Origin of the sequence: Methanomassiliicoccus sp., assembly GCA_033485155.1 — an archaeon.
Taxonomy (GTDB): domain Archaea; phylum Thermoplasmatota; class Thermoplasmata; order Methanomassiliicoccales; family Methanomassiliicoccaceae; genus UBA6.
On the sequence record JAWQJJ010000010.1, the window covers coordinates 1 to 54,573 of the forward strand.

Consider the following 54,573-nt stretch of genomic DNA (forward strand, 5'->3'; position numbering starts at 1 on the left):
CGCCCGCCTTGTTCAGCGGCCCGAAGTTCTGATACATCTTTCCCTGAGCATCCTTTCCGTAGCCGACGGAAAAGATCATGACGTCCCTCTCGTCACCCTGGACGTTCTCGAGGTTCTTGACGAAGAAACCCTCCTCGCCCTCCTCGCTGAGCAGCGGTATGAGGCCCGGCCTTATTGCTGTTAGCTTCTCCAGCTCCTCTATGATAGCAAGCTGCTGGGCCTCGCTGAACGCCACCACGCCCAGGGACTCGCCTGACCGCCGGGTCACATGCTCTGCGATCAGCTCGGCAACCCGCTCAGCCTCGACGGCGTTCTTCCTGCTGCGCGCCCTATCGTAAACGCCGTCGGGTACGTGAATGAAGGACACTCCGAGCCCTTCGTGATCGACCGTGGCCGATGGGAAGGTCATGAGGCGGCCGCCGTAGAACCTGCAGTTAGAGAACGCGATCAGGCTTTCCTGTCTCGACCGGTAATGCCATATCAACATGCGCTGGGGCATGGCCGAAGAACACTCGTCCAGGATGCTCTCCAGGTCGGGGACGTCCTCTTCCTCCTCGGTGGCCTCCCGGAAGAAGTCAGTGGGAGGCAGCTGCATCCCGTCACCGACCACGATGACCTGCTTGGCTCTCATGATCGACCCGATAGCATCCTCCGGTCGGACCTGGGAGGCCTCGTCGAAGATGACCAGGTCGAACCTGATCCTCGTTGGATCCAGGAAAGTGGAGACTGACAGGGGGCTCATCAGGAGGCAAGGCTTAATCGCTTGTATGGGCTCGCTGGCCTGGGAGAATAGCTCCCTCACCGGCCGGAGGTTCTTCTTCCGGCTCACCTCGTGCTTCAGCACCCATAACGCACTGCCCATCTCCGGCGAGGAGAGGTCGCACGCCCTGGCCTTGCGAGCATCGAGGACGATCCGGGCCCGGGCGGAAGCCTGGTCGATGTTGCGGTGGTCCAGTTCGGCGAAGCGGACCACGGTGCGATCATGAGCCTCGCGATCGAAGTCCCTGAGCCGGCGGTCACGGGAGAGCAGGAGGTCGTGCCACAGGGTGAGGAACCTCTTCCTTACTCCGTCCCACAGCCCGGAGCTGGGGAGGGTACTCTGAGTGGCCATGGCCAACAGATCTCCCAGCCCCCTCTCGGCAGCTTCCTTCCTCACCCGACTGGCCTCGGTCCACTCCTGGAATCGGGACATCGTTTCCATGTGTCCCTGGGCCCATGCAGTGAGCTCATCGAAGGGCACCTCATGGGTCGTGCGTCCGGCAGCCAGTCGGCTAAGAATAAAGCGCTCGGTGACCGCTGTGACCGCTTCCTCCATGCGCATGGCCACTTCTTCCAGGTCATCGACCTTGGTCTTCAGGCCGACAAGGGCCTCCGGTCCGGAACACAGCAGGCGGACGATCCCCGGAGAACGTGGAGTGCCGTAGCGATCGAAGTACTCCTTGGACCAGGCGATGGCTCCGCGGACCTTCTCCCATTCGGTATTCTCTCCCTGGAAGTGCTTGCCCAGGCGCTCTCCGCATTCCGTCTCTAGCGCATGTAGGCCGGTGACTAAATCCGAGATTTGGATGATCTCATCCAGCTCCTCCCTGGCGGTTTCGAAGTTGAGCTTTCGGTCACCCCGGTTCAGACTGCGCAATGTGCCCATATCCCGCCGATAGCTGAAGCTGAACGCCCGCTTGACTGCGTTGTGGTGCTCGTTCTCGAACCGGTTGTGCATCGAGTGGAGGTCCAGGGCGAGCACGTCCTCGCGGTATTTCTGCCTGAGCCAAGCCATCCGATCGCCCAGGTCCTGGTAGGCGGCCCGGGTGTCATCGAGGAGCTTGAACAAGGGGGTCGGGTCGGAGGCCAGCCACTTCTCGTCTGGATAGGCGGTCAGGTTAACCGTGCGCAGATGCTCGATGAGATCGCTGACCCCCTTCAGGCTGTTGGGGGCCTCCAGCTCGAGGGACCTGCAGAACTGCTCCGTAGCCTCCCTCAGTCTGGAAATGGCCAGTTTCAGGGCTGACAATCGGTGGACGATCTCGGTCTGGGAACTCAACTTCCAGGAGTCCACCAGGCAGTCGGACCATGGGTGAGCGGTCCCGGTGGCCAGCACTGGTGCGTACCTCTCCAGGTCCCGGACTAGGGGCTGAAGGGGCATCAGTTCCTTCCATCCCATATGCTCCAGGTTGGGGAATCCGATGGGCAGGTCGGGGGCCGAGCGAAGGACGGTCAGCTCCGACAGCAGAGTATGGAACGGGATGCCCAACCCTTCCCTCCTCTGGTGGAGGGCGTCCACATAGTCGTCGAGGTCGGCCCGGGCGCGTTCCAGTTCCTCCCGCTCCGAGGGCGGCAGTTCCGTCCTGAGGGGGGCGGAAAGACAGCGAGAGAGCTCGTCCACCACCGTCTGGCGGCTGGCGTTCTGGTCGTGAAGCTCCAGGCAATAATCGCCCAACCCTCGGGCGTCCAGCCGCTTCTTCACCACTTCCAGGGCGGCCAGCTTCTCGGACACGAACAGCACGGTTCGCCCTCGGGAGATCGTCTCGGAGATGATGTTGGTAATAGTCTGGCTCTTCCCGGTGCCGGGGGGGCCCTGCAGCACGAAGCTCGAACCGCTCAGGGCCAGGGACACGGCCTCCTGCTGGCTGGAATCGGCGTCGAGCACCTGGAAGTCCTCCTGAACGTTCGAGGCCAGTACTCCGGTCGCCTCCACCGTCGGCCCGGCCACCTCTCCCGCCAACGCCCTGATGACGGGGTGGACAGCCACCGCCGCCCGATGTTGCCCCAGCTCGTCAAACATCGACATCTTGGGGAACTTGAACAACCCTAGGAAGGAGGTATCGCTCACCTCCCATCCCAGCCGCTGGAAGGCCTTGGCTACCGAGTCCAGGTAGGCGGTGAGATCCAGGTCGCCCTCTGGCAGGGGCGGAAGAGTCAGCGAGAGCTCCGATCTGAGCTTGTGGGCGAGAGTGGGATTGCCGGTCACCAGCCCGGCGGCCCTGAGCACATAGGGGTCGAGGGGGCCCGCCCGAGTCAGCTCGACAGGGATGAGAACGAGGGGAGATCGGATCTTCTGCCCCGAAGCGTCCTCGCTGGACCATTCAAGTACGCCGAGGGTGAGGAAGAGGATGCTGACACCCTGCTCGCGCTGGGCCTCCCTGGCCTTGGTCCGCAGGAGCATGAGGGAACGGTCTCCTCTGATCCCTTCGAACGGCCGGGGGGGCTTCGAGGCGTCTCGGTAAGAACAAGCGGCCGAGCCATTGGGACCGACGTCGATCTCGAAGGCGTCCTTGGCCACGACCAGGGTGTGGTATATCTCCAAAGGGAGAGGGCTGGTCAGCCGGAGGCAGCCTAGGCGGCTCTCCTTGACATCCAGCAGGCGGTTGCGGAGGCTGGTGTCAACGAGGCTCTTCCTCCATCTCTCGATACGTATGTCTACAGGGTCCTCTGTCAGAGTGCTCATCCCAACCGAGTGAGGTGAAGGCTTGCAAAGTCAAAAGGATTTTGTACCGTTTCCTCTCACTTGGAATGGCAAGTTTATTATATCCAGACCATCTCCAGGAGATAAAAGCTGCTAAGAGCAATTATATATACCAACCTACATAATCAGTAAAGCTTTAGGGGAAACTTCGGCGTATTGGTGTCATTATGATTCGATTTGGTCCAGCAGGTATTCCACTTTCCTGTAAGGGTAGGACCCTCCGCGACGGCATCGAGGACGTACATGGGCTCGGCCTCAATGCCATGGAGGTCCAGATGGTGAGGGTAAACGTTTTCGATCGGTTCCCCGACGAAGAGGAGGTCGGGCTTTCCCCGTTGGAGGTGGAGAGCGACCTGATCATGGAGATCGTACGGGTAAAGAACAAGAAAGAGGTCCGTATCACCAAGCCGACGGAGAAGATCAGGGAGGACGATGCCCTCATAACCCTAGCCTCGGGATTGGCCCAGAACTTCATCGAGTTGCGGGAGCTCGGTCAGATGGGGAAGGAGATGGACGTTCAGCTCTCCATGCACACTCCATATTACATGGACCTGGCCAGCAACTCCGAGCTGACCGCCAGGTGCATTGACAACATCCGATGGGCGGGGGTCATGACCGACCAGATGGAGGGCAATCTGGTGATAACCCATCTCGGTCTGGCGCCGGAGAAGACCAAGAAGCAGGCCAAGAAGAACATCGTCGAGAACATCACCTCCATTATGGAGTGGTGGGAGGAGAACAAGCTCAAACCCCTGCTGGGATTCGAGACCAGCGGGCGGCAGGAGGTGTTCGGTTCCTTGGACGAGGTCCTGGAGATGTGCGACCACATCAAGGGGACCGTGCCAGTCATCAACTTCGCTCACGCTCACGCCAGGGAGAACGGCTCGCTGCGTGAACCCTCCGACTTCGGAGCCCTCCTCGACAAGGTCCGCGACTACGTCGGCGGTGACTTCTACACTCATTTCTCGGGCGTGGAGCACGAGGGCGGGAACGAGCGGAGGATAACTCCCATCAAGAAAGGGGACCTGAAGTTCGAGCCCCTCGCCGACTATCTGGCCGATGAAAACCCTAACATCACGATCATATCTTCGTCCCCGCTGCTCGAACATGATGCCATGTACATGAAGGTCATCTACGAACGTGTTCTGACCAAGCGGGTGGCCAAGGAGAGCAAGGTCAAGAGGAATGAGAAGGACCGGGACGGAGAAGAGGAGGACGAGGTCGAATATGAGGGACTCGGGGAGGAGGCTGAGTCCGAAGAGGCCGAGCTTCCGCGTCTCAAGCCGAAAGTCGATAAGGCCTCTCCCCGGCCCGAGAAGAAGGCCACCCCTAAGCCTGCCGATAAGGTAAAGCCCCCGGTGGCCAAGCCCAACGGCCAGAGCAAGGTCGCTCCCAAGGAAGCACCCGCGGTCAAGAAGAAGCGGTGACCATGAAGGATTCCCTGGACTACATCCTGAGGAATGTAAAGGAGGCGCTGGTCAACGTCGACCCGGCGGCAGTGGAGCAGACCATCCAGGCGTTCATAGGCGCCAAGAAGATCTTCATCTACGGCGTAGGTCGCTCTGGGCTCATCGGCCAGGCTTTCGCTGTCAGGTTGGTCCAGATGGGATTCGACGTGCATTTCGTCGGCGATATGACCACTCCCTTTGTCGATGAGGGGGATCTCGTCATCATCGTCTCCAACACCGGGGAGACGATGTCCGCGGTGCAGACCGCGAACATCGTCCGGAGGGTTGGGGCTCGGGTGATCTCGGTGACCTCCAACCCCAACTCCAAGCTGGGGCACGCATCCAACATCATTTTGGAAGTGGGACAGATCAAAGACGACCAGAAGAAGAAGTGGGCCCCTCTCGGTACGATCTTCGAGGACGCCGCCCTGGTCATGTTCGATTCGATTGTCCCCCTCATAATGGAGAGGACGGACCAGAACGAAGCCTCGCTGAGGCGCAGGCACGCCATCTGGGTGTGAAGAACCCACTCCACGCGGCCCGCTCCGTAAGGCGGTTGAGGCCCCTTCGACCGCCTTGCCGTTCGTCCCCGGCTCCCCGACCTTAGGTCAGGGGTCGCTCCCCCGATGTTCGGGTGCCGCGGTCTGCCTCATGCGCACCGAGGTCCCGTAGTACGGGCTCTGGTACTCATCCCAGTACACCGCGAACGGCCGGGAATGGACCCTGCCCTCGTCGAGGTAGAACGCCTCGATTTCCTTGCTCACCGGGTCGATAACGATGGCTGAGTGCCCGCGGAGGTTGAACATCGCTTGCTGGGTCTGCACGTCGGTGGAGGACATGAAACAATGATAGGAAGGGTGGGAATGGTACCATCCGATGATCACGTACCGGAATCCAATATCCTCGAGGGAGGCGAACAGCTTCTCGAAGGCCCGAGGATCGAACCTGACGCTGACCTCGGTGGCGTCGAGATCGGTGGTGACCACGTCACGGACCACGGAGTACTCCCTTCCCTCGTGCTGGTATAATCCCCCGAGCAGCAGGCCCATTACCTCCCTGCGCTCACTGACGTGCATCAGGGCGTGGTTGCGGATCTTCTCCTCGGCCAGCTTGGAGACGTACAGCTCGAGGCTGCCCCATTCGTTCGCCCGATACTCCTCCAGGCGCTTCTCCGTCAGCCACTTGTGGGCCCCGTATCTCTCCCTCGGCGGAGGGGGCTGTTCCTTCCGCTGAGCCTGGTGGTCGGCGACGATCGTCGGTTTGCTCATCTGGACCTCACCACCCGGGGCGGAGGGACGTTGACCATCGGTGGCAGGCACCTCGCTCCCTTGTTATAGTACTCCGCCGCCGCGGTGCAGCTGTCGGTCCCGAACGGGTTGGAGGGATTGGGAGTGGTGACCAGCGTCTCCACTCCCTTAATGAACGAGATAATCGTGGAGTTGAAGCTCCAGTCCTCCAGCAGCCTGGTGCACATATGCCCTCCATCCTCCGGCATCATGATGTTGGGGTGGAAGATCGGGGTGAGCCAGGTTACCATCGGCTTTTTGAACGGATATTCCTCGTCGATGACCAGGCGGAATCGGTGAGTATATCGTACCCCGCATCGTCGACCATCTAGATAGTGGGCGGGAACCTGGTTCAACTCGATATCAATGCTCAATGGGAACTCGAGGCCGTCCGGTCCGCTGAGGTCCGGGGCGCTCCGAATGTACCCCGAGCAGGCCTTAAGCTCGTTCCTGAGCCTGGCGATGAGTATCTCACTCGGAAGGGTCACGATACCCGCCCTCGGGGTCGGGGATCAGCTCCAGTTCATCATCATCCTTGAGTCCGACCTCGAGCACCGTCTGCGAACCGCGCAACAATTTCTTCCCCCGCCGGAGAACATAGGCTCCGGGGTCCTTGTGCCAAAACCCGGCGGCGCCCCGGACGATCTCTTCCATCGTGTTCTCGTTCTCCATCTCCATATCGACGGTCGATCCAGTCTCCGCGTTCCGTACCTTCACCCTGATGGGCATATTATCTAGTGTTAATAATTAATGTACTAAGATAAAGTTGACGATTTCATGTAACAATTCTGATACTGTGTTATGTTCGGTCCTGGTGCAGAGGACAGGCAGGCTCGAAGGACATCTCCAGCTCGTCCCAGGTGTTCCTCAGGCCATTATAGTGGATGACGTTCCTGACGGCCGCGTCGCTCCTCCCGGACACGATCTTCAGGGCTTCCCTCACCTGTACCGCGGCGACGATCGAGGTGGTGGTGATCTCCGCGGCCATGCTTGGCTCGTAGTAGGTGACGTCCGCACCGGTGCAGGAGTAACGCTTCTCGAGGATCCGGTAGTGGCTCTGGTTGAGGCCGCACTGCAGGCAAGGAGTGGAGGGCGGAACGATTACCTGGACTCGGCCGGAGAAGCCGTCGGTGCCGCCGTCGATGTACGGGGTTCCATGATGGTAGGAGTGGGCGTTGGCGTGCAGCCGCGCAGCGATATTGTCCAGGCAACCCAGGACGATATCGCTATCCTTCCACTCCCTCTCCTCTAGCTGTTCGATCCTTCCTGCCACCGCGCGCACCCGGACCTCGGGGTCAAGGTCCCTGGCCCGCTCGGCCACCGCCTCTACCTTCCACCGGTGCTCGGCGCTGTCGCGCTCGCGGAACAGGACGCAGCGGCTGAGATTGGAGCGGACCACTCGGTCCATATCTACCACAGTAATCTCCCTGGCCCCTGCCAGCACGAGATCCTTGACCACCTCGTTGCCCAGGGCTCCGGCCCCCAGAACCAGGAACCGTGCCGCCTGCACCCGCCCCATGTCCAGCCAATCGATGCGGCGGGAGCGGTCCCATCGGTCCGCGTCCTCCTCCCCTGTCCGGATGATCGTCATGTTCAGTGAGCCTACGGGCCGGGAGAATAATTATCTATTGTACAAAATATTTTAATATGATATCATGATTGATTGCCGACCAGTTGGTTTTATAGGCTCATAGAATTTTTCCTGATGTACGTTGCGTATATCCCGATCATTTGTCCCCTCCCCCAACGTTAAGCCGGCAGGACGAGGATTTCATGATAATGGATGGTTCTGAGATCAGGCACCCCAGGATACTCGTGGCCGATGAGGATGATACAGTCCGGGAGGTCACCCGGGAGATGCTCCGAGGGTTCGGTATGGAGGCGGATTCCGTCCGGACCAGCGGGGAGTTGATGGACAGGTACCGGAGATCCCTGATCCGCAGTCGTCGATATGATCTGGTAATCCTCGGAGTGTACCGGCCTTTCGAGCTGGGGGGTGAAGCGGAGGCGACGAGGTTGCTCGAGCTGGACCCCGATGCCAGAGTCATTATCTCCACCGCCCTGGTGGGCGGGGCGTCCTTTCCCGTGCGTGGCCCGCTGGAATCCGTCCATTTTCTTGCCAGACCATACCGCATGCAGGATCTGTTGAGAGCGGTGCAGGATGCGCTTAGCCACCCCAAAGGGTAAGGTGGCCCCCGCGGAATAGTTGATATATCCCCTGACCGCTTGCCACACGAGCTAGGCATGAACGGCGAGTTCAAGGTAACGCCATGGGAGGTCAGCGGAGATATCGACTATGACCTCCTCATAGAGAAGTTCGGCACCAAGCGCATCGACCAGGCCCTCCTGGATCGGATGGCTGGATACGGGGAGCTCCACCCATTATTGAAGCGCGGGGTGGTCTATTCTCACCGGGACATGGAGTGGGTGCTCGATCGCTACGAGGCTGGGGAGAAGTTCTTCCTGTACACCGGCCGAGGACCGTCGGGGCATACCCATCTCGGTCACCTCATGCCATGGATGTTCACCAAGTATCTGCAGGATACCTTCAAGGCTCCACTCTACTTCCAGCTCACCGATGATGAGAAGTACTTATTCAATGACAACCTCGAGCTGAAGGACACCCGCGATATGGCCTATCAGAACCTCCTGGATGTCATCGCCCTGGGCTTCGATCCCAAGCTGACCAAGATCATGGTGGACACCGAGTACATACACTCCCTCTACCCTCTGGCACTGAAGGTCGCCAAGCGCATCACCTTCTCCACCGCTCGGGCCGTGTTCGGGTTCGATAACTCTACCAACATAGGCAGCATCTTCTATACCAGCATACAGGCGGCCCCCGCTTTTCTCGGCTCGGAGCTGGCCGGAAGGAACATCCCCTGCCTAATTCCCTGCGGTATCGACCAGGATCCCCACTTCCGTGTGGCCCGGGACATCGCGCCTACCTTAGGCTACTACAAGCCGGCACTCCTGCACAACAAGATGTTCCCAGGCCTGCAGGGGACCGACAAGATGTCGTCCTCCCAGCCCAACAGCACCATCTACACCACCGACCCGCCCAAGCTGGTCCGCAAGAAGATAATGTCGGCGTTCACCGGTGGGGCCGTTTCGGTCGAGGAGCAAAGGAAGTGCGGCGGCAAGCCGGAGATCTGTTCCGTCTTCAAGTACAAATTTTACCTCTTCGAGAAGGACGATCGCAAGCTGGAGGAGCTGGCCGAAAAGTGCCGCCAGGGGGAGATCCTGTGCGGGGAGTGCAAGAAGTCGCTGGCCGACGTCATCGTCCCATTTATCGAAGAACACCAGGCCAAGAGGGAGGCGGCCAAGGAGCGGGTGGAGGAGTTCATGCTCCGGGATTGCTCTGTTCCATGATCCCCAGCGCCCGACCCAGTTCTCCCATTATGGGCATGTCGTAGCCGAGCTCCCGAGCCGTACTCATGATCTGCCGATAGTTGGCGATCGCTTCCTCCCGCCCACCGAGGGCATGGGCGGTGTACCGCTGCATGCTCTTGTTGAACCGATATAGAATTTTCATCATCAGGCGGATGAAGGCAGTGTTCCTCTCCAGCATGGCCACGTCAGGATAGTCGTCCAGACGCACCCCGCGTTTACGGAGGAGGGCCAAGACCTCCCCGGTCGCATCGAGGCTCTGATTCAGCAGCCTCTTGTCCCTTAGGAAAGTAGCCATATTTCCGGCTTGCAGGAAGGCCATCCATATGGGCGTGCTGCCGGCGTTGTGGACCCAAATCCAATGCTTCATGTTCTCTTGGTAGTCGCCGGAGAGGTCCGCCGAACGGAGAAGCTCGGTCACTGCCGGGGACCCTGCAGCCTCCTTTTGGAGGTGCAGCTCAGGCCCAAGGTTCGTCCAGTACGCGCCGTTCCTGACGGTCCCCCCACCGTCTGGATACCCCCAGAAGTATCGTCCGATGGGAAGTTCCGGACGCTCATACTCCCCGTCCACCCAGTTGAGCGACATAAGAATGAAGGTGGCGTTCGGTAGCTTTGGCGCTAGCTCGGCCAGGGCAGGGGCTAGCTGATAGCTGTTGGTCGGAACGATGACCACGTCGTACCTGTCTCCGGGACCGACCTCGGTCACGGTACGCATGGCGTAGCTTGTTCGGTTGTGTTTCAGGTGCCCTTTCCTTTCGTCGAGGACGTCCATCATCACGCCGCCCTTCAGTCCTTCCATCCGGTCCAGCCTGACCAGATGGGTGACATTTACCCCGCCCTCCGCGAAGGCCCAGCCATATACCGTTCCGATGATGCCCGCTCCGACGATCAACACTTCCATGGCGGTAGCCGCGTCCCACAGCCGGGTGCAGGCTTATATGCTTTCAGTGCTCGTCCCGGCAATGAGCCCCGCCAAGGGCATGTGGCGCCCCGGCGGGAAAAAGCATATCCGGCATCGGCTGTTAATGGCGGATATGGTCGTCGGGACATTCCCGGTCAATCCCATCGGATGGGTAAGAAAATCTGCATTGTCTGGGTGCATGGACATCGAGATCCTCCCGGAACACCAAGAAGGGCTCTACCGGATCGATCTAAACGAAACGTTGCTCGTTCTGTTCATCTTCGACCGATCGACGACGGTCGATCTCCTCGTTCATCCTCGGGGCGATCCTCGGAACCCGCTGGTCGGGGTGTTCGCTTCGAGGAGCCCCAACCGCCCCAATCACATCGGGGCGACCGCCGTGCGTCTGGTCAAGCGCGAGGGCAACGTGCTCACGGTGGAGGGCTTGGACGCCTGGGAAGGTACGCCGGTCGTCGATATCAAGCCCGATCGGCGGTCCAAGGCACTGGAACCGGATCCCTCGATGGTAAAGACTAATTAGGTCGGGGGGATTTCACCGTCCCAATGAATACCTCGGAGATCCTCGAGGGCCTATCCGCCAACGAAGCCCGCCTGATGCTGGCACTGAACCGCCTGAACGGCCGCGCCACGCCGGAGGAGGTTTTCGAGGCCGGGGACTTCGGCCAGCTGGTCGAGGTCATGAACGCCGCATCCTGGCTACAGTCCAAGGGTGCGTTGCAGATCTCCGAGGTCGCCCGAAAGGTGTACTCCCTCCGGTCCACCGATGCGGTGGAGAAGGGCCTGCCGGAACGTCGGGCCCTAAAACTCCTGGACGAGAAGGGTGGGGAGATGGACATGAAGGATCTGTCCTCTGCCGTGGGCAAGGACGAGGTGTCTATCGCCCTTGGATGGCTGAGGAAGAAGAACCTTGCTTCCATCCGCAAAGAGGGCGGGAGCACCGTCATCACCCTTTCCGACCATGGCCGGGAGATACTGGGCAGGAAGATGGAGGATGAGGCGACCCTCGAGGCATTGGCTAGGGAAGACATGTCCGAGGATAAGCTGGACAAGGCCACTATCGCCGCCCTCAAGTCCCGTCAGGACCTGGTGGTGGAGAAGCTTGTGGTCAGCCGCACGCTGGAACTTACCGACCTGGGCCGGGAGATGCTGGAGCTGGGAATTGAGGTTAAGGAAGAGGTCGCCCAGCTCACTCCCGAGCTCATCCAGACCGGCCGATGGAAAGAGGTCACCATCCGCAAGTACGACGTCCGCAGCTTCGCCCCGGCCATCTATCCGGGAAAGAAGCACCCCCTGACCAGGATCGCCGACGAGGTCCGCAAGATCTTCGTGGACATGGGGTTCCAGGAGATCGACGAGGAGTATGTGCAGCCGGCGTTCTGGAACATGGACGCGCTGTTCACCCCTCAGGACCATCCGGCCCGAGAGCTCCAAGACACCTTCTACCTCAAGCGGCCAGCCCGTCTGGACCTGGAAGACGAGGACATCGTGGGCAAGGTGTGTTCCATGCACGAGTGCGGCGGGGACACCGGCTCCCTTGGCTGGAGGTATGACTGGTGCCGCGAGGAGTCGGAGCGCGCGCTGCTGCGAACGCACACCACCGTGAACTCGATCCGTCACCTGTGGAAGAACCCCGAACCGCCGGTGAAGGTGTTCTCTCTGAGCAAGGTGTTCCGCAAGGAAGCGATCGATGCCACCCATCTCCCGGAGTTCACCCAGATCGAAGGGATAATTATGGAGGAGGACGCCTCCTTCGACATGCTGTGCGGCATCATCAGGGAGTTCTACGCCCGCATGGGGTTCAAGGACATCCGGTTCCGTCCCGGCTACTTCCCGTACACCGAGCCGTCGATGGAGATCGAGGTCCGGTTCAAGAACACCTGGATGGAGCTTGGGGGATCGGGCATCTTCCGGCCCGAGGTCACCGCACCCTTCGGCATCAAGTGCCCAGTGCTCGCTTTCGGCCTCGGCTTCGAGCGCCTGGCCATGCTGCGGTTCAACCTAAAGGATCTCAGGGACCTCTATATCAGCGACGTCGATATGCTCAGAACATCTCCGTTAATCTGAGCTCGTTGGCCTTGAGGGCGAACTCCAGGGACTTCTCGCGGTTCCCGATGCTGTAGTACATCTCCGAGATCTTGTTGTAGAGCTCGGTCCGCTTGTTGTTCATGGCCCTTCGGCTCAGGGCGAACATGCGCAGCGCCTCGTCGTCCTCGCCGGTCTTCAGTGCTATCTGGCCCATTAGATAGTAGGTGTTGGATTCCTCCTCGGGATTATCGAATCCTCGGCGGAGGAGTCTCTCCAGTATCTCCCTCGGCTCATGGTAGTCGCCGTTGCGGATCAGCGACTCGGCGATGTAGCACTCCAACTGGGTGTCGATGTGGTCATCGTACACACCGCGGGCCCGGATGAAAGCCCGGTAGGCGAGGTTGTAGTCCTTACGGTCCAGGTGCAGAAGCCCTTCGATCATGTACCCGTCGAACCTCTCCGACGGGATGCTGGACGCTTCCATGAACTTGGTTACGATGAGGCAATATTCATGCATCCCCACCCGGCGAGCGGTCTCCGCCTGCACGTAATGCACCAAGCCGCTGTAGCCCCTCGTGACGTCCCGGATGTTGGACACCGCTTCCAGGAGATCCTCGTCCGGATGGAGCAGAAGCTCCTTGGCATTGTGGTACACCAGGATCTCGGCGTCGGCGTAGCGCTTGGCGCACACCAGGTGGTAAAGCACCTCCTTGAGATCGTCCCAGTGGAGCCAGTAGTCGACCGCGAAGCTGTGGTAGTCCTTCAGCTTCTCCGGGTCGGTAACGCTCACCACGTACTCCTTCAGCTCCTTGGGGAGATCGACCATCCCCCGCTCGTCGATCGGAAGCAAGGAGGTGGCGATGTCCGGGAGCACCTCCCGGCGGAAGGACTTGCGGAACACACAGGACATCGCTACCACTGGCTTGAACTTGTCATCCAGGGTGGCCCATAGCTCCGGGCCCTTGCACTTGCGGATGTCCTGCAGGGGGACGAGGTCAATGGCGTTCTCCGCGGCGAAGTCCTTGATGACCTGGGCCTTCTTCTCTCCCTGTGCGGTTAGGAAGTAAGCCTTCCGCTTGGTCCTCCCCTTCTTGATGTGGGAGAGCCGCTCGGCGACATCCCTGGAGTCTTTAAGTTTCTTGAGTTCCAGGGCAGCGTGGGCCCTCGATATCCGCAGCGCGGCAGCAATCCCGTCCTGAGTGATGTCGATAGGGACGTCAAAGGAATCCTGATACTTGGCGTACTGTGACAGGTGGAAGATTATTCGCTCTCCGACCGTCAAAGAAGCTGCCATAGAATGTCCCTTGCTGGATAAAGCTGAACGCTTAAAGAATATTTGTAATTCACTCAATTTCTTACATGGTGACCCTCGGCACTTGCACTCTCTTAGCCCGCACGGCATACTCCTCGGCCTTCTCCTTCATGCCGATCATGCCATAGGCATCGGAAAGGCGAAGGTACAGCTCCCCGTTCTCCTTGTCTCGGGCCGCTCCCCGGCTCTTACTGTAGAAGCGCACCGCGCCGGCCCCGTCCCCGATGCGCAGGGAGATCGTCCCCAGCTGATAGAAGATGCGCTCCAGGTGGTCACCGTCCGCCGCACCCAGGGAGATCAGGCGGTCCAGGGTCAAGCGGGCCTCGCCATACCGGCCGGCCTGAATGAGGGTCTCGGCGCTCTCGCACCCGACCCTGACGTCCTCGCCCTGGACCTCCCTCCCAGCTTGCCGGAGAAGACCGAGCGAGCCCTCGTGGTCGCCCCTGGTCCTGAGGACCAGCGCTTCAGTCATCAGGCCGTTGAACCTGTCCTGGGGGGAGGGCGCGTCACGCAGCTCACCCGCCTTCCTGGACGCCAGGTCGAGGTCCCCGCTCCTCCGGGCCACCTCTGCTTGGGCATATAGCACCCGTCCGCGGTAACGATCGGTGGAGGGGACTATGGCCATGAGCATCTGGACAAGGTCACGGTCGGCCGGTCCCAGAGGGGCGATGCCTCTGGACGCCACCATGACCTCCGCTTCCCAGCTCCGGCCGGCTTTCAGCAGATGGTATAGGCGCTCTCGATAGTCGCCCACGGCCAACCAATAGTCCGCGGCCTGGGAGTGATACTGCCGAAGGAGATCAGGGTCTACCTGGGCGGGGACATAGGAGCGCAGCTCGGGAGGCATGTCGACCATTCCGTCGACGTCCACCGGTAAAAGGGAGATGGAGATGTCCGGGAGCACCTCCCGGCGGAAGGACTTGCGGAACACGCAGGCCTGCGCCAGCACGGTTCGCTGGAAGTCATCAAGCGCTGACCACAGCTCCGGCCCCTTGCACTTCTTGAGGTCCAGGAATGGCTGGATGTCGATGCCCTCATCCTCCGCGAACTGGCGGACGAGTCTCGCGCGTTCCTCCCCCGGGGCGGTGAGGAAGTATACTTTTCGTTTAGTCTTCCCGCGCTTGATGTGGACGAGCCTCTCCGTTACCTCGCCCCCGTCCTTAAGCTTCTTCAGCTCGATCGCCGCGTGGGCCCTCGAGATCCGCAGCGCGGCAGCAATCCCGTCCTGACTGACATCCAGGGGCGCGTCGTAACTGTCAATGTATTTGGAGTACTGGACCAGATGAAGGACAATCCTCTCTCCGACGGTAAGGGAGCCAGGCATGAGCCGTCCAATCGTCGTCGTCCGTATATATTTAATGCAATTAATTGTATATTTCATTACTGATAATCAATTTTGACGTTTCCTAACAGGGGCGATAGGGGTCACCTCATCCACGTCAATCACCATGACTGCAGAGGGGGGAGGTAAAGATATCTTCAGTGCGGGCGCCGCCTCACAAAGGTAGGTAAGGGCGGACCCGGTCTCATCCGGCGATCCCCGCCCCTTTATCTGATAGCCGTTCCCCTGAGGGTCCAGGACCACCACCGCCACGTTTGGTCGGGCCTGGAGATTCCTGGTCGTGCGCCCCTCGACCAGATCTGCGAAAACCAGACGCTCGTCGTCCAGTACCGTCAGGCTGCCCTTGGGGGCGACGTTGGGGACGCCCTCCGGGGAAACGGTAGCGAGCAGAGCGGGTCTGTACCGTCGGACGAAGTCCATAACCTCCACGCTCATCTTGACCAGAGGATCACCGCAGGGAGGATGGCAGAAGGGAGGATAAAAAATGGGCGGGAAGAGGTTTGTCTCGGTCCGAATGGTCACCGGTTCGGGGCCATTCCCAGGTTGAGAGTGGAACTCAACTGGCTGTGAATCTCGCTTAGCACCGAGCCGAACTCCTCGCTGGCCTTGGAGGTCTCGGAGATCTTGGAAGCAGCGATGGCCGAGGCACAGCGGTCTGCCGCCACCTCCAGCAACCTCATCTCCCGATCGTTCTGGGCGTGGGGTGACGACCATACTACTTGGAGCAACCCGATGACCGTTGAGCTGTGCCTGATAGGTACTCCCAGCAGGCTGCGGGCGCCGGTGGCTTTCAGCGGTTCGGAGACCTCTGGATCGCTCTGGGCATCCTCCACAAAGACGCCCTGGTTATCGCCGATCACCTTACCCGGGAAGCCGCTCCCGGCGTCCTCGGAGTATCCGCTCGGGTACTTGTCCGCACTGCCCTGGATGGAGCGGGCGACGAGTCGGTCCCCCTCCCGCACCAGGACGCTCCCGGAATCCGCCCGGACGATAGTGGTCAAGTTCCGCAGCAGTGAGTCCATCGCCTGCTCCGGCTGGACCACGTTGACCGGCATCGCTGCGACCTGCCGGAGGGCGGTAAGCTCCTCGCTGACTCCTGCCAGCTGCTTGAGGAGCTGCTCCCGGTCCTCCTGGAACTTGGCCCGGTCGGAGATATCCAATATGCGGACCATGCGGGCCGGGGCTCCCTTGTACTGTACATCTTGGGCCCTCATTTCGACGGCTACGGTGGAACCATCCTTGCGGTTGAGCACTCCCTCGTGAGTGGAGGAAGAGTCGGCGATCTTGGTCGGCACCAGTCCCCGTGACCCGGCCAGCATGAGCTGGCCCTCCTCTAGGCCCATTAGCTCGGAAGTCGAGTAGTCGGCGATCTCCGCGAAGCGGCTGTTGGCCACCACGAGCTTGCCGTTCTGGAATATGGCCGCTCCCTCGAATACCGATTCAAGACCGCTGCCACTCTCCTGAGCCTCCTGAAGCTCCTTCTCCAGGCGGTCGGCTCGTTGCTTCTCCGTGTGATCCTTGATGAGCGCGTAGTAGTACAGCACCTTGCCGTCCTTGTCCGTCGTCTGCCCGAGGACGACCTGCACCAGAATGCGGGAACCATCCTTGCCCATCTGCTCCTTCTCATAGGTCTGGGGGTGCCCGGTTTTCCTCAGCTCCTCCATGGCTTGGGCTTCGCGCTCGTGCCATTCCGGAGGGGTGAGGTACATCACCCACTGCATTCCCCGCAGTTCCTCCTCGGAATACCCAGTCAGCTTGGCGAAGGCTTCGTTGAAGGCCATCGTTCGCCCGTCCGGATATCCAGCCACAAAGGGCATCGGCGACTTGTCGATGGCATCGGCCAAAAGGTGAACATAATCGCGGAGGGTCCTGAGCTCTTTCTGTGCGCTGGTCTCTGACTTATCGTTCGAGCCTGGCATTGTTTACGCTCCTTGATATCATTCCGATGATTCGAACGCCACTCTCCATATCAAAGCATGGGGTCAGCGGCGGGGGGCCAATGGCGATTACAGATTAAGTATTATCCTTCCAAATAGCTGGAATAAAAACCTACATAGCACGGCATCCGTTCGGTGGGATGCATGAGATTATTGGTATGCAGTGCCGAGGACAACGCCAGCGTGAACATAAGGGACTCTCTCCTGGCGTCCGGGGTTTGGTCGGAGGGTGGAGAGTTCGAGGGCGCCCCGGTCTACCGCAATGGTTCCCTCACCATGATCACCGTCCCCCGTCTCCACCTTTTCTGTGACGACCTGGACCTGGCCGTGGAGAACCATCTCGGCACCAAGCCTACCGAGGTGGTGTTCCTCTCCCGTCACAAGGCTGCATCCGGGCAGCGGTCGCTGACCGTGCACCCCATCGGCAATTGGGGGAAGGCCGACTACGGCGGCCGCGAGGGAACGGTGGTGCCAGCGGCCCCACACCTCATGACCTCCCTGCTCCGCCGGCTGAAAAAGGAGGCGGAGGGCCTGGATTTCGAGGTCACCTTTGAGGTGACTCACCACGGCCCGTTCCTGGACACTCCCACGCTGTTCATCGAGATCGGCAGCAGCGAGGCGACCTGGGGGGACCGCGGCGCCGGCGAAGCCATCGCCCGGACCCTGCAGAAAACTGAGGTGACGGCCAATCTCGTGGCCATGGGCATCGGGGGCGGACATTATGCCCCCCGTTTCACCGAAGCTTCTCTGGGCAAAAAGATATCCTTCGGCCACATGCTGCCGAACTATGCCATCGATCTGCAAAACCTCCCCGCCCTGGCAGAGAAGGTCCGAGTGGGCATGGAAGGCAGCGGGGCCCGTGTGGCATACATCCACCGGAAATCGATGAAGAGGTCCGAGGCCGCCACCATGGCCAAGATCGTCACCGACCTCGGCTACGACACGGTGGACAGCTCGGACCTGGACGATCTCGGATAACGGCCCTCGCCCTTATCTCTTGGCCTTCTTCGTGGTGGGGGCGGGGACCCCCTTCTCGGCGGCCATGGGGCCTCCGCATGAGCCCGCCCCCGGACGGACGGCCTTCTTGCCGGAGGTTTTATCCTCCTCCATCTCGGCGAACACCTGGCTTAGGCCACGCTTAGCCACCGACCACACGGGAACGCCACCGGTCACGACGGCCACGTGCATCGCTTCCACGATCTCCTCCTTGGTCGCACCGAAGTTCGCGGCGACGCGCGCTTGCGGATACACGCAGTCCTCGCACATGCGGGTCGCCACACAGGCTAGGGCGATCAGCCTCTTGGTCTTGCGGTCTAGGGCGCCATCCTCCACCAGCACCCGGTCCAGCTCCTTGATGACGACGGCCAGCTCGGGGTTGTGTTCCTTGATATGGGCCAGAGCGTGGGGCACGTAGTTGCCCATCCGGCAGCCCATTTCGTCCACGGCATCCTCGGCGCTTACCTCATCCTTGAGGTTCTTGATCCGCTTGCACTGCCTGTCGTTAGTAGCCATATCGATCCTCCTGTCTCTCCTTCGCACTATGTTCTAAAGGGAGATGAACCTTGCCCCAAAGCTCAGCCGTCGATGACCGTGCCCTTAATCCCTTGGCCGAGGATGGCCGCCTTCATCTCCTCGAGATCCCGCCCATCGACGACCAGGATAGGGATGCGGCAGCGCTTGACGATCTCCGCTCCCAGTGGATCAAAGACATGCGAGTTGCCGGCCCCATGTTTCCCTTTGCCCATCATGGCGTTCAGCTCATCAAAGGTCAGGCGATCGAACTTGACGCACTCCTTGTTCTTGCGCGGGTCGGAGTCGTAGACCCCGTCCACGGAGGTGGCGTTGACGATCCTGGACGCCCCGACCCGCTCAGCCAAGGCCGCGGATACTCCGTCGGTGGTGTGCCCCGGAGTGGTCCCCCCCATCACCGCCACCTTGCCCTTCCGACCCTGGGCCGCGGTCTGCTCGATAGTGCGGGGTACGTCCTCGTACCCCAGGCTCCCCAGGGCGAGCTGCAGGAGGCGGGCATTGAGGCGGGTGACCTCGATACCCATAACGTCTAGATCATCCTCCTCCGCCCCCAGCTGGCGGCCGGTGGTGATGTAGTAGCGTGCGATCCGGCCCCCGCCGCAGACCACGAACAGCTCGTAATCGTTGGCCAAAGGTCCGAGAAGGGAAGCAAAGCGGTGGAGGAACTCCCCATCCCGGTCACCGGGAATGATAATGGAGCCACCGAGCGAGATGACGACCTTTTCCATGTGAATTCTCCTAACAACGCAGAGGTCCACTCGTGAAAGTGGGATGCAGCCGCATACTTCTTTGGCATTTAATACATATCACTCCCCATCCTTTTGACTCCAGGGTCATGCTGCCACTCACGGCGGAGCGGGAGTCCATGCCCCCTTTTTATTATCGGCAAAGTCCGACGGAGCTGGCATATGATCGTCCAGCCGTGGGGAAAGAGCTCGGCCCTCCGTTCGTTCCGCCTTCCGTGCCATCGTCGCGGTATGCGAGGCTAAGAAGTTCGCCGAAATTGTCTGGTCTTGCTTCCACGGGCACCATGGCGACGATTGTCCGTTCGGCACAGACCCTCTGGACCCGCCGACGGCATGGTCCTCGACCTTTTCCGCGGGGGCCATGTCCCCGCCTCGACCCTGGGCCATCGAGCCATCTCGATCCGCACCCGAGTCAAGCCCCCAGTAAGCTGTGGGAAGCTGACCAATAGATTTATTACAGCAATACCCTTGGTGTTAAAAAAGCGTAGGTTGACAGTACAATGGCTCCTGACGAGAGCGACAATGAACGGCTGATGGAGAAGCGCCGGTATGACTTCAAGCGGGCCCTGGAGGAGATCAGGGAGATACACGGCCGCGGTACCGAGCTCGTTTCCGTTTACGTGCCACCGGATAAGCAGATCTCTGACGTGGCGAACTATCTCCGCAACGAGTACTCCCAATCACAGAACATCAAGAGCAAGAGGACCAACAAGGCGGTCACCGGGGCGATCGAATCGATCCTGGCTCGCCTGAAATACTTCAAGGCCCCGCCCGAGAACGGGGTCATCTTCTTCGTAGGGGAGGCGCCCACCTCGGGCGACCAGACCAAGCAGGTACAGTACGTGCTGGAGCCGCCCGAACCGATCACCTCGTTCATGTATCGATGCGACTCGGAGTTCTATACCGAGAAGCTATGGGATATGCTGGACGAGAAGCAGACCTTCGGCCTCCTGGTGATCGACCGGTCGGAATCGACCATCGGCCTCCTTAAGGGAAAGCGGGTGTTGACAGTAAAGAACATTCAATCGCTCGTTCCATCCAAGCATGGAAGGGGCGGGCAATCGGCGCTCCGTTTCGAGAGGCTCATCGAGATCGCCGCTCACGAGTTCTACAAGAAGACAGCCGACGTGGCCAATGAGGCTTTCCTGGCCCAGGCGGACCTCAAAGGTGTCCTCATCGGAGGTCCAGGGCCGACCAAGGAGTTCTTCGTCAAGGAGGAATACCTCCACCACGAGCTGCGCAAGAAGATCATCGACACCTTCGACACCGGTTATACCGACGAGTATGGGCTCAAGGAGCTGGTGGAAAAGGCCAAGGATTCGCTCATCGACCTGGACCTAATCAGGGAGAAGGGGCTCATGCAGAAGCTGCTGGAGGAGATCCGCAAGTCCGATGGTGGTCTCGCCAGCTACGGCGAGGACCAAGTGCGCCATGCCTTGGAGCTCGGCGCGGTGGATACTCTCCTTCTCTCCGAAGGACTGAGGAAGAAGCGAGTCGCTCTCCACTGCCCCCAGTGCGGCTGGAGCGGCAAAGTCACCGCGGACCGAGATGAGGACGCTCGGTGCCCCAAGTGCCCCCAAGCTTCCCCAGTCATCGATTCCACGGCGGACTTGGTCGACGATTTCTACGAGGACGCCTCCAAGGTCGGCACCAAGGTTGAGCTGCTCTCGGTGGATTCGGAAGAGGGGGAGATGCTGATGAAGGCCTTCGGAGGCATCGCCGCGATCCTCAGGTATGGGTTGGGTGGACAGTGATGGATCCCTTGGAGCAGTTCGAGAGGCAGATACGCGAAGCGGTCAAGTGCACATTCTCCCAGATGGGGGCAGATGTGCCCTTCGAGGTCGAGGTCCCCTCTACCGGGGTGGCCGATTTCGCAGTACCCTGCTTCCCCCTGGCCAAGGTGCTGAGGAAGGCGCCCCCCCTGATCGCCGAGGAGGCGGCGTCCAAGCTACCGGCCATGGAACTGGTGGCGCGGGCATGGGCGGAGAAGGGCTACCTCAACTTCCAGCTCGATGACCGAAAGCTCAACGTCGCTACCCTCGGGGCGATAATGGACCTCCAAGACCGCTACGGTCGGGGGAACGCCTCTGGAGTCAAGGTGCTCCTGGAGCACACCTCGGTGAACCCTACCGGTCCGATCCATGTGGGGAGGGCCCGCAACCCCATCATCGGCGACACACTGGCCCGGTGCATGCGGGCCTACGGTTACGATGTTACCACCGAGTACTATGTGAACGATGTGGGCAAGCAGGTCGTATTGCTGACCTGGGGCCTGGAGAACATCCCTGCGGAGGAGGTGGCGGCGATCGAGAGCGAAAAGGCCGACCACCGCCTGGTGGTATACTACCAGAGGGCGAACAAGATGATGGAGGAGGACCCCGAGGTCGCTCGTCAGGTGGGGTTGATGCTCCGCCGTTTCGAGGACGGCGACGAAGAGGTCATGGCCAAGGTCCGCAAGACTGCCAAACTGATGCTGGACGGTATCATCGAGAGCCTCGAGAGCATCAACGTGGTCATTGATCAGTTTACCTGGGAGTCGGAGTTCATCAAGGATGGCACCGCCCACAACGTCGTGGAACGATTGAAGCGCTCGGAGCACTGTGGTCAGGACCAGGGCGCCTGCTACCTCGAGCTGAAGCCGTTCGGCATCCACGGGAAGGAGACAAGGTTCTTCTTCACCCGGGCCGACGGCACCACCCTGTACACCACCAGGGACATGGCCTACCACCTCGACAAGTTCAGGCGAGCGGACCGTACCATCAACATACTGGGCGAGGACCAGAAACTGGGACAGGCCCAGCTGGCCATCGCCCTCAAGTTGCTGGGTCAGGAGCGCGCGCCGGAGTGTGTGTTCTATTCCTTCGTCTCCCTTCCCGAGGGCCGCATGTCGACGAGAAAAGGAACTGTGGTGTACCTCGATGATCTCATCGAGGAAGCGGTCGACCGTGCGCTGGAAGAGGTGCGCAAGCGCCGTACCGACCTGTCAGAGGAGAAGATGGGAGAGATCGCCCGAGCTATCGGCCGCGGTGCGGTGAGGTACAACATCGTCCGCGTCCAGCCGGAGAAGCCCCTGGTGTTCAAATGGGAGGATGCCCTCAACTTCGAGGGCAACTCCGCGCCTTTCGTGCAGTACGCGCACGCCCGGGCGTGTAGCATCCAGCGTAAGGCCGGGACCTCTACCGCAGCCTTCGACCCAACGGTGCTGACCAACGAGTACGAGCTAAAGCTCATCAGAGCCCTCGCCCGCTATCCATCGATCATCAGGGAGGCGGGAGAGAAGCAGCGCATACAGGCGCTCCCGGCCTACGGTCACGAGGTCGCCTCGGCGTTCAACCAGTTCTATACCTATGTTCCGGTCCTCAAGGGTGAGGAGAACCGGGGGGCTCGCTTGGCCCTGGTGGATGCGACCCGCATTGTCCTAGCCAACATCCTCGTCACCTTGGGACTGAGCGCACCGGAGGAAATGTAATGAAGATCATTCCCCTCTCCGACGAGGACCGGGTCCCCGTCCGTATGCTCGAGCTCGCGTGCATCCGCGAGTACATAGAGGGGCCGATGAAGCGCAGCTGGGAAGAATTCGACCAGGAGACCAGGCAAAAGTTGGGAGCCTCCGCCAGCGGCTCATTCGGCTACTATCGAGACTCCAAGCTCAGCTTCGTGGCCAAGGAAGGGGACAAAGTCGTGGGCTTCGTGTTCGCCCAGATGGTCTCCTGGATCGACGGCATCGAGAATGCTGTGTGGCTGGAGAACATCGGCGTGGACGTCGAGTTCCGAAGGATGGGCGTCGGCTACATGCTCCTCAAGCGCCTGGCGCAGGAGGGTCAGAAGCTGGGGGCCCAGGTCGTGCATTCGTCCATCGCTCCTGACAATATCAGTTCCCTGCTCCTTCACAAGAAACTGGGGTTCATGGCCGAGGACCGCAAGATCGCCTATCTGGACCTCAGCAAGCTCATCGCCTAATGGTCGTCCTCATGCCTCCATCTTGGCCGACATCTTTTCCGCGACCGCCGTCTTGACGGCATCCATCTGATCCTTGGAAAACTCGCAGTTGTACTTTCCGTCGGGCACCTGGAGCGACATCTTTCCTATGCCAGTCAGTCCCTTCTTGAGGGTCACCGTCTGAACGTCCAGGTACGGGAGGTAGAAGCTCTTATCGTTCCTCTCCAGGATCTGCTTGGCGGTGAGGCCTTGGTACTCGGCCCTACCATTCTGCTTGTCCTTGTCCATCGATGCCCGGGCAGCCAGCGCCCCCACCGCCCCGAACTGCGCTCCGACCGAGGCTTTCAGTGTGCTCTTGAGCGAGCCGGCGGTGCAGGCGAAGAGGACGCCGTTGTCCATGAAGAACACATCATAGTCCCTGACCGCTCCGGCCATGCCCTTCTGGGCCCTGATGTTCATTACCACATGCCGTATCTGTTCACTGTCTCCAGGTCCCGCCACCATGATCGGGGCGCATGCGAAAATCCGATAAAAATGTGGCTGTCACATTACTGATAACGAGGTCAATGCAGGAAGGTGTGCTGGGCGGAGCCGTATCGCGTCCTTGCCAGTTCTTCGGCTAAGTGACGCTCCCCCTCCGCCAGCGGCCCCCGGACGAAACGGACGCCGAGGGCGGCGGAGAAGCCCTCGGCCATCATTCCCCTCAGTTCATCCATCCCCGGCACCTCCGAGAGTTCTTCGGCCAGGGAGGTCATCTCACCGGGGGACCGCTTGTTCCAGCGCAGCACCTCGAACATGCGCCGGTAATCAGTCCGCACCAGTAGCGTGCCGTGCTGTACCACCGCCCCGTGTCGACGGACCTGGGCGCTGCCGGATATCTTCCTTCCCCGGACCTGGACGTCGTTCACCGGTTTGAACTCCGCTTTCAGCCCCATTGCCCCGAGGGCCTCGATCACTCCCCCGCACAGCAGCCGGAAGGTCTCCAAAGGGCTTTCCGGAACCGAGCGCCGATCAACTGCCACAGTGTAGATAAGTTGCTCCGAGTCGGTGTAGATGGCGCTTCCCCCGCTCAGCCTGCGGACCAGGGCAACGCCGTGGCGTTGGGCGGCCTGGATATCGACGCACTCTCTCACCTTCTCGAAGTGGCCCAGGGAGACTGTAGGAGCGGACCGGCGGTACAGGTGCAGGGTGTCCGGCACCTCTCCGCTGCTGCGGGCCATCAACATGGCCTCATCGATCGCCGCGGACATCGCCGGGTCGAGATCGGAGCACACCAGACGCCACGGCTTATCGTCGAGGGGCCTCAGGTCACGATCTCCTTCAGCCTGTCCTCCTCTAGCGCCCGCCGCACCTCCATCGCCAGCCGGCGCCCGGTGGACATGTTCTTGCGCCACAGCGAGTTGCCGTAGGCGTGCCCCACGTTCATGTGCACGTTCGTCCCCCCACCGATGCGGGGCGCCACGTCGTAGATATGGAACTTGAGGTCCTTATCCACGCAGGTCTGCAGGCAGAAGGGCCCAATAATCCCGGGGGCATAGTGCTCCCTGGCCGCCTCGACGTACTTCTCGGCGAGCTTGAACGCGTTCTCCAGAAGGGATTCGCGCAGCGTCGCCGAGTTGTGGCCGCACACAGTGTACTCCGGCACTTTCTGTTCCTCGTTCAAGGTGAGCTGCTGGGTAGCCGGGATGCGCACGTGGCCGTCGAGGGAACTCTCGAATCTCCAATCCACCCCGATGAGTTCGACCCTCTCCCCCTGGCGCTCCAGGGGGGAGTAGAAGAAGTCCAGGTTGAACACTGGCCCGATGATGTACTCTTCCATACGAGCGCCGTCGAGGCACTCCCGATCGATCACGCCCTGCCGGATGAGCTGCTCCGATTTCTCCTTGTACTCGTGGTACGACGCGCAGGTGAAGAAACCCCTCTCCAACTTCTTCTGGGCATGGTGGAGCTTGACGATGGTGAGGGAATTAATGTCCTTGGGGTCGGTGATCTTGCGGGGGTACGGCATTCCGGCCTTGTCCAACAGCCAATAGTAATCCCGTGGACCTCCGCGATCCTCGCTCCGGAGCAGGTTGCGCGAGCCAACCAGCGGGACCTTGAACTCGTCCTCCACCGAGTCGATGGAGCAATAGGAGGTGAACGAACGGTTGGGGACAAATAACACATTCCGCTTCCTGAGGTCTGCCATGACCTCCGGCTTGAGGATATCTCTGAACCTGGGGAGCAGCATAACCTCATCGACCATGCCCCGGTATACCTTGCCCCTGGCATCCCGGAAGGCCTTGAAGTACTTCGAGTAGGGGGTATCCCTCCCATCCTGACAAACAGCCAGGGTCCTAAACCCCTCCTCCACCGCCCCATCGCAGGTATCCAGCGCGGAATGGGAACCGATCACCCCGATCTTGGCGTCGTTCGGGTCATAATTCTCAAGAAGCTCGAATATGGCATCGCGGTCAATCATGTCCTACCACCTGCTAACCGGAACGGGGTGGAGGGTATAAGCTTGTCGAGCGGCCCCGACTCGCCCCGGTGGACCGCGGTCATGCGAGGCCGAACACGATGATGAAGACCATCAGGGCGATCGATCCCACCATGTCGATGGCCGACGAGGTCAAGGGTATGGAGTGATCGTCGGGATCGAGGGACATGCGGTAGGTGGCCACCGAGACATAGTAGGAGAGGAAGTTGAGGACGGTGACGGTCACCAGACCAGCGGTGAGGGACAACAGCACCAGCTCCCATAGGGGGGGCGCACTCAGGTGCAGGACCAGAGCCACGGCATAGGTCGATATCCCCACCAGGGTGAAGACCCACAGCGAGAAGAGGTAGATGATGGCGAAGTTCTCGAAGGCCACCTTGCCAGGGACCTTCTTCGGCTCCAATATGCCCATGTGCAGAAGGGAGGCAAACCTCGATGTGAGTATGCCCCCCAGCGCGTTGGCGTCCTCGAGGAACGGGGGAATGAGCACCAGCAGCGCGGGCAGCGCCACCAGGCTCGAGAGCTGATCATCGATGGTGACGCCGGCGGCGATGTCTAAGAGGATGCAGAGGATAAGCACCGGGGAGCTCTGGACGAAGATGCGGCGTGCCTCGCCATGGCCGTTGGACAGGGCGCGGTAGGCCAGGACCGCGGTGATGACGATGAAGAGGAAGGCAAAGACCTCGATCGCCCAGTCCGGGGAACCGAGCACAATAATGGCGGCCAGGAAGAGCATGGGAAGGGTGACGATATCTCCGGCGGCTGTAATTACTGGGGCAGAGATGTTGTCGATGTCCCAGTTGCGCTTGAATCCAAGATAGGCGACCAGGATGTTGATGAATATGAGAACGATGCCGGCAAGCGTGCCGCCGAGGACGGAGATGAAGACCAGCATCTCGATCCGGATGTCCCGGGATCCCAGGGCGGTGGCGATGATGGTGGCCAGGATGCCCATGAGAACCGACATGACCAGGGTCAGGAGGAGCGAAGACTCCATGTTCGACCGCAGCAAGCTGTCCTTCTTGAAGGACATCTCGAAGGTACCGATGTGCATCGCCGTGCCCAGCCGGCTACCCAAGGCCCCGAACACGTTGCCACGCATGCCGATGGCCGGGGTGATGAGGATCATCAGCCCCGGGAGGGCCTCCAGAGCATTGGTCATCGAGCCCAAGGTGGCGCCGGCCAGAAGGTCTCCGAGCGAGGAGATCATCAGGGCCACCAGGCCGAGGGTGAACACCGATCTGTTGCGCGAGAAGAACGACCACACCCCCTTCAGCAATCAGCACACCCCATTTTCACGGAAACCGCTAATTCATATATCAATGTCCTCAGGCCGGCTCGGGAAGGCGGGAGTCCACGGCCCGACAATTGATATATATCTCAATCGGGTTTAAGGATGGCACGAGCGCGAGTAGCTAGTGCCGGCCTGGTGGACACCATTGAACCTTAGCGAGGACCGCGAGATCGCATTTCTTATCAGCTTCCGCCATCGAGCCCCGGTTCCGGGGAGGGTGCATTAAGCGATGGTGTACTACGAGGATAACGATGAGGAGAAAGAGAACCTCACCGTAAGAGAGCTGTTGACCGAGATCAAGGACATATCCGAGGTCATCGTGGATCTGGCCTACGCAGCGTTGCTGTTCGACAGTCAGGAGATCGGGGCGGAAGTCCATCACCTGGGCGCCAGGATGGATACCCTCAATCACGAGATCAAGATACGCATGATGTTGGCCTCCCGGACCAAGCAGGACGCCGTCCAACTGTCCGGCTTGTTGCAGGTCGCCGAGGCCGCGGCGTCCATATCCAGCGCCGCGGGTGACATCGTCCAGCTCCTGGAGCTCAATCCCAAGGGCAGCCCCATCGTCAGCCTCGTGCTCAAGGAAGCGGAGGAGAAGATCCGCATAATCACCCTTTCAGAGAAGTCGGACATGAAGGGTCAGAGCCTCGAGGAGCTGAGCGTAGAGACGGAGACCGGGATGAGGGTCATCGCCATCAAGCGTGGCATCCGGTGGATCTACGACCCGGAGGAGACCGAACGTCTGAAGGAGGGCGATGTGCTCGTCGTCCGCGGGACGGAGGACGGTTTCGAGCGATTGCGCCGATTCACCACCGGGCTTGAGAAGTGGCCAGTGTATCCGGAGGAAGAATAATGGGCCCGCTGGAGGAGATGCTGCTGGAGATCAAGGACACCTCCGAGCTCATGGTGGACCTCGCGTACTCGTCGCTGCTCTACAACAACCGGGACATCGCCGAGGAGGTCTTCCAGCTCGATTCCCGCATGCGGGAGCTGGAGGATGATATCCAGGAGATGGCGGTGCAGAAGGCTACGGAGGACAAGGACATCAAGAAGGCCCTGCTGATCATCCGTCTCGCCCAGTCGGTGGGGGAGATATCCACCGCCGCCCTCAAGATCGCCGACGTGGTCCGCCGCGACGTGCCTCCGCACCCGGTGATCCAGCTGGCGCTGCGAGAGACGGATGTCATCATCACCGCGGTGACTGTGGGAGAGGATTCCGATCTGGATGGGGCGACCCTGGGTAAGGTCAGGCTGGCCACCAACACCGGGATGTACGTTATCGCCATCCGCCGGGGGAGACGCTACATTTACGGCCCGGACCAGACGACCACCATGATGGGCGGTGACACTCTGTACGCACGAGGGCCCGAAGATGGCGAGCAGTACCTTAGGGACCTGGCCTCGGGCAAAGAACACCTCGACCCCAAGGATCTCAAGCGGCCTTGAATGGTGGCATGGTCCTTTGTTGAGGGCGCCAGAAGACATGTGAGAATAATGAAAGAATGGTAGCCCCGGGCAGATTCGAACTGCCGTCGCAAGATCCAGAGTCTCGCATGATTGACCGCTACACTACGGGGCTATGGTTGTGGCCTGGAAACTGCTCATATGGTTTAAATGTATCGTTTGAGCTTCGTTGCAGAGGTCACTTGAGGGCTGTTCGGAATTTGAAGAGGATGATCGCGTGCGAGGCCCCGCCTAGATTTGCCGCCCATCAAGACAGCTGGTCGAGATGTGGGCAGAGAGGGTATTGCCGATGGAGACTGTAACAAGAATGAAGGTGCTACTATGTCCCGCCGCTTCTGGCCCTCATCTTAGCCTCCTAAAAAAATATTTGGAGATGGAAGGGGCAGAGGTACGGTACATTTCTTGGTTCGGCCGTCAGACCGTATGGAGCCTCGCTCAGCTATTTGTGCGCCGTCTCCAGGGATACAAGGTGATGAACCTGAACTGGCTGCCTTTCAATAACCTCATGGAGATGAGGATGGCACGGTGGGCATGTCATCTGCTGGGCATTCGGGTGATATGGACGGTACATAACCTATCTCCTCATTCTGTGCAGTTCGGAAGCCGAGAAGCGGACCAGCTAGCCATGTGCAATCTTCGGGACTGGGCTGACCGTGGAGTTGTCCATTCCGAACGGACGAGAGCTGAATTCCAGAGCCAATATGGCAATATGCTGCCAATGGACGTCATTCCTCTGGCCAATTACCTTGACATCATTGTCAAAGCCGACCCTGACCAATCCCGAAAAAAGCTCCTCTTGCCATCGGACAAGGTCGTTGTCTTGATGATCGGGCCCAACCGGTGGAATAAAGGTATTCGCTCATACCTTCGGGTCGTCTCATCCCTTCCCGACAACTATCTGGGAGTCTTAGCTGGAGGCTGTAAGGATCCAGAGATAGCCGATCTGATCAGGCGCTTCGAGAGCGAGCACCCTGGTCGTTTCCGTGCCATACTCAGGCGGCTCGACGACAACGAGATCGCCGAGTACTATGCGGCTAGCGACATTTTCTTCATGCCGTTCGAGGACATCACCACATCGGGCAGCATAATGGAGGCTATCAGCCAAGGGAAGGCGGTTGTATCCACCGACAGAGGAAATATGTCCATGTTGGTAAGGAACGGCGTGAATGGTTACCTGGCCGAAACCGAGGATGAAATGAAAGAATGGCTCCTGTCAATCGATCGTGACACCGCCAGGTCGATGGGTGAACGAAGCCTCGAGATTGCCAAGAGCTTTCCTTGGAATGATAGCGCCCGCCATTATATGGCCATATTCGAACAGATGTTGGTAAGGCAATCCTGAGCACCATGCACCGACGCAACCCGGCAAACCCTCGTTCATCTGAACGGCCTTAGGAATGATACTGTTGTAAAACTGGACTGACACGCTTTCGATGTATTGCCGGTCAAAAGGCGGATTGGTGGACAATTTGTCAGCAGAGAAACGCTCTTGCAGTGGAAGGATAAGCATTGAACACGGGCCGGGTATCCCCGGCCCGCTCAACTTAATGTTTGAATGCCTTAATGGCCTTGAGGGTTCTTTCGAACACCTCGTCGATCTCGCCCTGCCCCTCCACATTGATGAGTATACCGCGTTCCTGGTAGAACTTGGCCAGCGGCAGAGTGCGCTCCTTGTACACCCTTAGCCTTTCCCTAACCACAGCCTCGGTGTCATCGGTTCTCTGGTACAGCTCTCCACCACACTTATCACACACGCCCTTGACCTTGGTGGGCTTGGCCACTAGGTGGTAAACCTCGTTGCACTGTTTGCAGCTGCGGCGGTTGACGATGCGGTCCACGATGATCTGCTCATCCACGTCCAAGTTGACCGCCAAGGTGATCTTGGCGATGGTATCCAGCATCTTGGCCTGTTCCAGGTTGCGGGGAAAGCCATCGAGGAGGAAGCCGCCCTTCAGGTCGGCCACCTTCTCCCTGATGAGGCCGATGACCAACTCGTCCGGCACGAGCTTGCCGGCGTCCATGAACCCCTTGGCCTTCACGCCCAAGGGAGTATTGTTCCTTACCGCCTCGCGGAGCAGGTCCCCCGTCGAGATCAGAGTGAGCCCGAGCTCCTGGCAGAGCCTCTTGGCCTGGGTGCCTTTTCCCGATCCGGGAGCTCCAAGAAGAACGATCTTAGCATCCATGGGAGGTCGTATCCTCTGCTGCCTTAAGGCATTTTTGACATCCGGCAACGGTTAATTACCACTCGGGCTCATCGGGAGTTCGGGACAACGATGCTGAAGGGAGAGCGGATCGGGCTCCGGCCGATGCAGAACGAGGACGTCTGGCACCTGTACCGGTGGTTCAACGACCAGCGGGTCCTGGAGGGTTTAGGACAGACACATGGGCTGTTCTGCATCTCGGTCGAGGAAGAGCGGGTGGCAGTTGAGAAGATGCTGACCTCGCCCACCAATCGTGACTTCATAGTCGTCGACCTGGAGGTCGATAAAGTCATCGGTTGGGCAGGCCTCTCTGACATTGATCTCCGCAACGCCAGCGCCCGGTTCGAGATTGTCATCGGGGAGCCGTCGGAGTGGGACCGGGGCAAGGGCACTGAGGCCACCCGGATGATGAGAGACCATGCATTCGAGGTCATGAACCTGCACCGCGTGCACCTTCGAGTCCCCTGCCGCAACGCCAGGGCGGTCACTTGCTTCATGGCTAGCGGTTTCGTTATCGAGGGCACCCTCAGGGACGATCACTTCCACAATGGCCGGTTCGTCCCATCTTATGCTATGGGCACCCTCAGGGACGAAGGGGGCCGATACTGATGCTAGACGGAGATCTTGTCCGGCTGAGGGCGATCGAGCAGGGCGACCTGCCGACCTTCGTCAAGTGGATCAACGATCCCGAGGTAACGGAGTACCTCCAGTTCGAGCCCCCCATGTCCCTGGAGGATGAGGTGACGTGGTACCATCACATGATCAGGAGCAAGGACCGAGCCTTCGCCATCGAGACCCTGGACGGCCGCCTCATTGGCAACATCGGCCTCATCGGCTTGGACTGGAGGAACCGCAGGACTGATCTGGGGATCATGATCGGGGAGAAGGATGCCTGGTCCCGGGGCTACGGAACCGACGCAATCACCGTCATGCTCCGCTACCTGTTCGGAGAGTTCGGTCTCAACCGAGTGGGACTGTACGTCGACGTCGGCAACCAGAGGGCCATCCGATGCTATGAGAAGTGCGGCTTCCAGCGCGAGGGCGTGGTGCGTGCCCATCGGTTCAAGGACGGCCGGTATGTCGACAGCGCCCTCATGTCCGTCCTCAGCGTGGATTGGATGCTTAGAGAAAGGGAACAAGCAAGGTAAACGGTCACTTTCTCACCAGGGACTCGTACACCGGCATAATGCGCTTCACGATCTCGTCCGCAGAGTGGTCCTTCTTGACATACTCCCGGCCGGCGAGGCCCCGCACTCTCGTCACCTCAAGGTCGCTGATGCATTCCCACACTGCCTGCTTGAGCGCCTCGGCGCTGGCATCGATGGCGATCACCGGGCAGCCAGGATAGAAGGGCCGGTACTCCGCATCGAAGGTCGAGATCGCTGCCTTCCCCATGCTCATCGCCTCCAGTGTGGCCAGGCCAATGATGCTAGGAAGCCTCGGGGACGGAGGGAGGACCTGGTCGATGAGGACATGGGACCTCGATAGCTCATCCATCGCCATAGAGTGATCGACCCGTTCCAGGACCACCGGCTCGAAATCTAAACCCTCTTCCCGGAGCTCGTCAAGGGCGCGGACGATAAGGTCAGTGCCCTTAGTGCGGCGGTTCACCACCATGTGCACGACCCTTGGCCTGGAGGAAGTATCGAAGGAGTATGGGAGTTCCTCTACTGGATTGGGGACGTACTCCCCGTCGGGCACCCACCTCGAGAGGTCCGGACGGGACAGGAACTTATGGTCTGCCAGGAACTGGTACCTCATACCATAGCCGTCCCTGGCCTCGCTGCCGTGGTAGTGGACGACCATCGGCCTCCTCCGGAACAGCTTGATGGCCAGGGCATCCCATCGCTTCCAATGTATGCCTCCATGGAGGTGGACGACATCGAAGTCTTGGGCGAAGCGGACCATCCGAATGCCGTTGGACAGGTCCTTGCCGAAACTCTGATGGGCGTAGTAGAAGTCGCGGTCATGCGGGAGGTTCAAGGGGTTCGCGTAGGTCTCGATGACCACGGCGTCGTGGCCCAGCCTCCGCTGGGCCTGCGCCAGCTGCCATGCCACACCCGCTTGGTTCTCCACATGCAGTATCCGCATCCTGACATTGATGGACGGTTATGCGCTAATATAATAAACGGTCTAGAGCACGCATCCAGTAAAACGATTAACTCTGAGGTCATTGGGGGGAGCATGCCTTTCGCCGATGACCGAGTGTCCGTGGTGAGGTGCAGTGACTATGATCAGGACAAGGCGACCGCGGCGGTCGCCCGTGCGATCGAACTGCTCGGCGGTCTCGACCGTTTCGTCTCTCCGGGGCAGCATGTCGTCTTGAAGCCGAACCTGCTGCAGGCCGCGCCACCCGAAAGATGCGTGACCCCCCATCCTGCGGTCGTCCATGCTGTGGCCAAGCTCCTGGTGGAGCACGGTTGCGAGGTTGTCATCGCCGAGAGCGCCGGAGGAGGCACGATGCATAGCGAGGGCGGGCTGCGCAAGCTGTATGAGGTGACCGGGATGGATAGGGCGGCCGAGTCGGCCGGCGTCAAGCTCAGCTTCGACACCTCGTCGCGGGATGCTCCCAACCCCAATGGCAAGCTGGTCAAGCGGTTCGAGGTCATCACTCCGGTGCTCGAGGCCGACGCCGTGGTGTCGGTGAGCAAGGCCAAGACCCATGTGCTGACATCCATGACGGGAGCGACGAAGAACATTTTCGGGACGCTGCCGGGCATGGAAAAGCCCAGTTTCCACGGCCGCCTGACCGAGGTGGACGATTTCGCCGAGATGCTTCTCGATCTCAATGCTCTCGTGCGGCCGAGGCTCCAGGTCATGGATGCAGTCGTGGGAATGGAGGGGGAGGGGCCGTCCGGCGGGGACCCTAGGCCTATCGGGGTCATCCTAGCCAGCGGGAGCTATGCGGCCCTCGATGTCGTCGCGGCAAGGCTCATGGCCTTCCGTCCGGAGGAGGTCCCGACCCTTCGGAAGGCCATGGAACGCGGGCTCCTTCCCGCCGACTATGGCGTCAACACGGTGGGGGATGATCCATCCTCCATCGCCGTTCCTGACTACCGCCATCCCCGCACCGCCACCGCCGGGGTATCCCGGCACCTCAGCGGTCCGCTGTTGCGCCTCATGCGTGTCTACGCTCTCCGCCCCGTGGTCATGGTCGACAGGTGTATCGGCTGTGGGCTGTGTGCGAAGAGTTGCCCTCGAAGCACCATCCGCATGGTGAAAGGAAAGGCCAGGATCAAGCACCACGACTGCATCCGATGCTATTGTTGCCATGAGATGTGTCCTCAGAAGGCCATCGGGTTGCAGAGGAGCCTGGGCGGTCGGATCATGGTGCGCCTGACCGAGAGGCGTCCCAAGGCCATGGAGTGATTGTCGCCTTTCTTACATTCCACAACATCAGATGATCGTGGGAGGTCAGGAGGATTAATAGGCGGTGAGGGCGATTTCTAGCCTCGCAGGTAAGCAGATGAAGTTCGAGGAGTTCAAGAAGGACACGGAGATCAGGGCCTCGGTACGTAAGAAGGAGTATACGATCGCGAAGGTAGCCTCGGTCCCCGAGCTCGACGACCGGGTGTTCGCAGTCATCACCGACGGGGCGGAGGTCACCGTGGTCGCGGAACTAGACAGCGGCCTTGAGGTACTAGAGGAGGAAAAGCCGTTCCGCATAATCTCCTTCGATACCAAGCTGCCGTTCGACCTCATCGGGTTCCTGGCCTACATAACCAAACTGCTCGCCGACGAGAACATCAGCCTGTTCGCCATATCTTCCTTCTCTACTGATCACATCCTGATGAAGGAGGCCTACCTAGCTAAGGCCATGGACGTCCTCAAGGATGCAGGCGTGAAGATCGACTGGAAGTAAGCATATTCATCCGCCGGACCACGCCGCGGGCTTACCTCGCCGGAGCGGTCTCCAGCGGCCCGGAGGAAGCTAGGTGGACGGACCGAGTCCCTTCCCGGATGATGCCTTTCAGCAGTTTCTCGTAACTGTCCCCGATGGACTGGAAGGTGTAACGGGCCTCCACCTCCGACCTTCCTTTTTCTCCCAGCTTCCTCCTCAGGAGCGGGTCCTCCAGCAAAACCTGCAACCGGTCGGTCATGTCCCCCACACGGTCGGGTGCCACCAGGTAGCCGGTCTCTCCCGGAAGCACGACGTCCCGGGGGCCGGGGATGTCGGTGGCCAGGACTGGCTTGCCGCAGGCCATGGCCTCTATGAGCACGATGCCGAATGTCTCTACCAGCGACGGCAGTACCAGGACGGAGCAGGAGCCAACGATCGACGCCAACCGCTCCCGGTTGGCCCAGGGGGCGAGGTCCACCTGGTTCTCGATCCCCAGGCGCCGCACGAGGTCACGCAGGGGTATCTCATCCTCTCCCGCCCCTAGGAGCTTCAAGGGGTGCTCCCTCCGGGTGCTTGCCGGAAGCGCGGCATAGGCCTTGACGAGCTGGCCGACATTCTTGTTCCACTCCATGCGGCCCGCGTAGAGTACGTACCCATGATCGCCACGGTCGGTCAAAGAGGACTCGTCCACTCCGCAGGGGATGACCTGCACCGGCCTTTCCAGAACCTGACTGACGTACTTTTCCATGGTTCCGTTCAGCACCACCAGGCGGTCGGCACTCTGCGCCACCTTCCGCTCCACCAGGGACTTGAACATCTCGTGCGGGTAACGAGAAAAGTCCCGGCGTAGCACCACCCGCCGGGCCGATGCCATCACATCAGCCACGTGGAAGGTGTATGAGCGGGGGACGTCCAGGTCGGATAGGTGGTAGGAACTGAGACCGTAGTGGAGGCACAGAACATCCGGCCGAAGGTCCTTGACCGATTCGGCGGCCATCCGAGAGAACGACAGCGCCTCGCTTATAGCCGCTCCATCTTGGACACCAAGGCAGCTTCGCTTCACCTCTCCGTTGGCCAGGGAGATGATGTCCACTCCGTCCGCGGTGACCAGGCCGTTCTCCTGCCCTGCCTTCAGCAACGTTACTTCGTGTCCTCGGTGGGCAAGCTCGCGAGCTATGCCCCATACCTGCAGCTCGCGGCCCGAGCACGGGTCGGGAAAGACGTCCCAATAGCTTGTGCCGTAGCCCAACAGCGTCACATGCATGTTCTTACCAGAGAGTTGGACGTTCGCCACATAAAACAGTTATCAGTTCCGACAGCGGCGGTCGCCACGAAGACCGGAGGGAAGCTTCGTTTCCGGGGCTACCCGTCAGCGGAGCATCGTACCTCGTTCGGGCATTTCTCGATAGGTTTTTTATCACTCTTTCACAATGGCCTGGAGAGTGATGTCATGGACCAGACCGTGGTAGAGCAAATTGGGACGATCGTCGGCGAGAACAACTATTCCACTAGGATTGCGGACCGATACACCTACGGTTTCGACGCGTCCATCCACCACGTGACGCCAGACATCGTTGTCCAGCCCCGGAGCACCGAGCAGGTATCCCAGCTGGTAAAGCTCGCTAACAAGCTCAAGATACCCATCGTACCACGGGGGGCCGGGACCGGCCTGTGCGGGGGTGCGGTACCGCTGAAGGGCGGGATGGTCATCGACCTCACCCGCATGAACAAGATCAAGGAAGTCAGGGTCGAGGACCTGTACTGCGTGTGCGAGGCCGGCGTGATCTACGACAGCCTCCAGAAGGCCCTGGGCCCGTACAAGTTCACCTTCCCCCCGACCCCTGGTAGCGCCGAGGCCTGCACTGTTGGAGGCATGGTAGCGACCAACGCCTCGGGCATGCGGGCGGTCAAGTACGGGGGGACCCGGGACTATGTTCTAGGTTTGGAGGTTGTCCTTCCCACCGGGGAGATAATACAGGTCGGTACCCGGACGCTTAAGAACGCTTCCGGCTATCAGCTAGAGAGGTTCTTCGTAGGGAGCGAGGGTACCCTGGGCATCATCACTCAGGTCACCCTGCGCATCGTCCCCAAGCCCAAGAAGATGGCCATGATCCTGGCCGGCTTCGACAACCTGGAAAAGGCCGGCAAGTGCGTTTCCGCCCTCATCGCCAAGCCCCTACTGCCCTCCGCGGTCGAGCTGATGGACTCCACCTGCATCCGCGCGGTGAATAAGGCCATCAACGCCGGCCTGCCGGACGTGGCCGCGCTGTGTATGATCGAGGTCGACGGTGACCCCAAAGTGGTGGCCGACGAGCTGGTGGAGGTCGTCAAGGTCGCCGAGTCCATCGGTGCGATCGGACTGCAGCAGTCCGACGACCCGGCCCAGATGGCCAAGTGGACCAACTCTCGCAAGAGCGTGATGTCCGCCTTGTCCCGCTATGGCGCGGGCATGGTGTCAGTGTCCCTGGCTGATGACATGGCGGTGCCTATATCGAAGATCCCAATCGCGGTAGTGGAGTTCGCCAAAATCGCGGAGAAGTACGGCGTCATCATCGGCACCTATGGCCACGCCGCTGATGGTAACCTGCATACCAAGATGCTGCTGAACCCGGAGTCCCCGGAGTCCTGGCGCCATGGCGAGATGGCGGTGCGGGACATCTTCGACACCTGCGTCCGCCTGGGCGGTACGGTCACCGGCGAGCACGGGGTCGGCATCTCCAAGGCACCCTACTTCCAGAAGGAGCGGGTCACCGCCCTGGGAGCCATGGCCGCGATCAAGAAGGCGCTCGACCCGAACAACATCATGAACCCCGGCAAGATGCAGGAGTGGGAGGGGTGCATCATCCAGCACCTCCGCTACCCCTGCCCTGATCAGAAGGATTGATCAGGCCAGGATGCCGAGCAGAAGCAGCATGGCCAGGACTACGGTCGTCCCGAAGGTGACCGCGTAGACCGGCACGCTCCAATGCAGCACCTTGGAGCCGTCGAGTGGAGGGATAGGCAGCAGGTTGAATACCGCCAGCAGGATGTTCACCGAGCCGATCCAGTACACGGCGATGGCCAGTAGGCCGTTCTGCAGCCACAGTCCGAGGCCGAGGAACAGCAGCCCGAGGCCGAGATTGGTCAACGGGCCAGCTATGCTGATCAGGCCGTTCTGCTTCCTGCTGATCGCCCCCTGGATGTACACCGCACCAGGCGCGGCGAGGAGGAAACCGAATACCGCGGTCACCACTGCAAGCAGCAGCCCCATGGGATAAGCCCGGAACTCCGCCCAAGCCCCGTTGCGCTGCGCCACCACTTTGTGGGCCAGTTCGTGGAGCATGAACCCGGTCAGCACGGCCACGAAGGAGCTGCCCAGGGCGTAGAGGATGAACTCCACATTAGATAGACCAGTAATGGACGAACGGAGGAACGACAGGGTGAAGGCCAGGGTCAGGGCCCCGACCGCCAGCATTATGTGGCGGATTTCCACCCGGCCGAACCTGATCTTTCCATATCCTGACGGTATATGGATGGTGTTCTGATCGTACATTTATTCTTACTCACCCCCTAGCGCCTCTTAAAGCTTCGGTTCTCAATGCCGGTAAACGAACCATGCCGGCGCACCCACCGCTAGAAGGCGAATGCCAGGATGGCCAGGATCATGAAAGTCAGGAACAGCCGCTTGGCCACCGACCGCGGGAAGCCCGACATCCCGGTGGCGCCGAGCAGGGCGGAGACAATGGCCAGTATGATGAATGGGATCGCCAGTTCCAGGATCATCGCGGCACCTCCAACCTTTGTTCTTTCGATCGATCTATTTATCCCTTAGGCGCCGCCCCTAGCTTCGGGCGGGCCTTCTGGTGCGACCTCGGCGAGGTCAGGTCCGGCGCGCGATCGTGGAAACTCTCTTCGCCCCACATCCAAGCGACGCGGCATGCCGGACGGGGCGGAGTAGTAATAGCTGCCTTCGCAAAGGACGGGGGCGAAGGGCAAATACTTGAAATATAAGGCGCATTTAAGTCGGATGCCCCATTTCGAGCATGGTAAGGTCGGCCTCCGGTGGTGCGACAGCTGCGGAACGTTGATCCTCGGTCAGCGCTGCGACGTCTGCTCCTCGGCCGGAAGGTACTTCGAGGTATCCAAGCCTGGGGACATCAGGCCATGCATGGGGGAGAGCACGAACGTGCTCATCAGCCTCTTCGACAGGCACTTCGGGGCCTCGGACTTCCTGCGCAACCGCACTGTCTTCCTGAACAAGGTGGCGGGGGAGGACCGGACCGACGAGATCGTGTTCCAGGGTATGATCATCGGCGTTCTGCGATACGATCTGCGGTCCTGCGGCTTCCAGCTCGACCTTCGCCTGGAGGGTGCGCTCCTGTTGCACCCGCTGGCCAAGAAGGGTGTGGTCATTGTCGGCCACGACTCCGGCCATCTCAAGGGCAAGACCCTCCCCGGCAGCGCCATCAAAGAGGTGCGGGGGGAGTTCGAGGCGGGAGACCCGTTGATCGTGGTCGCCGGGAATCTGGTGTGCAGCGCGGTGGCTAAGGTATCGAGCAAGGAGATCTCCACCGCGCCGAAGGCCATAGGAGTCCGGGACGTGGGAAAAGGAACGATCGAGGTCGGCAAGCGGCGCTCCTCGTGGACCGGTTTCGTCAACGTGAACGAGAAGCACTTTCGAGCCCTGGAGTCCCGGGCGGTCTCCGACATCAAGTCCTTCGTCGGCAATAATAAGCTGCCGGTGACCCTATCGTTCAGCGGGGGAAAGGATTCCCTGGCCTGCTACGGCCTAGCCTTGAGGGCGGTGCCCCAGTTTTCCCTTATCTTTGTCAACACCGGCCTGGAGTTCCCGGAGACGGTCAAGTACGTCCAGGACTTCGCCCGCAAGAACCGCGAGCGCCTGCTGGTGGCCGATGCGGGAGATGCGTTCTGGGAGCAGGTCGGTTCGTTCGGCCCGCCGGCCAAAGACTTCCGGTGGTGCTGCAAGGTGTGCAAACTGGCCCCCTTGACCGATCTGATCGAGAGGAACTTTCCTCAGGGGACGGTGACCATCGAGGGCAACCGCGCCTACGAGTCCTTCGCCCGCTCCACCATCTCTTTCGTGGAGCGGAACCCCTTCGTTCCCAATCAGGTCATCCTCAACCCTGTCCGGGAGTGGAGAGCGGCGGAGGTGTGGGGATACATCTGGTGGAGAAACATCGATTACAATCCCCTCTATGAGATGGACTATGAGCGGATCGGTTGCTACCTGTGCCCCTCCTGCCTGGAGAGCGAGTGGCGGAACACGGCGCGCATACACCCGGATCTCCATGCCGACTGGGATGAGCACCTCAGGCAGTGGTCGAGGGATTGTGGGGGAGGGGAGGAATACGTCAAGTATGGCTTCTGGCGCTGGAAGGTGTATCCGAGGAAGATGCGCCAGTTGGCGGACGAGGTGCATCTCAGGCTCCCCCAGGTCCGCTCCGACCGGCTGGACCTCAAGTGGGTCAAGGGCGTGTCCCCTTGCCTCACCGGAGGGTACTCGGCTGAAGGGGTGCTGTCAGTCCCCCGCAAGAGGGACTTTTCCCGGGTCGTCGAGTCGCTCAAGACCATCGGCCAGGTCAAGTACTCCCATGAGTACGAGATCGCCCTAGTCAAGACGAAGGACTGCACCCTTAAGGTCTTCGGTGGAGGCCAGATGGTCGCCACCGGGCCAACGCCGGAGAAGGCCCACGCCATCTTCGAGGCCGGAGGGAAGGCGTTACTGAGAGCCCAGCTGTGTACCGAGTGCGGCATCTGTGTGCGTAATTGTAAGGACCGCGCCATAACCATTGACCATGGGTTCACGGTGGACGAGGAGAGGTGCAAGCGATGCGGGAGGTGCACCGCGGCCTGCGTAGTAGCCCACTACTACGACAAGCTCGTCACCTAGACATCAATTTAAATAGTGACAATCGGTCCTCTTGACGGATGGACTTCACCTCATACGTGGCGGCGGCCATCGGCTTTGCGCCTCCCATCGCATTGATGCTGTGGACTTTGCAGAGATACACCTATCCCAAGGTCGAGCGGCCTTACTTCAGCGATCCCAGGCTTTTCGGCATGTTCACTGTGGGCATCGTCATTGGCGCGCTGCTGTACCTCGTCTCCATCTTCCTATCGGCCGAGTACGCCTTCGTCGGCTTCCTCCTTGAGGAGGCGGTCAAGCTCATGATCATGAACATGCCCAGATTCCAGAGGAGGGCGGACACTCCATTCTACGCCTTCGGGCTGAGCGCGGGCATGGCCACCGCCCTGGCCTATGGGGTGATCAACCGTGCGCTAACCATGACCGGGTTCGACGCCCTGGCGATTACGATCATGGTCGCGTACTCGATCATGACGGCATTGCTGCAGATATCCACCGGGACGACCATCGGCATGGGGGTAGCGCGGGGTACTCCGTGGCCGTTCTTCGGCCAGGCCGTGGTTGTTAACTTAGCATATGTCCTCATGCTCGCCCCGTCTAGCACGGCGTTCGTAGGTAGCGGAGCAATGGCCTCCGTACTGTTCGTGGCTGCTTTCGTCTTCGTGGCGCTGTATTATTACTACGTGCATCAGAAGATGCTGCCCCTCTACGTCAGGGAAGCATTGGTCAAGCTCGGGGAGAACAAGCCTAAGAAAGCGAGAAAGGTTCCCAGGACGAAAGATTGAAAGCTTGCTAGCCCGTGTTTATAAGGCGTGGAGCGGGTGAAAAGGAGGCGTCCGGCGGCCAGGGCGGCCGCGATGGCAGGCGTCGTGGTGATAGTCATCCTGGTGCTGCTGATCCCAGCGGTTCAGGCATTCTTCGTCGATCTCATGACCTCGCCGTTCCGGCCCCGTTACCCTGAGAGTGCGACCTTCACCCTTGAGAGGTCTTTGACCGTTGACGCCAACGGTGGAAACATCATCAGTTACGACTTCGACATCTGCGAGCCCGTATCCATCGTTCAGAACGGCTATTCCATTCAGAACGTGAGCTCAGTCCTATATTCGCCCCAGGTGTCGTTCCACGAGGACCGGTACGGATATAACTGGGTGGGGTGGAACGGAACGTCTCTTTCCGGCAGGGAGACCACGACCTGCTCGGCCACCTATCAGGTAACGGTGCGCACCCACATCTGGAGCATTGACCGCCAATCTTCTCTGGGCATCGATCAGGTGCCCCAGGGGCTGCGGGACAGGTATCTGCATGACGAATGGCAGGCGACCAATGGTCCCCTCACCGCTGGAGGATACATGATCGACATGACCTCTCCAGAGGTCGTCTCGACGGCCCAGGCCATCGTGGGCAACGAGACCAACGTGTATCAGGTGCTGAAAGACATCTATGACTGGATGACGACCAACGTGCGGTACTCGGCCGCTGCCTCGGGCGGGGAGCCACAGACCGCGCTGGAAACCCTGGTGACAAGGAGTGGGGATTGTGACGACCAATCCATCCTGTTCTGCTCCCTGGCCCGGGCCGCTGGGGTTCCCGCATGGCTGCAGATGGGGGCACTTTACGTCAGCGCCGACGACAGCTGGGGAGGGCACGGCTGGCTCCAGGCATACATCCCGTTGGCCTCGGGAGGAGGGGAGAACGTGACCATCGATGTAGTCAATAAGGACTTCCTGGTCTTCCGTCCCAACCGATTTGTGGACTTCACCGATGACGGGGTCGGAACTCATCTGGCCGATTACTATTACACCTTCCAGACGACCTACGATCGGGATTCCTATGCCGCGGGTACACCGGTTTTCAGCGAGGTATACACCAAGCTGAGCTATGAGGAATCGAGCAAGAAGGTCAGCCAGGGCGGGGTGTACCTCCTGAATCGCGACCTCATGCTGCCCGGTACCGACCGGATCCGACCTCATACATGATGCCCGCCTCCAGGAGGAGGTTGATGACGCGCCCCAGTTCCTCCTCCTCGACCTCTCCCAGTGCCTGCTTGAGATCCTCCCTGGACGCCTCACCGCGCTCACCGATGGCTCGGACAATTAGCGAACGGAGCGCCTGGCGGTCGCGGACCGTCCTTCGCTCTACCATCGGGGGAGAGGGAGCGCCGGGCCTCTCTATGTCATAGACTAACCGCTCCCCTACCTGCCGGACACCCTCGGCCAGCTCCTTGGGGGAATCGGTGGAAAAATAAACCTTGGCCTTTCGCACCTCGATCCTATGCCCGCAGCGCGGGCAGGTGACCCGGGCTGAGGAAAGGTCCGCTCCCTGCACCTGGGTGCAGCGCGGACAGACGATTACTCCCAGCATCTAGTATTCAACGAAGACCAGAGCGGCGACGCAGGCCCCATAGTTGTCCATGGGTACGGAGAGCTCCTCGATGCGATACTCGATGGTCTCCATCTCGATCCCCCGCAGCTTAGCCATCTCGTCCATCTTCCATTCCATTATCTCACGGAGGGCCTTCTTGGATCCGTGAATGTGCCCTTCAGCCACGTACCCGCCCCGTCCGTCCTTGCGGAACCCGTAGGCGATGCCGGCGGAGATCATCTCGCCCTCTCCACCCCTCATCTGTGCGAGCACACAGTGGGTGACCGCTCCCATGGGCAACTCCCTGATGCCCACCTGCTCGGCTCCCACCGGGAGAACGGAGGAAACAGAGACGATGTTCAGTTCACCGATGCCGGCTTCGAGCAGGGCCTTATCGAAGGCATTGAGGTCGGAGACCTTGCTCACGGCGCAGCCAGAACTGATGAAGAACTTCTTAGGAACGAGATGCATGAATCGATGTAATTAGGACCCCGAATTTAAGGGTTTCCCCCTGTTTTCTGACCTCGAAGGCTGCCTCCTGGCCTTGTTGCGCGGGACCCTTGCCCGAGAAGTCACTTTCCGGCCTCGGCGCCGCCGGAGCGGGCACGACCGAAGCGGCCGTTAGCGCCCCCGATGTCCCGAAACTCCCGCTCGAGCATCTTGACCTCACGGGTACTGAGCGCGCCCGGACTTATCGGTAGGAGGAAGATTGAGTCGGTCACCGCCGCCGCCTCGGACAGCAGTTGAACGAACTTGAGGATCTTGACGAAGTTGGTCTGCGAGACCAGGTACTCGAGGCCGCTGATGAGAAAGACCGCCCCAGAATTCTGCTCCAGGAACGCTTTTATGTCGCTGTAGATTAGAGGGATGTTCGTCGGTTCCAAAGAGTTGCCCTTCTCCCCCTCGTAGGAGAGCCAGATCATCCGTGCACCATCCAGGTCGAAGGCCTTGCGCAGCTTTTCAGGAAACTCCCGGGAGATGCATAGTCCTGGGCTGCCGTGGGCCAGGTAATCGGACATGATCTCGAACGCCTCGCGTGCGTCCTCCGACTCAATGAGGTATGAGCAGCCCGACTCCAGTTTATACCTGCGGCCAGCCTGGGCGGTAGGGCGGTGCTTACTGACCAGCAGAACGTCCGACGGCGTCAGTTGGTGCGTGCACCTCTCGGCGCCCTGGGACATGCAGGCCATCTCAGTAGCCTGGTACCGGCGACCCAGGAGGCCCGACACGATCCCTGCCAGGTAGCCGCGGGTGAAGTCGCACTTGCGTCCCCTCGCTGCCTCTACCGACTCATCAAAGGTCACCACGATCTCTTCGGCGGTCGCCTTCACCACGCTGGAGCGCGACAGTCCGCTCTCCGACCACAGCTGCGTGAACACCTCGGGGAAGTGCTCCAGGGAAGTGGGTGGAACCTCGAGGATGGACACCAGAGTCATCCCGGCCTTGAAACCAGTGCGCTCCAGGGTCTCTCCCGCATGCTCCTCGGCAAGTAGCTCCAGCTCTTCCCGGAGGGAGAACAGCGCGGCTGCGGGCATGACGAAGAAAGGGTTCAGGGGGACACCCCCAAGATCTGCCTGCCGAGACGCTCGAACGCGTCCTGGACCCCAGCCCCGGTCTTAGCGCTGGTGTACAGAAAATCGTTGCCGAGGACCTTCTTGACCTCGCCCACCTCCTCGGCGCCCAAGGATGAGGGCAGGTCGGCCTTGTTCACAAGTGGGATGAGCGGCACGGTTCCGGTGACCTCCTCGAGGTCACGCTTCCACTCCGGCAGTTTCAACAGCGTATCCGGCCGGGAGTTGTCGCATACTAGGAGGGCGCCGTTAGCGCCGTTGTAATAGGCGCCATGGAGCGCCTTCTGGGATTTCTGACCAAGGATGTCCCATATCATGAGCGTTAGTTGGACATCATCAAGCTCGATTACTTTCTTGGATACCTTGGTACCGAAGCTCATAATATAATTGTCACTGAAGCTATTGAGGACATACCTGCCTATCAGGCTCGTCTTTCCGACTCCCCCGTCCCCAAGGAGGCAGACCTTTCTGATAATTTTCTTCTTCTCCATGGCAGGCCAAAAAGAATCGCCATGTATCTATATAATATTTGGCTGGTAAAAACCAGCCTGACCCAGGCAGGGATCGATCATCCGTCGGCCAGTTCTCCGAGCCCCCCATGATCGAGACTCCCCATTACCCATCCTGTCAGGACGGACATAGGCGCCCATGTCATGCTCGTCAAGCCTCCCTGAAGGTCGTCAGGGAACCGATGGAAAGTAATATGCCCTCGGTAAGGCCATGAACGCCCATGGCCGACCAGATACAAACCCATCGCACTCCTGAAGGCATTCCGGTGATCGTGGAGTGTCTCCCCTCTGCTCATTCCGCGTCCTTCTCGGTGTACTTCGGCACGGGCTCCCGAGACGAGACCGACGAGCAGGCGGGTATCGCTCACATGCTGGAGCACATGCTGTTCAAGGGGACCGAGAACCGCACCGCCCGGCAGATGGCCGAGGAGATAGAGGCGGCGGGCGGGGAGCAGAACGGCTACACCACCAAGGAGGTCACTAGTTACCAGGCCTACGCCCTGGAGGAGACGGTGGAGGTCGGTGAGGCCATCTTGGCGGACATGGTGTTGCACCCCCTTCTGTCCATGGATTGCCTTGCTACCGAGCGGAACGTGGTGATCCAGGAGATCAGGATGCTGGAGAACGACCCTGAGGATAACATCCACGTGCTCTTCAATGAAACCCTATGGGGCAACCATCCCATGGGTCGCTCGGAAGCGGGTTCGGTGGGCACGGTGTCCTCGCTATCGGACAAGGACATCCGCTCCTTCTTCCAATCTCATTATAGGCCTCCCAAGATGGCCGTGGTGGCGGTGGGCAACGTCAATGAGGGACAGGTGATGGAGTGGGCCTCCCGTTCGTTCGATGATCTTGACGTCAAGAGGTCCTCGGGGACCAGGGATGCCCCCGCCCCCATGGCCCAGTTCAGGGTGTTCCCCCGCGATGACAAGCAAGCCTACGTGGGCTTGGGCTTCCCCGGCCTGAGCGCGGTGGACCCCGACCGTTTCGCCCAGCGTCTGCTGGCATCCCTGCTGGGAATGGGCACATCCTCCCGCCTGTTCCAGGAGATCAGGGAGCGTTCCGGCCTGGTGTACGAGATATATGCGTCATCGGGCAGCTACACCGATTGTGGTTCGTTCAGCGTGTTCTACAACACCGCGGTGAAGGACCAGGAGAAGGTGGCCAGGCTGGTGGCAAAGGAGATCGGACGGCTGAAAGCCGAGGGGTTGGAGAAGGGCGAGCTGCAGAGGTCCAAGAACCTTTGGAAGGGAGCGTACGTCCGCCGGCTGGAGAGCACCGAGTCCCGGATGGTCCGCCTGGGCGAGGTGTTCATGGCCAGTGGGGAGGTGCTCACTCCCGAGGAAACGCTGTGCCGGATGGAAGCGGTGACCGAGGAGAGCGTCCTCAAGGTCGCCCAGCAGGTCCTGGTGCGAAACAAGCTGGCCATCGCCATGCATGCGCCGGGCAAGGAGAGCGAGGTCCAGGCCCGTAGCCTTGAAGACCTAGATATGTAATCAATTTTGGGCGATGAGTTCGAGGACCTTGTCCACTGTGCAGCCGAGGGCTGCCTCCACCTCGGGGGTCATCTCCTCGCTGACGGTGAACACGTCGTTCGCCTCCACCGCCACGAACAAAATTTTCTTGGGGAACCTGTCAGGCTCCAAGGTCCTCCCCAGCGCCAGGGTGGTGGCCACGTTGGCCTCGTGGGGGTTGGTGCCATGAACGGTATCGCTGAAATCCTCGGGGGACAACACCATAATCGTGCCCGCGGGATGACCCGACTTGATGATTGCATCGACAACGATGACCAGCTCGTAGTCGAGCATGATCTCGATGAGGTCCAGCCCGCTGACGCAGGCCTCCTCGAGGTCCACATCCGGAGTCCCCCGGTTCTTAAGCTCCTGCAGGACCCTCAGGCCGATGGCGTCGTCACACATGATCGGACTCCCTATGCCAAGCACAAGCGTTCGGTTTCTCATCCCCCCGCCCAATAGGAGGGGGATAGAAAAGGTTTCCCCAACAACCGCCGGAGTTCCGGCGGATTTCATATCCTCGCCTGACCATCACTCGACGGATGACTGCCCACGAACTGAAGCTGGAGCCTGCGGTGACCCTCAGGGTAGGTAAGGCCACTCTGACCACCCGACAGCTGGAGGTCCTCCGGGCGGTTTACGAGGAGGGAAGCCAGAACCGGGCCGCGGCTCGCCTCGGCATTGCCGCTCCGGTGCTCAACCGCCACCTCGCCCATATCGAGGCCAAGGCGGGGACGGCGCTACTGTCGGCAAGCCCCCGGGGGACTGACCTCAACGAGGAGGGGGAGCGTATCGCTCTCGAGTACATCGCCCTGAGCAAGCGGGTGGCTTCCACCGGCGGAACGGTGATCGGGGGGACGGTCATCACCGAGGAAATGCTCTTCGCCGCAATGACTGCGGCTGACCCAGATGGTGAATGCGACTTGATCATCTCCGACGATCAGCGCAACCTCAAGGACTTCCGGGCGGGGCTGATGGACATCATTGTCCTTGACGACCCGATGTACCTCTTCGACCTTGAGAGTGTGAGCTGGCAGGAGGTCGCCACCGACCGCCTCCTTCACGTCGATCGCGGGCCCCGCTACGCCAGGTGCATGTACGGGGCGCAGAGGATCGGGTTCCGGCATCTGGAGAGCATCGGTATGGAGTACGCCGTCGTGCGCACCTTCCGCTCCGCTGAGCAGATGGCTTCCTCCGGGCTAAGCTACTTCATCAACGAGTCCCTAGCCTTGAGGAAGGGGCTCAAGGTCAGGAGCGACACAGACCCCTCCAGGCTGGTCCACCAGATTAACGCTGTGTACCGCCGGGAGACCCCTCGGGTGCGTCGGCTGGTGACGGCGCTGAGGAAGGTCGGACGGAGGGTATAACCCATTTAGGTTATACGGCCCCCATTTTTTCCTTAAGTTTATATAACGTCGAGCCTTGACTCAGCTCAAGGTGAATTGATTGTCATCTCCTAAGGAACCGAGCGCAGACTTCGCCGAGGCCGTGAAGAAGCAACACGGCGGCGAGACCTTGATGATGTGCTTCCAGTGCGGTACCTGCACTGGCAGCTGCCCCTCCGGTCGCATGACCTCGTACCGGACCAGAAAGCTCATCCGCAAGGCCCAGCTGGGCCTGAAGGACGACGTCCTGAAGTCCCCCGACCTGTGGATGTGCACCACCTGCTACACTTGCATGGAGCGCTGCCCCCGTGGTGTCGAGATCGTCGACATAATCACCGTCCTGAGGAACATGGCGGTAAAGGAGGGCATAATGTCCGAGGAGCACCGCAAGGTTGGAGAGTACCTCCTGGCCAACGGCGCTACCATCCCCCTCAACGCCAAGTACGAGGACGCCCGCGAGAAGCTGGGCCTGTCCCGCCGCCCAGTGAACACCCTGGGCGACAAGAAAGCCCTCGAGGACTTCCAGAAGGTCCTGAAGGCCACCGGATTCGACAAGCTCATCGGAGGTGCTTGAAATGGCTAAGAAGTACGCGCTGTTCCTCGGTTGCGTGGCTCCCGCCAGGTACCCTGGGATCGAGTCCTCCACCCGTGCCGTTTGCAAGGAGCTGGGCCTGGAGCTCGTGGAGCTGGAGGGTGCAGGCTGCTGCCCCGCCCCCGGTGTGATCAAGTCCTTCGAGACCGACGCCTGGTTGGCCATCGCCGCCCGGAACCTGGCTCTCGCCCAGAACAAGGGTGCGGACATAATCACCATCTGCAACGGTTGCTACGGATCGCTGTTCGATGCCGCCCACGTGCTGCACAACGACCCGGAGAAGCTCCGCGCCGTCAACAAGATCCTAAGGGAGGTCGGTCTGGAGTACAACGGGGACGTCAAGGTCCACCACTTCGCTGAAGTCTTCTACAAGGAGATCGGCCTGGACCACATCAAGTCCCACGTGAAGAACCCCCTCGACCTCAAGGTCGCCGTCCACTACGGCTGCCACTTCCTCAAGCCCAGCAACATCAAGGCCCTGGACGACCCCGAGCGTCCCAAGCTGCTCGATGAGCTGGTCGAGGTCACCGGCGCCAAGAGCGTGAATTACAAGGACAAGATGATGTGCTGCGGCGCCGGCGGCGGCGTCCGGTCCGGGAACCCTGCCCTGGCCACCAAGTTCACCGAGGAGAAGCTGAAGAACATGAAGGCGGTGGGTGCCCAGTACATCATCGATGTCTGCCCGTTCTGCCACCTGCAGTTCGACAGGACCCAGAAGGACGTCAAGGGATACGACATCCCGGTAATCCACCTGGCCCAGCTCTATGGCCTCGCTCTTGGCGTGCCCAAGGAGAAGCTCGGCCTCGATCTCCAAGAGATCCCGGCGAAGATCTAAGGGCCGAACGGAGGCTCGTCCCTCCCTTTTCAAACGCTTTCCCGCTCATTTTCTTTATTTTATTTTCATAACTAATAATAATCTGGCTAGGCCAAAAATGGCCAGCGTATATTCTATGATTTTAGAATCGAAATATATGTTTCCGACCAGCACCCTTAACAGTTAATATTCTCAACTGAGATAGAAAAGATATTGAATAAGAAGTGCAATGTCCTTTTCCAGATAAAAATGCCTACGAAAACCGCAACTAAGCCTACCAAGCCCGCCGCGAAGGGCAAGGTCACCGCCGCTCCAGTAAAGAAGACCGCCGCCAAGCCGGCCGCCAAGAAGGCTGCCGCGCCGAAGAAGGCTGCGCCCAAGAAGGCGAAGGCCGAAGCGAAGCCGGTGGCCAAGAAGACCGCCGCCAAGCCGGCCGCCAAGAAGGCTGCCGCGCCGAAGAAGGCTGCGCCCAAGAAGGTCGAGGCAAAGAAGACCGAGGCGAAGGAGGTAGTGAAGAAGACTGCTGCCGCGCCGAAGAAGGCTGCGCCCAAGAAGACCGCCGCCAAGCCGGCTGCTAAGCCCGCCGCGAAGAAGCCCGCGAAGACGAAGTAATCCAAGATCCGTCGATCGGGACCCCGAACTGAGCGATCTGCTCGCAAGGTCATGAAGGGTAGTATCGATCTTCCGATAAGGCAGAGGGACCCCTCGCGGGGGCACGCAAAAGTTTTTATAAAAGTGGTACCTTCGACCTTTATCCCGTTCACCCGAGCATGACGGCCCCATAATGTTGTGGACCGCTGCACGATCACGGAGGTTTACTCATGGCGGTTAAGAAGGCGAAGACGGCAGCGCGTAAGGTCAAGGACAAGTGGAAGGCAAAGGAGTGGTACAAGCTATATGCTCCCCGGATGTTCAACCAGGTAGAGCTCGGCGAGACCCCCAGCTCCGACCCTGCTGCGCTGATGGGAAGGATCAGCGAGGTCACCGTCCACGAGCTGACCGGCGACTTCTCCAAAATGCACATCAAGATCCGCTTCAGCGTCAACGACGTTCGCGGCTTGGAGGCACACACCACCTTCATCGGCCATGACCTCACCAGCGACTACGTCCGCAGGCTCACCCGGAGGAAGAGGACCAAGACCGACCACGTCGTCGATGTCCGCACCAAGGACGGGTTCAAGGTCCGCATCAAGCCGATGAGCATCACTGAGCAGAGGATCCAGGCGGCACAGGAAACCGCTATTAGGAACATCATGACCAGCACCCTCACGGACCTGGCAGCCAACATGACAGTGTCCGAACTGGTGAAGGCCATCATCACTGGTGATCTGTCCAAGGACCTATCCAACGCAGCCAAGGTCATCATCCCTATCAAGAGGATAGAGGTCCGCAGGAGCGAGGTCCTGGAGGCCGGTACTGCGGCCGCCGACGAGCCGAGCATCCAAGAGAGATTCGGCCAGGAAGCGGCGGAGCAGGCGGCAGCACAGGCCGCCATGGCTCCGGCGGAGGAAGCCCCCGCTGAGGAAGAGGCCCCGGCGGAGGAAGAGGTCTCCGAGCCCGCGGAGAGCGAGGAGAATCTCGAAAACGTAGACTGAATCTGAACAATGCCGGGGTGGCTCAGCCTGGTGGAGCGACGGACTCATAAGGTCCTGGCCCTGCGCCAGGGTCCGAGAGATCCGTAGGTCATGGGTTCAAAGCCCATCCCCGGCACTAACTTTTATCTTCGGGGCGCGAGCCCCTTCTTCACCGCCTCGCTGGTGGCCATGCCAACCTCCATGCGCATCCTTCAAGTATATGGACTAAGATAGGATAAGTTCGGTGAAGCGTTGAGGTTGATAATCTATACTGGGAAGGGTGGAGTGGGGAAGACCTCGGTCGCCGCTGCCACCGCCCTGCGAGCCGCCCGGATGGGCTACCGAACCCTTCTGATGTCCACGGATGCGGCCCACTCGGTGTCCGACTCCCTCGAGGTGCCCTTGTCGGGCAGCATAACCAGGGTCGAGAAGAATCTCGATGCCATCGAGATCGACATGCTCCATGAGCTGGAGACCCGGTGGAAGGAGGTCCAGAAGTATGTTTCTGACTTCTTCATGTCCCAGGGGATGGACGGGATCACGTCGAAGGAGATGGCCGTCATGCCGGGCATGGAGCTGATGTCTGCCCTGTTCTACATCGATGACTTCTACAACCGCGATGCCTACGACGTGATCGTGATGGACACCGCCCCCACCGGAGAGACGCTCCGGCTGCTGAGCTTCCCCGAGGTCTCGGAGTGGTACACCGACCGGCTGTATGGCGTGGTCAAGAACATGCTCCGCTTCGCGCGCGTCACCGTGGGTAAGGTGATGAGCACCCCCCTGCCCTCGGACGAACTGCTCAAGGACCTCGAGGTCCTGGGGTCCAGGATGCAATCGGTCCAGAAGATCCTGATGGACTCCGAGATAACTTCCGTCCGCCTGGTGGTGAACCCGGAGAAGATGGTCATAAATGAGACCAAGCGGGCGTTCACCTACATGTGCCTCTATGGCCTCACCGTTGATTGCCTTGTAGTCAACCGGCTGATACCCGAGGGCAGCGATGGTTACTTCAAGGGGAAGATGGAAGAGCAGGAGAAGTACATGCAGATCATCAACGAGTCCTTCAACCCTCTCAAGGTGCTCAAGGCCTACCAGCTCCCCCTGGAGCTGGTCGGGATCAAGTCACTGGAGACGCTGGGAAACATGGTGTTCGGGGATGTCGACCCGGTCACCCACTTCTCCACCGACAAGCCGATGGACATATATTCCAACGACGGCATGGACATTATATCGCTGAAGCTCCCCTTCACCATGAAGGATACCGTCAACCTGTATATGTCTGGCGATAACCTGCTGGTGGAGGTGGGGCACTATCGACGGTCCATCGCCCTTCCGACAACATTCGCTAGGAGGGAGCCCAGCAAGGCCGAGTTCAAGGACGGTCGGTTGCTGATCATGTTCAGGAGTGATAGGGATGGAGGAAAACACCGGACAAAATGAGCAGGAGGTCGAGGACGAGATGACCCGTCAGAGGCGCATCAGGTTCGATGCCGAGAGGATGGGAGAGACAATGTTCTCCAAAGAGACTCGCGACCATCTGGTCAGGGCGAGCACCGAGATCGTCCTGGCCGTGGACTCCATGATTCCGCGAGACATGGTCCCCGAGGATGTCAAGCAGCACTACCTGGCCGCCAAGCGGGAGACCTTGATGTTGGTGCGCTCCCTGCTGGACGCCCAGATCAATATGGTCCAGGACCTGGAGACCAAGAAGGAGCCGCCGGAGGCCGGGCTGCGTAAGATCGCTCTGGACTAGATCATTCGATCGGGTCCTGGACGAAAATCTCGCGGCACTCCGCGCACAGCAGCGGACCGCGGCCGGACGCCATCCCGGTCTGTTTCAGATTGTACGAGTAGTTGCCGCAGTTTTCACAGTAGCCTATGAGGGATTCCGCCTCCCTGATATCCTCCGCCGGAGCGTTGATGTTCTTCCACTCCCGGGTGATCTCGATCAGGGAGGGCGACAGCCGGGTGATATCGTTCTCCGTGAGCATGCCCATCAGACGACCGTCCACCACCACCGGCAACCGGCGCAGCTGGAGGCGAGCCATTTTACGCCCGGCCTCGGCCACGCTCTCCCGGGGCTTCACCGTGACTAGCGGGGCGGACATGATGTCCTCCGCTCTCACCTCTCCCGGCTGCAGGTCCTCGGCGACCAGCTTTTCGACGAAGTCCCGCTCGGTGACGATGCCCATGGGGCACCCGTCCTTGATGATGATTACGCTACCGACCTTCATGGCCCTCATCAGGACGGCAAGATCCCTGGCCGTAAGGTCGGGACTGCCGACGACTGGCACCTTGCTCATGATCTCCTCGACATAGATGTCCCGCGCACGTTCCATGGCCATGGCGTTAGGATGCGAACGGGCGGTAGAAATACGTTGGTCCTTCCCGAGGCAGAGTGTCCCTCGCAACTATGATAAATGTCCCCATCGCTTCACTTTCTTGGGTCTAGATATGAAGGACAGCGAGGGTGAGCTGGCGGTCAGGATGGCCAGGCAGGCGGTGGAGGCCGAGGCCAGGGGAGAGGACGACGGTCACGTGGACGCACCGGAGAGCTTTCGCGACAAGCGTGGGGTGTTCGTGACCATAAGCTCATACCCAGGCCATCTGCTGCGGGGATGCATCGGTTTCCCCGAGCCGATCTTCTCCCTGGCATCGGCGATCCTGCAGGCTGCCCAGCACGCCTGCCACGATCCCCGCTTCGAGGACCTTCAGGCCGATGAGCTCGATATCAACGTCATTGAGGTGACGGTGCTCACGCCCCCCGAGGAGATCAAGGTGGGCGACCGTAGGGACCTTCCCAAGATGGTCAAGGTGGGAAGGGACGGCCTGATCGCCGAGTTCGGACCCTACCGCGGCCTTTTACTGCCACAGGTGCCGGTGGAGTGGGGATGGGACGCCGAAGAGTTCTTGGGGCAGGTGTGCATGAAGGCGGGCATGGGTCCCGACATGTGGCTCGACCGGCGCACCACGCTCTACCGCTTCGAGGGCGAGATCTTCGCTGAGGAGAGCCCCCGGGGCAAGGTGGTCAGAAAGGAGATCACTCATGGAGCTTGTCGTTGAAGGCCGCGCTTTCGTTCGCGGCAGATTGTCCAACTGGTGCATAGGCATCGAGGATGGCAGGATAGTTGAGCTGGGGAAGAGCCTCAAGGGCGAGGAACGATTGGACTGTCGGCACATGCTTGTGCTCCCGGCGGCGATCGATCCCCACGTCCATCTCCGCGACCCCGGGTTGACTGCCAAGGAGGACTTCTCCACGGGAACCCTGGCCGCCGCCTGCGGAGGGGTAGGCTGCGTGCTGGACATGCCCAATACTCTACCTCCGGCGGTCAAGCTCATCGACCTCAAAGAGAAGATGGAGGTCGTGGCCGGTAAGGCCTGGGTCGACTACGGGCTGTTCGCTGGCTGCGTTCCAGGCGGCAAGCTGGAGGGGATGGCCCCTCATGCCATAGCCTTCAAGATGTTCATGGGGTCCTCGACCGGCAAGCTCTTGGTGACCGAGGAGAGGGACATGCTGCACATCGGTCAGGCGGTGAAGGCCACGGGCAAGGTGCTCAGCGTGCACGCTGAGGACGAGGCCCTCATCGGTTCCGAGATGGAGCATAACCTCTATGATCATCTAAAGAACCGGCCGTCCAAGGCCGAGGTGTCGGCCATCCGGAAGCTCCCGGCTCTGGGCTGTCGGATCAACGTCTGCCATGTCTCCTCGGCCGAGGGGCTCCTCACGGCCCAGGAGCTTGGCCTTGACAAGGAGATCGCCGCGCA

The 54,573-nt window shown here is 60.3% G+C and carries 58 protein-coding genes and 2 tRNA genes (1 of these 60 only partly in view); 32 read left to right on the top strand and 28 right to left on the bottom strand.

The window, feature by feature from the left end:
- Positions 1-3,442: DUF4011 domain-containing protein (locus tag SA339_12650; protein ID MDW5564062.1), on the bottom strand; the 3,442-nt coding region annotated here is incomplete at its 3' end.
- Between the two features lie 293 nt (positions 3,443-3,735).
- Here SA339_12650 and SA339_12655 point away from each other — a divergent pair.
- Together SA339_12655 and SA339_12660 are read left to right on the top strand one after the other, a co-directional pair.
- Complete coding sequence (locus tag SA339_12655) at positions 3,736-4,887, top strand: TIM barrel protein (protein ID MDW5564063.1); 1,152 nt, start codon at positions 3,736-3,738, stop codon at positions 4,885-4,887.
- 2 nt (positions 4,888-4,889) lie between these two features.
- The gene (locus SA339_12660) at positions 4,890-5,429 is read left to right on the top strand and encodes an SIS domain-containing protein (protein ID MDW5564064.1); all 540 of its coding nucleotides are present in this window, start codon (positions 4,890-4,892) and stop codon (positions 5,427-5,429) included.
- 87 nt (positions 5,430-5,516) lie between these two features.
- Here the strand turns inward: SA339_12660 and SA339_12665 are convergent, their stop codons facing one another.
- From SA339_12665 to SA339_12680, 4 genes are all read right to left on the bottom strand, one after another.
- Positions 5,517-6,176, bottom strand: coding sequence for a hypothetical protein (locus tag SA339_12665; protein ID MDW5564065.1), 660 nt, complete (start codon positions 6,174-6,176; stop codon positions 5,517-5,519).
- The gene (locus tag SA339_12670; GenBank protein MDW5564066.1) at positions 6,173-6,682 is read right to left on the bottom strand and encodes a ubiquitin-conjugating enzyme E2; all 510 of its coding nucleotides are present in this window, start codon (positions 6,680-6,682) and stop codon (positions 6,173-6,175) included. Before SA339_12670 ends, SA339_12665 begins: the two co-directional genes overlap by 4 nt.
- Positions 6,666-6,923, bottom strand: coding sequence for a hypothetical protein (locus SA339_12675; GenBank protein MDW5564067.1), 258 nt, complete (start codon positions 6,921-6,923; stop codon positions 6,666-6,668). Before SA339_12675 ends, SA339_12670 begins: the two co-directional genes overlap by 17 nt.
- A 70-nt stretch (positions 6,924-6,993) precedes the next feature.
- A complete protein-coding gene (locus tag SA339_12680) occupies positions 6,994-7,785 on the bottom strand; it encodes a ThiF family adenylyltransferase (GenBank protein ID MDW5564068.1) in 792 nt (263 codons plus the stop codon).
- A gap of 188 nt (positions 7,786-7,973) precedes the next feature.
- On the opposite strand from SA339_12680, the gene SA339_12685 reads away from it, so the two are divergent.
- Positions 7,974-8,381 (top strand): hypothetical protein, encoded by a 408-nt coding sequence (locus SA339_12685; protein MDW5564069.1) that lies wholly within the window; start codon positions 7,974-7,976, stop codon positions 8,379-8,381.
- A 57-nt stretch (positions 8,382-8,438) separates the two neighbouring features.
- The gene (locus SA339_12690) at positions 8,439-9,566 is read left to right on the top strand and encodes a tryptophan--tRNA ligase (GenBank protein MDW5564070.1); all 1,128 of its coding nucleotides are present in this window, start codon (positions 8,439-8,441) and stop codon (positions 9,564-9,566) included.
- On the opposite strand, the gene SA339_12695 is transcribed toward SA339_12690, so the two are convergent.
- Positions 9,538-10,485 carry a 2-dehydropantoate 2-reductase N-terminal domain-containing protein gene (locus SA339_12695; protein ID MDW5564071.1) on the bottom strand — a complete coding sequence of 316 codons (948 nt, stop codon included), beginning with the start codon at positions 10,483-10,485 and terminating at the stop codon, positions 9,538-9,540. The two genes, SA339_12690 and SA339_12695, sit on opposite strands and share 29 nt — an antisense overlap.
- 133 nt (positions 10,486-10,618) lie before the next feature.
- On the opposite strand from SA339_12695, the gene tsaA reads away from it, so the two are divergent.
- Positions 10,619-11,026, top strand: coding sequence for a tRNA (N6-threonylcarbamoyladenosine(37)-N6)-methyltransferase TrmO (gene tsaA / locus SA339_12700; GenBank protein ID MDW5564072.1), 408 nt, complete (start codon positions 10,619-10,621; stop codon positions 11,024-11,026).
- Between the two features lie 23 nt (positions 11,027-11,049).
- Positions 11,050-12,570: a phenylalanine--tRNA ligase subunit alpha gene (locus SA339_12705; GenBank protein MDW5564073.1), complete on the top strand. Its 1,521-nt coding sequence runs from the start codon at positions 11,050-11,052 to the stop codon at positions 12,568-12,570.
- On the opposite strand, the gene SA339_12710 is transcribed toward SA339_12705, so the two are convergent.
- The 4 genes from SA339_12710 to SA339_12725 all read right to left on the bottom strand — a co-directional run bounded on the left by SA339_12710 (position 12,548) and on the right by SA339_12725 (position 17,104).
- The gene (locus SA339_12710) at positions 12,548-13,825 is read right to left on the bottom strand and encodes a hypothetical protein (protein MDW5564074.1); all 1,278 of its coding nucleotides are present in this window, start codon (positions 13,823-13,825) and stop codon (positions 12,548-12,550) included. The genes SA339_12705 and SA339_12710 overlap by 23 nt on opposite strands.
- 61 nt (positions 13,826-13,886) lie before the next feature.
- Positions 13,887-15,167, bottom strand: a complete 1,281-nt coding sequence (locus SA339_12715) for a hypothetical protein (GenBank protein ID MDW5564075.1) — start codon at positions 15,165-15,167, stop codon at positions 13,887-13,889.
- A 66-nt stretch (positions 15,168-15,233) separates the two neighbouring features.
- Positions 15,234-15,620, bottom strand: coding sequence for a pyridoxamine 5'-phosphate oxidase family protein (locus SA339_12720; protein MDW5564076.1), 387 nt, complete (start codon positions 15,618-15,620; stop codon positions 15,234-15,236).
- An 83-nt stretch (positions 15,621-15,703) separates the two neighbouring features.
- Complete coding sequence (locus SA339_12725; GenBank protein MDW5564077.1) at positions 15,704-17,104, bottom strand: PAS domain S-box protein; 1,401 nt, start codon at positions 17,102-17,104, stop codon at positions 15,704-15,706.
- A gap of 162 nt (positions 17,105-17,266) precedes the next feature.
- On the opposite strand from SA339_12725, the gene SA339_12730 reads away from it, so the two are divergent.
- Positions 17,267-18,100: a D-aminoacyl-tRNA deacylase gene (locus SA339_12730; protein ID MDW5564078.1), complete on the top strand. Its 834-nt coding sequence runs from the start codon at positions 17,267-17,269 to the stop codon at positions 18,098-18,100.
- 12 nt (positions 18,101-18,112) lie between these two features.
- Here SA339_12730 and SA339_12735 read toward each other — a convergent pair whose 3' ends face one another.
- Positions 18,113-18,634 (bottom strand): carboxymuconolactone decarboxylase family protein, encoded by a 522-nt coding sequence (locus SA339_12735; GenBank protein ID MDW5564079.1) that lies wholly within the window; start codon positions 18,632-18,634, stop codon positions 18,113-18,115.
- A 62-nt stretch (positions 18,635-18,696) separates the two neighbouring features.
- Complete coding sequence (gene pyrH / locus SA339_12740) at positions 18,697-19,380, bottom strand: UMP kinase (protein MDW5564080.1); 684 nt, start codon at positions 19,378-19,380, stop codon at positions 18,697-18,699.
- A gap of 518 nt (positions 19,381-19,898) precedes the next feature.
- Between pyrH and prf1 the strand changes: the two genes are divergently transcribed.
- From prf1 to SA339_12755, 3 genes are read left to right on the top strand one after another with little or no spacing between them, the layout of a single operon-like run.
- Entirely contained in the window at positions 19,899-21,152 is a 1,254-nt protein-coding gene (gene prf1 / locus SA339_12745; protein ID MDW5564081.1) for a peptide chain release factor aRF-1, read from the top strand.
- The gene (argS, locus tag SA339_12750) at positions 21,152-22,867 is read left to right on the top strand and encodes an arginine--tRNA ligase (protein MDW5564082.1); all 1,716 of its coding nucleotides are present in this window, start codon (positions 21,152-21,154) and stop codon (positions 22,865-22,867) included. Before prf1 ends, argS begins: the two co-directional genes overlap by 1 nt.
- Positions 22,867-23,358: a GNAT family N-acetyltransferase gene (locus tag SA339_12755; protein ID MDW5564083.1), complete on the top strand. Its 492-nt coding sequence runs from the start codon at positions 22,867-22,869 to the stop codon at positions 23,356-23,358. The genes argS and SA339_12755 overlap by 1 nt, the downstream gene beginning before the upstream one ends.
- Before the next feature lie 9 nt (positions 23,359-23,367).
- Here the strand turns inward: SA339_12755 and SA339_12760 are convergent, their stop codons facing one another.
- The 4 genes from SA339_12760 to SA339_12775 all read right to left on the bottom strand — a co-directional run bounded on the left by SA339_12760 (position 23,368) and on the right by SA339_12775 (position 27,095).
- Positions 23,368-23,841, bottom strand: a complete 474-nt coding sequence (locus SA339_12760; protein ID MDW5564084.1) for a hypothetical protein — start codon at positions 23,839-23,841, stop codon at positions 23,368-23,370.
- Positions 23,842-23,900: 59 nt separating this feature from the next.
- Positions 23,901-24,611, bottom strand: a complete 711-nt coding sequence (locus SA339_12765) for a biotin/lipoate A/B protein ligase family protein (protein MDW5564085.1) — start codon at positions 24,609-24,611, stop codon at positions 23,901-23,903.
- 29 nt (positions 24,612-24,640) lie between these two features.
- Entirely contained in the window at positions 24,641-25,798 is a 1,158-nt protein-coding gene (locus SA339_12770; GenBank protein ID MDW5564086.1) for a formate--phosphoribosylaminoimidazolecarboxamide ligase family protein, read from the bottom strand.
- 79 nt (positions 25,799-25,877) lie between these two features.
- The gene (locus tag SA339_12775) at positions 25,878-27,095 is read right to left on the bottom strand and encodes a magnesium transporter (GenBank protein ID MDW5564087.1); all 1,218 of its coding nucleotides are present in this window, start codon (positions 27,093-27,095) and stop codon (positions 25,878-25,880) included.
- 244 nt (positions 27,096-27,339) lie between these two features.
- Between SA339_12775 and SA339_12780 the strand changes: the two genes are divergently transcribed.
- The gene (locus tag SA339_12780) at positions 27,340-27,966 is read left to right on the top strand and encodes a TrkA C-terminal domain-containing protein (GenBank protein MDW5564088.1); all 627 of its coding nucleotides are present in this window, start codon (positions 27,340-27,342) and stop codon (positions 27,964-27,966) included.
- Positions 27,966-28,559, top strand: a complete 594-nt coding sequence (locus SA339_12785) for a TrkA C-terminal domain-containing protein (GenBank protein ID MDW5564089.1) — start codon at positions 27,966-27,968, stop codon at positions 28,557-28,559. The genes SA339_12780 and SA339_12785 overlap by 1 nt, the downstream gene beginning before the upstream one ends.
- Positions 28,560-28,616: 57 nt before the next feature.
- On the opposite strand, the gene SA339_12790 is transcribed toward SA339_12785, so the two are convergent.
- Positions 28,617-28,692 (bottom strand) — tRNA-Gln (locus SA339_12790).
- Positions 28,693-28,950: 258 nt separating this feature from the next.
- Here SA339_12790 and SA339_12795 point away from each other — a divergent pair.
- The gene (locus SA339_12795; GenBank protein MDW5564090.1) at positions 28,951-29,919 is read left to right on the top strand and encodes a glycosyltransferase family 4 protein; all 969 of its coding nucleotides are present in this window, start codon (positions 28,951-28,953) and stop codon (positions 29,917-29,919) included.
- Positions 29,920-30,121: 202 nt separating this feature from the next.
- Here SA339_12795 and SA339_12800 read toward each other — a convergent pair whose 3' ends face one another.
- The gene (locus tag SA339_12800) at positions 30,122-30,760 is read right to left on the bottom strand and encodes an adenylate kinase (protein MDW5564091.1); all 639 of its coding nucleotides are present in this window, start codon (positions 30,758-30,760) and stop codon (positions 30,122-30,124) included.
- 90 nt (positions 30,761-30,850) lie between these two features.
- Here SA339_12800 and SA339_12805 point away from each other — a divergent pair, with 90 nt between their 5' ends.
- Together SA339_12805 and SA339_12810 are read left to right on the top strand one after the other, a co-directional pair.
- Positions 30,851-31,387, top strand: a complete 537-nt coding sequence (locus tag SA339_12805; protein ID MDW5564092.1) for a GNAT family protein — start codon at positions 30,851-30,853, stop codon at positions 31,385-31,387.
- Positions 31,387-31,926, top strand: coding sequence for a GNAT family protein (locus SA339_12810; protein MDW5564093.1), 540 nt, complete (start codon positions 31,387-31,389; stop codon positions 31,924-31,926). The genes SA339_12805 and SA339_12810 overlap by 1 nt, the downstream gene beginning before the upstream one ends.
- A gap of 4 nt (positions 31,927-31,930) precedes the next feature.
- Here SA339_12810 and SA339_12815 read toward each other — a convergent pair whose 3' ends face one another.
- A complete protein-coding gene (locus SA339_12815; protein ID MDW5564094.1) occupies positions 31,931-32,869 on the bottom strand; it encodes a glycosyltransferase family 4 protein in 939 nt (312 codons plus the stop codon).
- Positions 32,870-32,962: 93 nt separating this feature from the next.
- Between SA339_12815 and SA339_12820 the strand changes: the two genes are divergently transcribed.
- Positions 32,963-34,147: a DUF362 domain-containing protein gene (locus SA339_12820; GenBank protein ID MDW5564095.1), complete on the top strand. Its 1,185-nt coding sequence runs from the start codon at positions 32,963-32,965 to the stop codon at positions 34,145-34,147.
- A gap of 97 nt (positions 34,148-34,244) precedes the next feature.
- Positions 34,245-34,640: an ACT domain-containing protein gene (locus SA339_12825; GenBank protein ID MDW5564096.1), complete on the top strand. Its 396-nt coding sequence runs from the start codon at positions 34,245-34,247 to the stop codon at positions 34,638-34,640.
- A 31-nt stretch (positions 34,641-34,671) separates the two neighbouring features.
- Here SA339_12825 and SA339_12830 read toward each other — a convergent pair whose 3' ends face one another.
- Positions 34,672-35,883: a glycosyltransferase family 4 protein gene (locus SA339_12830; protein ID MDW5564097.1), complete on the bottom strand. Its 1,212-nt coding sequence runs from the start codon at positions 35,881-35,883 to the stop codon at positions 34,672-34,674.
- 186 nt (positions 35,884-36,069) lie between these two features.
- Between SA339_12830 and SA339_12835 the strand changes: the two genes are divergently transcribed.
- Complete coding sequence (locus SA339_12835) at positions 36,070-37,503, top strand: FAD-binding oxidoreductase (protein MDW5564098.1); 1,434 nt, start codon at positions 36,070-36,072, stop codon at positions 37,501-37,503.
- On the opposite strand, the gene SA339_12840 is transcribed toward SA339_12835, so the two are convergent.
- Positions 37,504-38,151 (bottom strand): site-2 protease family protein, encoded by a 648-nt coding sequence (locus SA339_12840; protein MDW5564099.1) that lies wholly within the window; start codon positions 38,149-38,151, stop codon positions 37,504-37,506.
- A gap of 80 nt (positions 38,152-38,231) precedes the next feature.
- A complete protein-coding gene (locus tag SA339_12845; GenBank protein MDW5564100.1) occupies positions 38,232-38,381 on the bottom strand; it encodes a DUF1328 family protein in 150 nt (49 codons plus the stop codon).
- A 244-nt stretch (positions 38,382-38,625) separates the two neighbouring features.
- On the opposite strand from SA339_12845, the gene SA339_12850 reads away from it, so the two are divergent.
- From SA339_12850 to SA339_12860, 3 genes are read left to right on the top strand one after another with little or no spacing between them, the layout of a single operon-like run.
- Entirely contained in the window at positions 38,626-40,509 is a 1,884-nt protein-coding gene (locus tag SA339_12850; protein MDW5564101.1) for a phosphoadenosine phosphosulfate reductase family protein, read from the top strand.
- Between the two features lie 38 nt (positions 40,510-40,547).
- On the top strand, positions 40,548-41,270 hold the full coding sequence (locus SA339_12855; GenBank protein ID MDW5564102.1) for a hypothetical protein: 723 nt from the start codon (positions 40,548-40,550) through the stop codon (positions 41,268-41,270).
- Between the two features lie 27 nt (positions 41,271-41,297).
- A complete protein-coding gene (locus SA339_12860) occupies positions 41,298-42,461 on the top strand; it encodes a transglutaminase-like domain-containing protein (GenBank protein ID MDW5564103.1) in 1,164 nt (387 codons plus the stop codon).
- Here SA339_12860 and SA339_12865 read toward each other — a convergent pair.
- The 4 genes from SA339_12865 to SA339_12880 form a co-directional block, all read right to left on the bottom strand.
- Entirely contained in the window at positions 42,421-42,846 is a 426-nt protein-coding gene (locus SA339_12865; GenBank protein MDW5564104.1) for a hypothetical protein, read from the bottom strand. The genes SA339_12860 and SA339_12865 overlap by 41 nt on opposite strands.
- Positions 42,847-43,317, bottom strand: a complete 471-nt coding sequence (locus SA339_12870) for a pyruvoyl-dependent arginine decarboxylase (protein MDW5564105.1) — start codon at positions 43,315-43,317, stop codon at positions 42,847-42,849.
- Between the two features lie 101 nt (positions 43,318-43,418).
- Complete coding sequence (locus tag SA339_12875) at positions 43,419-44,381, bottom strand: DUF835 domain-containing protein (protein MDW5564106.1); 963 nt, start codon at positions 44,379-44,381, stop codon at positions 43,419-43,421.
- A 14-nt stretch (positions 44,382-44,395) separates the two neighbouring features.
- Complete coding sequence (locus tag SA339_12880) at positions 44,396-44,908, bottom strand: Rab family GTPase (GenBank protein ID MDW5564107.1); 513 nt, start codon at positions 44,906-44,908, stop codon at positions 44,396-44,398.
- A 239-nt stretch (positions 44,909-45,147) separates the two neighbouring features.
- Between SA339_12880 and SA339_12885 the strand changes: the two genes are divergently transcribed.
- The gene (locus SA339_12885; GenBank protein ID MDW5564108.1) at positions 45,148-46,422 is read left to right on the top strand and encodes a pitrilysin family protein; all 1,275 of its coding nucleotides are present in this window, start codon (positions 45,148-45,150) and stop codon (positions 46,420-46,422) included.
- Here the strand turns inward: SA339_12885 and SA339_12890 are convergent, their stop codons facing one another.
- A complete protein-coding gene (locus SA339_12890; GenBank protein ID MDW5564109.1) occupies positions 46,423-46,887 on the bottom strand; it encodes a hydrogenase maturation protease in 465 nt (154 codons plus the stop codon).
- A gap of 95 nt (positions 46,888-46,982) precedes the next feature.
- On the opposite strand from SA339_12890, the gene SA339_12895 reads away from it, so the two are divergent.
- The 8 genes from SA339_12895 to SA339_12930 all read left to right on the top strand — a co-directional run bounded on the left by SA339_12895 (position 46,983) and on the right by SA339_12930 (position 52,561).
- Positions 46,983-47,807, top strand: a complete 825-nt coding sequence (locus SA339_12895; GenBank protein MDW5564110.1) for a LysR family transcriptional regulator — start codon at positions 46,983-46,985, stop codon at positions 47,805-47,807.
- Positions 47,808-47,886: 79 nt separating this feature from the next.
- Positions 47,887-48,399, top strand: a complete 513-nt coding sequence (gene hdrC / locus SA339_12900) for a CoB--CoM heterodisulfide reductase subunit C (GenBank protein ID MDW5564111.1) — start codon at positions 47,887-47,889, stop codon at positions 48,397-48,399.
- Position 48,400: 1 nt separating this feature from the next.
- Positions 48,401-49,252: a CoB--CoM heterodisulfide reductase subunit B gene (gene hdrB / locus SA339_12905; protein ID MDW5564112.1), complete on the top strand. Its 852-nt coding sequence runs from the start codon at positions 48,401-48,403 to the stop codon at positions 49,250-49,252.
- Positions 49,253-49,480: 228 nt separating this feature from the next.
- Positions 49,481-49,843 (top strand): hypothetical protein, encoded by a 363-nt coding sequence (locus SA339_12910; GenBank protein MDW5564113.1) that lies wholly within the window; start codon positions 49,481-49,483, stop codon positions 49,841-49,843.
- A gap of 209 nt (positions 49,844-50,052) precedes the next feature.
- Positions 50,053-50,826: a 30S ribosomal protein S3ae gene (locus tag SA339_12915; protein ID MDW5564114.1), complete on the top strand. Its 774-nt coding sequence runs from the start codon at positions 50,053-50,055 to the stop codon at positions 50,824-50,826.
- Positions 50,827-50,837: 11 nt separating this feature from the next.
- Positions 50,838-50,941, top strand: a tRNA-Met gene (locus SA339_12920).
- Positions 50,942-51,057: 116 nt separating this feature from the next.
- Positions 51,058-52,248 carry an ArsA family ATPase gene (locus tag SA339_12925; protein MDW5564115.1) on the top strand — a complete coding sequence of 397 codons (1,191 nt, stop codon included), beginning with the start codon at positions 51,058-51,060 and terminating at the stop codon, positions 52,246-52,248.
- On the top strand, positions 52,223-52,561 hold the full coding sequence (locus tag SA339_12930; protein ID MDW5564116.1) for a hypothetical protein: 339 nt from the start codon (positions 52,223-52,225) through the stop codon (positions 52,559-52,561). The genes SA339_12925 and SA339_12930 overlap by 26 nt, the downstream gene beginning before the upstream one ends.
- 1 nt (position 52,562) lies before the next feature.
- On the opposite strand, the gene SA339_12935 is transcribed toward SA339_12930, so the two are convergent.
- Entirely contained in the window at positions 52,563-53,153 is a 591-nt protein-coding gene (locus tag SA339_12935; protein MDW5564117.1) for a CBS domain-containing protein, read from the bottom strand.
- Between the two features lie 109 nt (positions 53,154-53,262).
- On the opposite strand from SA339_12935, the gene SA339_12940 reads away from it, so the two are divergent.
- Together SA339_12940 and pyrC are read left to right on the top strand one after the other, a co-directional pair.
- Entirely contained in the window at positions 53,263-53,871 is a 609-nt protein-coding gene (locus SA339_12940) for a TIGR00296 family protein (GenBank protein MDW5564118.1), read from the top strand.
- On the top strand, positions 53,855-54,573 hold the 5' portion of the coding sequence (gene pyrC, locus SA339_12945; GenBank protein ID MDW5564119.1) for a dihydroorotase. 529 nt of this gene lie beyond the right edge of the window; only the first 719 of its 1,248 coding nucleotides appear in the window; it begins with the start codon at positions 53,855-53,857; its stop codon lies off the right edge, out of view. The genes SA339_12940 and pyrC overlap by 17 nt, the downstream gene beginning before the upstream one ends.

What these genes read in the sequence shown, in the direction of transcription:
- SA339_12655 (MDW5564063.1), top strand. Translation starts at nt 3,736, where the DNA reads ATGGTGAGGGTAAACGTTTTCGATCGGTTCCCCGACGAAGAGGAGGTC.
- SA339_12660 (MDW5564064.1), top strand. Translation starts at nt 4,890, where the DNA reads ATGAAGGATTCCCTGGACTACATCCTGAGGAATGTAAAGGAGGCGCTG.
- SA339_12665 (MDW5564065.1), bottom strand. Translation starts at nt 6,176, where the DNA reads ATGAGCAAACCGACGATCGTCGCCGACCACCAGGCTCAGCGGAAGGAA.
- SA339_12675 (MDW5564067.1), bottom strand. Translation starts at nt 6,923, where the DNA reads ATGCCCATCAGGGTGAAGGTACGGAACGCGGAGACTGGATCGACCGTC.
- SA339_12680 (MDW5564068.1), bottom strand. Translation starts at nt 7,785, where the DNA reads ATGACGATCATCCGGACAGGGGAGGAGGACGCGGACCGATGGGACCGC.
- SA339_12685 (MDW5564069.1), top strand. Translation starts at nt 7,974, where the DNA reads ATGGATGGTTCTGAGATCAGGCACCCCAGGATACTCGTGGCCGATGAG.
- SA339_12690 (MDW5564070.1), top strand. Translation starts at nt 8,439, where the DNA reads ATGAACGGCGAGTTCAAGGTAACGCCATGGGAGGTCAGCGGAGATATC.
- SA339_12695 (MDW5564071.1), bottom strand. Translation starts at nt 10,485, where the DNA reads ATGGAAGTGTTGATCGTCGGAGCGGGCATCATCGGAACGGTATATGGC.
- tsaA (MDW5564072.1), top strand. Translation starts at nt 10,619, where the DNA reads ATGGTCGTCGGGACATTCCCGGTCAATCCCATCGGATGGGTAAGAAAA.
- SA339_12705 (MDW5564073.1), top strand. Translation starts at nt 11,050, where the DNA reads ATGAATACCTCGGAGATCCTCGAGGGCCTATCCGCCAACGAAGCCCGC.
- SA339_12710 (MDW5564074.1), bottom strand. Translation starts at nt 13,825, where the DNA reads ATGGCAGCTTCTTTGACGGTCGGAGAGCGAATAATCTTCCACCTGTCA.
- SA339_12715 (MDW5564075.1), bottom strand. Translation starts at nt 15,167, where the DNA reads ATGCCTGGCTCCCTTACCGTCGGAGAGAGGATTGTCCTTCATCTGGTC.
- SA339_12720 (MDW5564076.1), bottom strand. Translation starts at nt 15,620, where the DNA reads ATGAGCGTGGAGGTTATGGACTTCGTCCGACGGTACAGACCCGCTCTG.
- SA339_12725 (MDW5564077.1), bottom strand. Translation starts at nt 17,104, where the DNA reads ATGCCAGGCTCGAACGATAAGTCAGAGACCAGCGCACAGAAAGAGCTC.
- SA339_12730 (MDW5564078.1), top strand. Translation starts at nt 17,267, where the DNA reads ATGAGATTATTGGTATGCAGTGCCGAGGACAACGCCAGCGTGAACATA.
- SA339_12735 (MDW5564079.1), bottom strand. Translation starts at nt 18,634, where the DNA reads ATGGCTACTAACGACAGGCAGTGCAAGCGGATCAAGAACCTCAAGGAT.
- pyrH (MDW5564080.1), bottom strand. Translation starts at nt 19,380, where the DNA reads ATGGAAAAGGTCGTCATCTCGCTCGGTGGCTCCATTATCATTCCCGGT.
- prf1 (MDW5564081.1), top strand. Translation starts at nt 19,899, where the DNA reads ATGGCTCCTGACGAGAGCGACAATGAACGGCTGATGGAGAAGCGCCGG.
- argS (MDW5564082.1), top strand. Translation starts at nt 21,152, where the DNA reads ATGGATCCCTTGGAGCAGTTCGAGAGGCAGATACGCGAAGCGGTCAAG.
- SA339_12755 (MDW5564083.1), top strand. Translation starts at nt 22,867, where the DNA reads ATGAAGATCATTCCCCTCTCCGACGAGGACCGGGTCCCCGTCCGTATG.
- SA339_12760 (MDW5564084.1), bottom strand. Translation starts at nt 23,841, where the DNA reads ATGGTGGCGGGACCTGGAGACAGTGAACAGATACGGCATGTGGTAATG.
- SA339_12770 (MDW5564086.1), bottom strand. Translation starts at nt 25,798, where the DNA reads ATGATTGACCGCGATGCCATATTCGAGCTTCTTGAGAATTATGACCCG.
- SA339_12780 (MDW5564088.1), top strand. Translation starts at nt 27,340, where the DNA reads ATGGTGTACTACGAGGATAACGATGAGGAGAAAGAGAACCTCACCGTA.
- SA339_12785 (MDW5564089.1), top strand. Translation starts at nt 27,966, where the DNA reads ATGGGCCCGCTGGAGGAGATGCTGCTGGAGATCAAGGACACCTCCGAG.
- SA339_12795 (MDW5564090.1), top strand. Translation starts at nt 28,951, where the DNA reads ATGGAAGGGGCAGAGGTACGGTACATTTCTTGGTTCGGCCGTCAGACC.
- SA339_12800 (MDW5564091.1), bottom strand. Translation starts at nt 30,760, where the DNA reads ATGGATGCTAAGATCGTTCTTCTTGGAGCTCCCGGATCGGGAAAAGGC.
- SA339_12805 (MDW5564092.1), top strand. Translation starts at nt 30,851, where the DNA reads ATGCTGAAGGGAGAGCGGATCGGGCTCCGGCCGATGCAGAACGAGGAC.
- SA339_12810 (MDW5564093.1), top strand. Translation starts at nt 31,387, where the DNA reads ATGCTAGACGGAGATCTTGTCCGGCTGAGGGCGATCGAGCAGGGCGAC.
- SA339_12815 (MDW5564094.1), bottom strand. Translation starts at nt 32,869, where the DNA reads ATGCGGATACTGCATGTGGAGAACCAAGCGGGTGTGGCATGGCAGCTG.
- SA339_12820 (MDW5564095.1), top strand. Translation starts at nt 32,963, where the DNA reads ATGCCTTTCGCCGATGACCGAGTGTCCGTGGTGAGGTGCAGTGACTAT.
- SA339_12825 (MDW5564096.1), top strand. Translation starts at nt 34,245, where the DNA reads ATGAAGTTCGAGGAGTTCAAGAAGGACACGGAGATCAGGGCCTCGGTA.
- SA339_12830 (MDW5564097.1), bottom strand. Translation starts at nt 35,883, where the DNA reads ATGCATGTGACGCTGTTGGGCTACGGCACAAGCTATTGGGACGTCTTT.
- SA339_12835 (MDW5564098.1), top strand. Translation starts at nt 36,070, where the DNA reads ATGGACCAGACCGTGGTAGAGCAAATTGGGACGATCGTCGGCGAGAAC.
- SA339_12840 (MDW5564099.1), bottom strand. Translation starts at nt 38,151, where the DNA reads ATGTACGATCAGAACACCATCCATATACCGTCAGGATATGGAAAGATC.
- SA339_12845 (MDW5564100.1), bottom strand. Translation starts at nt 38,381, where the DNA reads ATGATCCTGGAACTGGCGATCCCATTCATCATACTGGCCATTGTCTCC.
- SA339_12850 (MDW5564101.1), top strand. Translation starts at nt 38,626, where the DNA reads ATGCCCCATTTCGAGCATGGTAAGGTCGGCCTCCGGTGGTGCGACAGC.
- SA339_12855 (MDW5564102.1), top strand. Translation starts at nt 40,548, where the DNA reads ATGGACTTCACCTCATACGTGGCGGCGGCCATCGGCTTTGCGCCTCCC.
- SA339_12865 (MDW5564104.1), bottom strand. Translation starts at nt 42,846, where the DNA reads ATGCTGGGAGTAATCGTCTGTCCGCGCTGCACCCAGGTGCAGGGAGCG.
- SA339_12870 (MDW5564105.1), bottom strand. Translation starts at nt 43,317, where the DNA reads ATGCATCTCGTTCCTAAGAAGTTCTTCATCAGTTCTGGCTGCGCCGTG.
- SA339_12875 (MDW5564106.1), bottom strand. Translation starts at nt 44,381, where the DNA reads ATGCCCGCAGCCGCGCTGTTCTCCCTCCGGGAAGAGCTGGAGCTACTT.
- SA339_12880 (MDW5564107.1), bottom strand. Translation starts at nt 44,908, where the DNA reads ATGGAGAAGAAGAAAATTATCAGAAAGGTCTGCCTCCTTGGGGACGGG.
- SA339_12885 (MDW5564108.1), top strand. Translation starts at nt 45,148, where the DNA reads ATGGCCGACCAGATACAAACCCATCGCACTCCTGAAGGCATTCCGGTG.
- SA339_12890 (MDW5564109.1), bottom strand. Translation starts at nt 46,887, where the DNA reads ATGAGAAACCGAACGCTTGTGCTTGGCATAGGGAGTCCGATCATGTGT.
- SA339_12895 (MDW5564110.1), top strand. Translation starts at nt 46,983, where the DNA reads ATGACTGCCCACGAACTGAAGCTGGAGCCTGCGGTGACCCTCAGGGTA.
- hdrB (MDW5564112.1), top strand. Translation starts at nt 48,401, where the DNA reads ATGGCTAAGAAGTACGCGCTGTTCCTCGGTTGCGTGGCTCCCGCCAGG.
- SA339_12910 (MDW5564113.1), top strand. Translation starts at nt 49,481, where the DNA reads ATGCCTACGAAAACCGCAACTAAGCCTACCAAGCCCGCCGCGAAGGGC.
- SA339_12915 (MDW5564114.1), top strand. Translation starts at nt 50,053, where the DNA reads ATGGCGGTTAAGAAGGCGAAGACGGCAGCGCGTAAGGTCAAGGACAAG.
- SA339_12930 (MDW5564116.1), top strand. Translation starts at nt 52,223, where the DNA reads ATGGAGGAAAACACCGGACAAAATGAGCAGGAGGTCGAGGACGAGATG.
- SA339_12935 (MDW5564117.1), bottom strand. Translation starts at nt 53,153, where the DNA reads ATGGCCATGGAACGTGCGCGGGACATCTATGTCGAGGAGATCATGAGC.
- SA339_12940 (MDW5564118.1), top strand. Translation starts at nt 53,263, where the DNA reads ATGAAGGACAGCGAGGGTGAGCTGGCGGTCAGGATGGCCAGGCAGGCG.